We start from the raw sequence: 57,671 nt of genomic DNA on the forward strand, positions 1-57,671 counted from the left end.
AGCAGCTGTTCAAAACCTGATCAGACAAAAGTCTGTCCAACAGCTTTTGCAGCAGGAACTGGCTGACAACCTGCAGGAATATAATACATTGTTAAAAGGAAAGACAGTCAATGTTGGTATAATGCAGATATATAACAATTTTTTTACTTGGAAACGCAGCCAGATAGATCTCCAGATCACGGCTGTCCATCAGGCTGACAAGAAAAAACAAGACTGTTTCCGGGCTTTGCTAAGGCAGCAAAAACGCGTAAAGAGTCTGGAGCAGCTTCGTCAGAAACGATTTGATGAATATAAATATGAAATGCTTGCCGAAGAGCAAAAACAAATAGATGAAATAGGTCTGCAGGTTCATATGCGCAGGGCTTGAAGGGGGAAAGATTTTTATGCAGATAGACAATATCTCTGCAGTGGGGAGCAATGATAATTTATTATCAGACATGAATAAAGTACAGCAGCGGATAACGCAGATCGAAGACAGATTCAACATCAAACATTTTGCGCCGCAGAATGTCGTCGATTTTCAGCAGACACTTACCAAACAGTTGAAAAATGAAACTGATGGAAATGAAAATGCCGGTGTAAAAAAAAGCGGCAAGTCGGCAAACACAATAGATGCCGCAAGTACACAGGGAAGCCCGGCACCTCAGCAAATAGCTGATTTGATACGAAAATCAGCAGCCAAGTATGGTATAGATGCCAAATTATTGTCTGCGGTGGCTGAAGCCGAATCCAATTATCATCCCGATGCCGTTTCTTCTGCAGGCGCAGTCGGTGTCATGCAGCTTATGCCCGATACGGCAGCAGGGCTAGGCGTTACCGATCCTTATGATGCGCAGCAGAATATCGACGGCGGGGCGAAATATCTTAAGGAACTGCTCAATGATTTTGGCGGCAATGTCCGTGATGCCGTAGCTGCTTATAATGCCGGACCGCAGGCTGTAAAAGAATACAACGGCGTACCGCCATATAGTGAGACACAAAATTATGTCAACCATGTTTTAGATCTGTACCAATAAAAAATATCTTGCTAACTTACGAAATAGATTGCAATTATTTTTATTATAGTATATTATTTTTTCAGCAAGGCGGGTGAGTCGATGGCAGGGAATTCAGCAAACTTAACTGCCGGACGATTGGCAAAAGATGCAGCAGCAAAAGATGCTGTTCAGCAAGAAAATACACCGGAAAGTAAACCCCATAAGACTAAAAAGGCTTTGAAACGGTTTTTGATAGTACTTTTGATCGTTATAATATTATTGGGGGGATTCTTACTCGGTATATACCTGCGGGTTCTGAATACCGATAAACTGAATGACTCGCTGCATCTTTATGATTGGCCGATAATTGGCAAGAGTTTCGTAAAACCGACCGGTGAATCGTCCGGACAGACCGGCAAAAAGGAAAAAGTAGATGTTGCCGGCAATGATAATCCATCTGGTGCCGAACCGGCAAATGCTCAACTGCAGTCAGGACAGCAGTCAAAGCCGGTGGTCCTGACTAAAAAACAGCTGGAACAGCAAAAAAAAGCGCGTGAAGCGGCAATAAACAGTAAAATAGGTAAAGTAGCCCATATATATGAGCAGATGGATCCTGTAAAAGCTGCTAATATCCTTAATACTTTGAGCAGCAATGTAACAGCATCTGTTTTACAGAAAATGGATCCGGCTCGTTCGGCCAAGATACTGGAAAATATGGATTCCAATCAGGCAGCGCAGATAACCCAGGACATTTATAACGGCGTTGCCCCGCCGACCGGAACTCAAATTGACAGTGCAGTGAACGCCGCACAGCAGTAAACGATTTTCATTATCATTAATATATGATACAATTAATGCGAAAGGAGGTGATAATATGGTAACAACGACAGCAGACTTATTTGTTAAATCACCTGCCGTTTCTGAATCAGGCAGCAGTCAAAAAACTGCCGTGTCGACACAAGACAGTAATAAATCAACTGGATTCAGCAGTGTCTTGGATAGTTCTTCGGCTAAAGCGGATAATAATACTGCATCTGTTGGTAAAAATACAGTTCCGATTGTCAGTAAAGCCACATCGGGCGGCAGCAAAAAGACGGTTGTGTCTGCCAATACGACCGATAGCAGGAAAACTGCCGGTGACAAGGGGAAAGATGAAAGTACGACAACTACTGATAAGCAGGGAAAATTAAATATAGCAAATGTACTTGATATAAATGTCCTGGCGACGCTTCTGGCGCAGACCGAAACTAAAAATACTGCCGCGACAGGAAACCTCGATCAGCTGACTGCAGCGGTACTATGGAAAAAAACCAGCAACACAGCTGCAACAACTGCAGCTGTAATACCGGCTGAAACCGGGCAGACGGCAGCAGTGCCCAATAAGGGACAGATTACTGATTTTCCGACTAGTGTGCTGGAAAATAAACAAACTGTTGTATCGGCGGCAAATCAAGAGACTGTCATGCAGGCTCCTGTGACTAAACAGCAGCAGGCGGCAGCTGGCAATTCGCAGCAAAAAACCGGCAGCATTTTGACACTACAGGATTTAACAGCATTATTAAAAAGCATGCCTGAGGCTGATTCATCCAAAACAGCTGGACAGACAGCAACAGCGGCAACAGCAGCAAATGTTTTAACAAAAACTTCGACAGTCAATGCACTGCCCGTTGAGCAGGCAATGCAAAATCTGCCTGCGGCAGATAAAAATCAGGTAAATGGCAAGGATGAAAAGAACAGCACCCCGGTGACAATCAATGTTATTGATCTGACCAATAATCAGGCAGTAAGAACGGATGATTCTTCATTGGAAAACCATGCCAACCAGAACAGTCTGACACAGGGAAATTTGACAGGCAGTTCAGATGATAAAACCGGTAAAATGACGGATGCCACTACTAATACAGCTGCTTTGAATTTTGCCTTGCCGGTGAAGGACAATATAGCTGATACAGCAGCTGCACAGCCCAAGGCTGCCCAGCAAAATCAGCAGGCTTACGATATTGCCGGCCAGATAGTAAAAAATGCCCAGCTGATCAAGGCCAACGACAATTCACAGATGGTTATCAATCTGCAGCCGGAGCATCTGGGAGAATTATCCCTCAAAATCACCGTGCAGGCGGACGGTGTCGTTAACGCGTCTTTTCACAGTGATAATGCACAGGTACGCAATATCATCCAGGCCTCTGTGGTACAGCTGCGGCAGGATCTGCAGGAGCAGGGTATTAAAGTTGATAATATCAATGTCTACAGCGGTCTCAGTGACTTGATGTCAAACGGACAGAATGGTTCCGGCCAATTCGCCCAAAATAACAAAAAATCGGCTTACCGGATAAACCAGCTGACAGATGCTGCCGGTCAGATGGAAGACTTTGATACAATAACAAGTGTTATAGGACAGAATTCCTCACAGGAAAGTGAAGGAATCGATTATAAAATTTGAACAGGAGTGGATTAATATGGCGACAAGTGCTATTACACCGACAACGGCTTCATCGACAGGTACAACAGCAGCTAAGAGTACAGGAACCGACTCTAATACGCTGGCTAATGAAGATACTTTTATGCAGCTTTTAGTGGCTCAGATGAAAAATCAGGATCCGTTGAATCCTATGGATGGGACACAATATGTTTCACAGCTTTCACAGCTCACTTCGACCGAACAGATTTCCAAGATGGCAACGGCAATGAATACGATGTCTACCGTAGTTGACAACTTGAATACTTCGGTATTGGTAGGACAGCTAAGTTCGATGATGGGAAAAAATGTTACATGGGTCACCAATAAGACAATCACTGCTGCCGATGGTACTACATCCACCCAGAAAGTACAGCATTCCGGCGTGGTCCAGGGCGTTACAATAAGTGATGGAACACCTTCACTGGTTGTCAAAGAAGGCAGCGGAGTTACTACTGTAAGCGTCAGCGATCTGACACTCATTGGCAATACAGGCTTGGAAAATTCTTAAACAGCGCGGCGGGGAGGTAAATATATATGGCAAATCCACAAATATATTTGCAGCCATTTATGCCGGTAAACAATCAAAACAATGTATCAGTTCATGCTGCTAATAATAACAAAAAGTCTGTGCAAAGCTTTGCGGACGTATTAAAAGACACTACACAAGAGGTCAGTTTTTCCCAGCATGCACTCAAACGGATGAAAGAAAGAAATATAACATTGACTGACGCGGCAAGGGAAAAGCTAAATGATACGGTAAGCAAAATGGCACAAAAAGGGGCGCGGGAAGCGCTTATATACTTAAAAAATACAGCTTTTGTTGTAAGTGTGGCAAATAAAACTGTAATTACCGCCATGGATGGTGAAAATGCAAAGGATAACATATTTACTAATATTGATAGTGCAGCTATTTTATAAAACCGGACCTTCGGGAAGTTTTGGCTGTTGAATGACAGAGACAGCCTGCTGCACAACAGAAGGAGCTTGATTAATTATGATGAGATCTTTGTTTACGGCCGTTTCCGGTCTAAAGAACCACCAGACCAGAATGGACGTAATCGGCAATAATATTGCCAATGTAAATACCACCGGCTATAAATCAAGCCGGGTGACTTTCGCTGATACCCTTAGCCAGACCTTATCCGGGGCGTCTTCATCCAACGGCAATGTCGGCGGGGTAGATGCCAAACAGGTTGGTCTGGGAATGTCGGTATCGTCCATAGATACCAACTTCACACACGGCAGTGCCTCATCCACCGGCAACAATACGGATATGGCAATCGACACTGATAATGGGCTTTTTGTGGTAAAAGACGGTGACAACACTTACTACACCCGTAATGGTAACTTTACCCTCGACGATGACGGCAGCCTGGTAATGAACGGCAGCGGCCTTCACTTGCAGGGCTGGAACGCGACCGACGGCAGCGTGAATCCCAGCGGCGACACGCAGAACCTCAAGATCAACATGAATTCGACAATGCAGCCAAAGCCGACTTCAACGGTCGCTTCAAGCGGTAATTTATCGGCTGATGATAAATCAGAAACAATAAAAAATATAAAACTGACACTGGCGGATGGCACAACAGTATCAGTACCGTCCACTGACACCAGCACGGCATATCATATAGGCGACACTGTAGATAAGAATAAGGTGGTTTTAATAAATGCGACCTTGGCGGATGGTTCTACTGTTCCCTTGACATCAGGAGGTCCCTTTAAGGCAGGTGGTTATCCGCCTTCAAACCAATTTGGTAATGTTAGTGGAATTGATCTTACCTTTGCGGATGGCAGCACTGCTACTGGAGTATCTGGCTTCACTTATAAAACAGGATATTCACCTATTATAAATAAAATAACGTTAAAATTTTCGGATAATTCTACTGTCGACGAATCAAGTGGTAGTTATAAAGTGGGAGATACTGTTGGTGGAAAAACGATATTAAGTATGACTGCTACTGATGGTACAACAACGTTTACTATACCAAGTAGCAGTACATCAACTTATACAGTGGGCATCGCATATCCTAGTACTGTGTCAACTATGGCTGTCACGTATTACAATTCTGGTAATTCTGGGGCAACCACAAAGACGTCTGCATTGACAACATCACAGATAGATTCGTCTGGTTATACTATAGGTAATCCATATCAAAGCAAAATAACGGGAATAATTCCGACCACATTAGGCGGGACTACGGCGCCCACGGCTGATACGGATCCGGCTCATTTATATACTATCGATAGCAGTGATTATCCATATGGTACTCCGGATAATAGTACTATAAGCGGTATGACCTTGACTTTGTCTGATGGCACTAATAGCACAACAAGCTCAGGTGTATATGGCAGCAGCTATACCTTGGGCGGGAGCACTTACCCAAGCTATGCGACCACGGCAACAGTATATGACAGTCTGGGTGCCGCACATTCTGTTCCGGTTTCATTCCAGCGTACATCAGGCACCGGCGATACCTGGCTGGCCAGTGTGGCTCCGGGTACCTATGGCACTTTGACGATTCCTTCCGGGGTGACCCAGACGCTGACCTTTGACGGCAGTACAGGAAAGCTGACATCAGGCGGTTCAATGACTGTCGGCATGACTGTGCCATATCCTAACGGTGCTACACAGAACCAGCAGATATCAATCGATTTCAGCAATCTGACACAATACTCCGGTGAAAATAATGCCAGTGCCACCGGCGACGGCTATGCTGCCGGTTTTTACAAGGACATGTCGATAGGCCAGGACGGTGTCATAACGATAAGCTATACCAATGGACAAAAGCAGACTGGCGGACAGATCGCCATTGCCTCTTTCAATAATCCGGCAGGCTTGGAAAAAGAAGGCGGCAGCCTTTATTCACAGTCAAATAACTCCGGTACAGCCCGTGTAGGTACGTTTACGGCCCAGGGCGTGACAGTTACACCTGGGGCATTGGAAATGTCCAATGTCGATATTTCCAATGAGTTCAGTGATATGATCGTCACCCAGCGTGGCTTCCAGGCCAATTCCAAAATTATCACAGTATCCGATGAGATGCTTCAGACTCTTATCAATATGAAACAGTCTTGATTTTTATGAAGGGACAGGGGAGAACGATTCTCCCCTTGCCTTTTATTTTTCGATGTTTTAATATAATGCTTATACATCAATTATAATTGGAGAACGTTATGATAAAATTAACAAAATTTAATTCTGAGTCAAATAAAAAAGGAGAATTCGTTCTCAATGCGGAAATAATTGAAACTATAGAACAAACTCCTGATACGGTCATCACCTTGTTGAACGGCAAAAAAATAATTGTCGATGAAAAAATGGATGAAGTAGTACGGCGGGTAATGCTTTATCGCCGTGCGTTACATAAGTATTAATGGAAAATAATACAGTGTTTTTTACAAAATGATACTGTATAATATAAAAAGAACTGCATACAAGGAAGGTGTGGTAACATGGCGAAAGAGGAAGTCGTTAACGATAATAATGGTGAAGACAGCGGCCAGAAAAAAGGAAAACCGACGGTCATGATCATTGTGATAGTTTTGCTGGGATTGGTTCTGGCCGGCGGGATATCATATTTTGTGACGACTAAAGTAGTCAGCAGGACAAACGTTGCATCGCCAATTAAAAAGGAACCAGGGGTATTTGTAAAAGTCGGTGATCCGAAAGACGGCACTGTTATAGTTAATGTCGGCGGTGTTAAATCCGGCCGTTACTTGAAAATTGGCATTGTACTGGAGATGAATCCGGCTGATGAAGTTAATTTCAAGGATAAGAAGTTGACAGATAACGCTCAAGCTAAAGTGCTCGATGCAGTGATGGGAACATTGCGCGGTCAAAGCATGGATCAATTTGAAGCTGCCAATGAAGCTAAACTAAAGGATGCAATCAAGGAACAGGTCAATTCTGCCATAGGTGACGGCAGCGTCTATAATGTTTATATAACCAGCTTTGTCCTGCAGTAATTGCCCCAAATATGGCTTACAGCTAATGAGGATATCTTTTCTTATTTAGTTAATATCACAATAGCAAAGGAGGATGGCGATTGCCTGAAGAAGTCTTATCACAAGCTGAAATTGATAAATTATTGTCGGCTATTTCAACCGGAGTTGTTTCTGCCGATGAGGTAAAAGCTGAAAAACAGAAAAAAATAAAAGTATATGATTTCAAGCGGCCGGATAAATTTTCCAAGGATCAGATCAGGACATTGTTTATGCTGCATGAAAATTTTGCCCGCCTTTTAAATACATATCTATCCACTAATTTGCGTGTATTAGCTAATGTTGAAGTTGCCTCTGTCGACCAATTGACTTACGAAGAATTTATTCGTTCATTACCTAATCCCAGTGTCATAAGTATATTGTCCCTTTCTTCACTGAAGGGAAATATAATTTTTGAAATGGATACCAATATCGTATTTGCTATCATTGACCGTTTGTTTGGCGGTATGGGTGATGAGGGTAAAATGAAATCCAGGACATTGACCGATATAGAAGAAACTGTCATGCGGAAAATGATGGGCAAAATGATGGAAAATCTCCAGGAAGCCTGGTCCAATGTAGAAAATTTCAATGTAAATATTGAAAGCATGGAATCAAATCCGCAATTTACCCAAATTGTACCGTCCGGTGATATGGTGGTTATCATAACACTTCAGATCAAAATAGGTGATGTAGAGGGAATGATAAATATTTGTATCCCCTATATCGTGATTGAACCAATTATTCCGAAATTGACCACTACTTTCTGGGTCGCTTCGGCGTCGACGCGTCAGGAACATCCTGAGGAAGTTGATGCACTTAAGCGTAAGCTGCGCAGGGCTGTAGTGCCTGTCAGTGTCCAGCTGGGGAAGGTAAGTCTTACAGTAAATGAATTTTTAAACCTGGGTATGGGTGATATTTTACGATTGGATACTAAAATTGATGGTGAATTACTTTGTATAATCGGTGAAAAACCTAAGTTTTACTGTCGGCCTGGTGTTATGGGGAAAAATTCCGCAGTTCAAATTACAAAAATGATAGAACAAGAAGAGGAGGAGGAGAAAAAGGATGGCTGATGGTATGCTTTCACAAGAGGAAATAGATGCTTTAACTAAGGGCATCACTCCTGACGCTCCACAAACAAGTACTCCAAATACGACAAATACAGATACAGCGGTTGACGCTGCGAATAGCGAAACGACTCCAAATGCAGCAGCTCCCCTTACTGAAATTGAAAAAGACACGCTGGGGGAAATCGGCAACATTTCTATGGGAAGTGCAGCCACAACGTTATCATTGCTGCTGGGACATAAGGTGTCAATTACCACACCGAATGTTACCATGGATACGATGGCGGATATCAAGACACATTATCCTATACCGTATCTCATCGTGGGAGTCAGTTATACGACTGGCATTATCGGCAATAATATTTTAGCTATTCAGGCTCGTGATGCGGCAGTTATTGCTGATTTGATGATGGGTGGCAATGGTACAAATGTAAGTGATGAATTGGATGAAATACGTCAAAGCGCTGTGAGTGAAGCAATGAACCAGATGATGGGTTCTGTGTCTACGTCATTGTCACAGGTATTTGATAAAAAGATTGATATTTCACCTCCTAAAGTTCATATAGTCGACATGGCAACAGCCGATGAGGTAACAGATTTTTGGACGCAGACAGAACCCGTTATAAGGATTTCCTTTAAGATGGAAGTAGAGGGAATAATCGATAGTGAAATAATGCAGATACTGCCTGTTGATGTTTCCCGTGAATTGGTGAGGGGATTGACTGAATCAGCTAAAAAGAGCGCTGAGCAGTCAACACTTCCACAACCGGAGCCGGCAGTACAGCCGGAAAGTACTCCGGCACCGGCAGCTGCAGCCGTTTCCCCGTCGCCTTCAAGCACGCCGGCGCAGCAGACTGCACCAACTTATCAGGTACATACGCAGCCAGGTAATTCACAAAATATCGTATCTAATGTTCCGGTTCAACCGGCACAATTTACACCGCTCACTGTTGGTCCACCGGCAGCGGTAAATAATGCCAACATTGGTTTGCTTTTGAATGTGCCGTTGGATATTACTGTAGAACTTGGTTCAGCAAAAAAGAGCATTAAGGACATACTGGATTTATCGAGCGGTTCAATAATTGAGCTGGATAAGTTAGCCGGTGAACCTGTTGACGTATTGGTCAACGGTAAGTTATTGGCTAAGGGTGAAGTAGTTGTTATTGATGAAAATTTTGGTGTTCGTATAACTGATATAGCAAGTCCTTTGGAAGTAACCAGAAGTTTATAATATTAAAAATTTATATTTAATAACAATGAAGGAGAATACAAGATGGCAACAAAAGTTTTGATAGTTGATGATGCGGCGTTTATGCGCATGATGGTCAAGGATATTTTGTCAAAAAATGGTTATGAGATAGTGGGTGAAGCAGAAAATGGTGCCGTCGCTTTGACAAAATATCAGGAATTAAAACCTGATTTGGTGACAATGGACATTACTATGCCTGAGATGGATGGAATTACCGCAGTAAAGGAAATAAAAAAGAGTGATCCAAATGCCAAAATTATTATGTGCAGTGCTATGGGGCAGCAGGCAATGGTAATTGAAGCTATTCAGGCAGGGGCACGGGATTTTATTGTAAAACCGTTCCAACCTGAAAGGGTTTTGGAAGCTGTTCGCAAAACTATGGGCTGATGAATAAATACAAATGCATTGCATTTTCTGCGGCCATATCTTTTTTCTTTTTATTCGTCCCCATGGTTTCGATATTTGCCGCCGGTGATTCTTCATCAGGCGGCTATTTATCTCAATATCAAAATGTCGATCCGCATCCGACAAGTGCTTCATGGATATCTACATTTGCCTATTTATTGAGCCTGATCGTTATTTTTGCGTTTGTCATTGGATTGGCTTATTATGTATCGCATTACTTAGGCGGACATTTTGGTAAAAATCTTAAACAGAGCAGTAAGGGTGTATTATTGGCCCATTTTCCCTTGGGAGCTAATCGCGCTGTATGTGTTTTGGAGATAGCCGGCCATATTATGATCTTAGGTGTGACTGATCATAATATAACTCTTTTAAAAGAAATAACGGATATAAAGGAAATAGAAAAGTTGCATTTATCTGATTCTGTTGAGATGAATGAAAAAAACCCATTAGATATTTTTGATAGTCAGATCAGCTCACTGGATGGAATTTCCAAAAAAATAGCCGGCATATTCAAAAATAAATATCGTAAGTAGAGAAAGGTTATTATGAATTGAGAGGGTATCTTAAAACAGGCATATTATTATTGGGACTTGCAGCTATCCCAGCCTATACGGCAGCAGCCACACCACTGCCGTCGGCTAATATCAGTCTGGGTGTGGGTGCATCCAATAGTCCTCAGGACGTAGCGGTCACACTGCAGATAATGGCGGCGCTGACTATTTTATCAATAGCACCGGCAATTTTGATTATGACTACTGCATTTATTCGTATCGTTGTTGTATTATCTTTTTTACGCAATGCTCTTTCCATTCAAAATGCACCGCCCAGTCAGGTAATTATCGGGTTGTCGCTGTTTTTGACATTTTACATAATGGCTCCATATTGGGGACAGGCTAATCAAAATGGGCTGCAGCCTTATTTAAATGGGCAGATTTCACAAAATGAGGCTTTGGAAAATGTAGCGGCACCGATCCGGGAATTCATGTTTAAACAGACGCGTGAGGCAGATATAGCATTATTTGTAAATTTGTCGCAGGAAAAACGCCCTGATACACAAGATGATGTTTCAACCTTTACATTGATCCCGGCTTTTATTATCAGTGAGCTTAAAACAGCTTTTCAGATAGGATTTATGATTTACATACCGTTTATTGTAATTGATATGATAGTTGCCAGTACATTGATGTCCATGGGGATGATGATGCTGCCGCCGACAATGATTTCACTTCCATTTAAAGTGCTTTTGTTTGTCATGGTAGATGGCTGGCATTTGTTGGTAAATTCTTTAATTGTAAGTTTTAAATAGGTGATATTATGTCAGGAGATACAATAATTAATTTGAGTCAGAATGCCTTACTGATGGTTTTGGTGATTTCCGCTCCAATGCTTGGTTTGGGATTGATTGTCGGACTATTGGTAAGTATTTTCCAGGCTACTACGTCCATTCAGGAACAAACACTGGCTTTTATACCAAAAATAATCGCCGTATTTATTTCTATACTTATTTTTGGACCGTGGATGCTGACGATGATGGTAGATTATATGGCCCGTATTTTTATTAATTTACCGAATTATATTGGGTAAACGATCAATACTAGGAAAGGAAAAGCTGCATATACTCAGGCAGTAGTCCTGCTCTTGGATTTATTTGATTTATTGCAAAACAATATTGGGGTTTATTTATTGGTACTGACAAGAATAAGTGGTATTTTTTTGATTTCGCCCTTTTTTGGCAGTATGAACATACCGGTAAAAATAAGAGCGGGTACAGCTTTTTTTATAAGTCTGGTGGTTTTTCCAATAGTTGATTTGCAGCAGCTGCCGGCTGTTCCCGGTCAATTGGGACAATATGTCATGTTAGTGATCAGTGAGCTGCTGATTGGCTGGTTAATCGGCTTTGTCGGTTATGTTTTATTTTCGGCAATTAATGTCAGCGGGCAGTTGATTGATATGCAGATTGGCTTTGCTACAGTGAATTTAATGGATCCTACTTCGGGACAGCAAGTTCCGCTGATAGGAAGTTTTTTATATAATTTGTGTATTTTAATTTTCCTGGCGACCAATGGACATTACATTGTTCTTTCCGCGTTAACAGAAAGTTTTGCGGTAATTCCGCCGATGACAGCTCACTTTAGCGGTAATATTGCGATGTTTATTGTTGATATGGTCGGCAATGTATTCACTACCGGACTGAAGATAGCACTGCCGGTTTTATTTGCTATATTATTGACTAATGTCGGGCTGGGAGTCCTTGCCAGGACAATGCCGCAGATGAATATATTTGTTGTCGGCATTCCAGCGCAGATTGTTGTGGGTGTATTTGTTATCGGCATGATGCTGCCTTTTTATGCTGTATTTTTAGGTGTGATTTTTAATGAGCTTTACAGCAGTATCACGACAATGCTGCACATTATATATTGATGAAACTCGGTTACCTGATTTTGATCTGCAATTGTTTGCCGAGGAAAAAACTGAAGATCCGACAGCCAAACGCTTATCTGATGCCCATAAAAAAGGCCAGGTGGCAAAAAGCCAGGATTTGTCGGCGGCTATTGTAATATTGGTGGGTTTTTTTACGTTATGGAACTGTGGCGAATATATTTACAATTCTATTACACAGTTTATGGCACTGATCTTTACCAATCTGACACTTTCTCTGGACGCTGAAAGTGTAACGCATTTATTTCTTGAAACGATGATTATTCTGGGTAAGACGATTTTGCCGGTAATGGGGGCAATTTTATTAGCCGGACTGGCGCTTAATTATTATCAGGTCGGGTTCGTTTTCAGCATGGAGCCGCTATCTTTTGATCTTAATCGCTTGAACCCGGTAACCGGGTTGGGACGGATTTTTTCCAAGCGCGCAATTATGGAATTATTTAAGTCTATTGCCAAAATATTGGTTGTGGGATATTTTGTTTATTTATATATAGTTGATCAGGTTATCCAGATGCCAAAGCTTATTTTTATGGATCTGCGGATGGCATTGGTGACGATTACCGATATTATTTTCAAATTGGCTTTTGAAATATGCGCGGTGCTGCTAATAATCGGCTTAATAGATTTTATGTATCAAAAATGGCAGCATAAGCAGGAATTAAAAATGAGCAAGCAGGATATTAAGGATGAGTTTAAACAAAGTGAAGGGGATCCTCAGATAAAGGGGAAAATAAAACAAAAGCAAAAGCAAATATCCCTGCAGCGTATGATGCATGAAGTTCCCAAAGCCGATGTCATTATAACTAATCCTACACATTTTGCAATAGCCTTGAAATACGAAAAAGGCATGACTGCTCCGGTTATAATTGCTAAAGGACAGGATCTGGTTGCCCAAAGGATAAAGCAGATTGCTCGTGAGGCAAATGTCGTTATAGTAGAAAATAAACCATTGGCCCGAACGCTGTATCTTTCTGCCGAAATTGGTGATGTTGTTCCACCGGAATTGTACAAGGCTGTTGCTGAAGTATTGGCATATGTATATAGATTGAAAAAGAAAAAATTAGCATAATATTTTATTTTAAAGCATAGTGAGGGGTTATTGCATTATGGCTGCACCATCTACTACAGCAGGAAATTTTATTAATAAGTACAGTGATGTTGTTATCGCTCTAGCTATCGTGACGATAGTCATAATGATGATTATTCCGCTGCCGACGTTTCTTCTGGATTTGTTGTTATGCCTCAATATTACTTTGGCTTTAACCGTGGTAATGGTAACAATTTATAATGTTGAGCCGTTGGATTTTTCGGTTTTTCCGTCGTTATTGCTGGTTGCAACTTTATTTCGTTTGGCGTTGAATGTATCTTCAACCAGATTGATTTTGTTGAATGGTTACGCCGGAGAAGTAATAATGGCATTCGGTAATTTTGTTGTCGGCGGCAATCCGGTAGTAGGATTTATTGTCTTTGTAATTTTGATAATTATACAGTTTGTTGTAATTACTAAAGGGGCAGAACGTGTGGCGGAAGTTTCTGCTCGTTTTACTTTGGATGCTATGCCCGGTAAACAGATGGCTATTGATGCCGATTTGAATCAAGGTATAATAAATGACGCCGAAGCTAAGGCCAGACGTGAAAAAATACAGCATGAAGCTGATTTTTACGGAGCTATGGACGGGGCCAGCAAATTTGTCAAAGGCGATGCTATCGCTGCTATTATAATAATCATTATCAATATCTTTGGCGGATTTATAATTGGTATGGTTCAGCGTAATTTGACTATAGCTCAGTCATTGCAGCAATATACTTTGCTGACTGTCGGTGAAGGTCTGGTAAATCAGATACCGGCACTTTTGATATCAACGGCTACAGGTATCATCGTTACGCGGGCTGCTTCTAATTCCAATTTGGGACATGATCTGATAAGTCAATTATTTAGGAATCCACGGATATTTTTTATAGTTTCCGGTGTCCTGGTTTTCCTATCCTTGATACCGGGGCTGCCTACAATTCCATTTTTGGTGCTGGCGGCATTCGCTTTTATAATTGCTTATAATCTGCGCAGGTCAGAACGGACGTCTTTAGCCAATACTCAGGCTAAACAAAAAGAACAGAGCAAGGAAGCAATAAAAAAACCGGAGAATGTTATATCTTTATTACAGGTGGATCCAATGGAACTGGAAATAGGTTATAGTTTGATTCCATTGGTTGACACAGCACAAGGTGGAGATCTGCTGGAGCGTATTGTGATGATCAGACGGCAATGTGCCTTGGAATTAGGCTTGGTTGTCCCCACTATCAGGATACGTGATAATATTCAGATAAAACCTAACGCTTATATCATAAAATTAAGAGGTATTGAAATAGCCAAGGGAGAATTATTACTTGACCACTATTTAGCAATGAATTCCGGAACAGTGGTAGAAGAAATTGATGGCATAAAAACTACTGAACCAGCTTTTGGATTACCGGCTATATGGGTGACTGAAGCACAGCGTGAACAGGCAGAATTGAATGGATATACGGTGGTTGATGCCGTTTCTGTTTTAGCGACACATCTTACAGAGGTTATAAAGGCCCATGCTGATGAAATACTGAGTCGTCAGGAAACGCAGAATTTAATTGATAATATTAAGAAAACTAGTCCGTCGGTGGTTGAAGAAGTCGTACCTGATCTGCTCAGTGTTGGTGAGATACAAAAAGTCCTGGCTAATTTACTGCATGAGCGAGTATCTATTCGCGATATGGCTACGATTTTGGAAGTTTTGTCGGATTATGCGAAAATGACCAAGGATACTGATGTTTTAACAGAATATGTACGGCATGCCTTAGCAAGGCAGATAACTAGTCAGTATGTGCAAAACAATACCCTGCCATGTGTGTCACTTGATCCGGGACTGGAAAATAAAATTGCCGGTGCTGTGCAGCGGACGGAGCGGGGATCATATGTAAGTCTTGATCCTAATACGATGAAAAATCTTATAACGGCGATGAACAAGGTCCTGCAGGAACTCACGGATCTGGGTTATCAACCGATTGTGCTTACAGGGCCGGCTATCAGGATATATTTTAAAAAATTAATTGAAAGATCTATTGCTGGTGTAATTGTATTATCACAGGCTGAAATAGATTCAAATGTGGAAATTCAGATTCTTGGGGTGGTGAAAATATAATTGCAGATTAAAGTATTTAAGGAGCGTACTGCTAAGGCAGCTATGGATAGAGTCCGTGCGGAATTAGGTGCGGACGCGGTGATTTTGCATACTAAAAAATACACTACAGGGGGGATTTTTGGTTATGGTGGCAAAAAAATGGTTGAAGTAACGGCAGCTGTTGAGGACAAACCGCGCACAGCAATTTTACCGCCGGTTATAAATAGTAGCGCACCGGTTCCTGACAGCAGGCCGATATCAAAGCCGGTACGGCAGCAAGCTGTACCGGAGCAAATGAAACCGATTGTACCTAAGAAAGTATTGCAGAATTATAAAACTGTCAACTATAATGAGCCGGCAGCAGATACACCCGGAGAAGATACTGTATCGGCCGATTATGTACGACAGCCGAAAATTATAAAGGCGTCTGATAATATGCAGGATATGAATGCTGGAGAAAATGGACAGGAAGTAAAAATCCGGCAGCTGGAGACAGAACTTGCCCAAATGAAGCTCATGCTTAATGACGTACTAAAAGGACAAGGCAAAAGTGCGGAATCTGATATTGTATCATTACAAGAGGCATTGCAACAGCAGGAAGTTGATGATGCGATAATCGAGGAAATTGTTAATCAGTCGGCCGATAGTAATGCACTATTGGATAAAAACATGCCGGCAGCCCGAAAAATTTTACTGGATTACCTGGCTCAATATATAAAACCACCAACGGGAATAGAACTCACTGCCGGACGGCCTAAGATTGTCGCGTTAATTGGTACCACCGGTGTGGGAAAGACTACAACACTAGCTAAGATAGCTGCCCGTTTTGCTTTAGAACAGGGCGTGCGTGCAGCATTAATAACTGCTGACACATATCGGATATCGGCGGTTGACCAGTTAAAGACATACTCGGATATCATTGGACTGCCATTGGAAATTGTTTATTCACCATCTGAGTTAAAAGATACAATCGATAAACATAAAGATAAACAATTGATTTTAATTGACACCGCCGGCCGCAGCCAGCATAATGAATATCAGTTAATGGAATTGCATGATTTACTTGCTGCCGGCAACGGTATTGAAAAGCATCTTGTTCTAAGTGCTACCACTAAGCCGCGTGATGTAGTGGATATAATTAGAAAGTTTTCTTTATGTGCACCTGATCGGGTTATTTTTACCAAAACTGATGAAACATCCAGTATTGGCATGGTTCTCAATTTACTTAAGCAATATCCGATTACTTTATCATATTTTACCAATGGACAAAGTGTGCCTGATGACATTTTCCCGGCATTGGCAAAAAATTTAGCTGATCTTCTGTTGAGGTAGATATATTATGAAAGACCAAGCTGCCAAATTGCGACAACTAGTCGGGGGAAAAAATTTTGTTGGTGATTTGCAGGAGACAGGTTCTGTAAATGTTGATAAGAAAGATAATCTGCCGTATATCATTGCAATTACGAGTGGTAAGGGCGGTGTCGGCAAAACAAATTTTACCGTTAACCTGGCCATTGCTTTATCACGAATGGGCAAACGTGTTTTGATAATTGATGCGGATTTGGGATTGGCAAATGTTGAGGTGATTTTAGGCTGTTCATCAAGGTATACGATGATGGATTTGTTAAACAGTGATATTTCTTTGGCGCAGATCATATTGGAAGGTCCTGCCGGAATCAAATATATCTCGGGGGGATCTGGAATTGAACAAATGTCGGATCTTTCAGTTACCACCAGGGAACTGCTGATACAAAAGCTATACGCGTGTGAGACTGTTGCTGATATAATTTTAGTAGATACTGGTGCCGGCGTCGGTAGAAATGTGTTGGATTTTTTATTATCATCCGATGAGATTATTTTACTCACTACACCAGAACCAACGGCATTGACGGATGCATATGCCGTTATCAAAGCCTGCAGAGCGAAAACAGATTTTCTTAATATAAAATTCGTTATCAATAAGATATATGATGAGTCTGAGGGAATCGATGTCGGTATGAAACTGATCGAAACCACCAGAAGATTTTTACAAGTTAATGTAAGTTATCTGGGAATGATTTATGATGACCGCAATATGACAAATGCTATAAAAAAGCAGATTCCTCTGTTATTGTCTTATCCTGATACTATTGCGGCCAAATGCATAAATTCAATAGCAAAGGCAGTTTTGCAGGGAGACAGTATGCGAGTCAAACGGGGTTGGCGCGGTTTTTTGCAGCGTTTGATTTTTTCCCGTTAGTTTTACGGAGGAAACGACAATGAAGCATATTAATGTTTTTAAGACAAAAAAAATTTTAAGGATAGGGCAGCGTATAGAGATTACTAAGATAGGCAACAGTGATGAGGCCGTCGCTTATTCAAGCAGAGTTGAAGATATACAGGAAAATGAAGTTTTTTTGGCCTTGCCGGCAGATTCAAGGCGATGTCCGATAATTCCGGAAACAAATCAGCCTATTAGTGGTAAAATAATTGACAGCACCTGTATTTATATCTTTACCGGTCAGTATAGGCATTTGGCAAAAATCAATGTACCGGTATGGGTATTAAATATTAATGATACAGTCATAAAAGCACAAAACCGGGAATTTGTAAGAATACCGTTGCGGACGGCATTGCGAATTATAACATTTGATGAAAACGGCGGAATTAATGCACCGTTCAAAACTGAAAGTTTCGACATGAGCGGTAATGGCATATCTTTTTTCTACAATACCAAATTGCTGCCCAATAGTAAAATTATAATTGAGACTGAGCTTATTCCTTCCGTAGGCAGAATATATACTTTTGCCAGGATAAAACGTTCTATTTTAAAAGACAGTAATCAATATCTTGTCGGCGCTAAATTTATTGATTTATCGCGGCAGATTCAAAATAAATTGATAAAATATCTTTTTACTAAACAAAGGGAATTTATTAATAAAGGGATAATACAAAAGTAAGAAAGGAAAATAGCATTGATCCGTATTTTAATAGCAGATGATTCAATCTTCATGAGAAAAATATTGTCAGATATATTTGCTACACAAGCAGATTTTACAGTAGTAGGTGTGGCAGTGAATGGAAGGGATGCTATAGAAAAAGTTTTGGAGTTAAAACCTGATATTATGACCCTTGATGTCAATATGCCGATCATGAATGGCTTGCATGCCTTAAAAGTGATTATGCGGGAAGCTCCGCTGCCGGTCATAATGGTAAGCAGTCTTACTAAATCAGGTGCTGACGAAACAATAGCGGCATTGGAGGCAGGCGCGGTAGATTTTATTAATAAGGGTAATACTAATATAATTAATTCCAGAGATATAAGTGACAGCATAATAAATAAATGCCGGGCAGCAGTTAAAGTGAAGGGTAAGCTATCCGCATGGCATATAAATTCTAAAAGGGTGAGTCCGTTTTATTCCGTAACCGAAGGACGACCTGCATACAATAGCAGTGCAGCAGGTTGTACCAGATTGGTTGCTATTGGAACATCGACAGGGGGACCTAAGGCACTGCAGGATGTAATCACTAAGCTGCCGGCAGATCTGCCGTGCGGTGTGGTCGTTGTACAGCACATGCCGCCCGGTTTCACAAAGTCATTGGCAGACAGATTAAATCAATTGTCTGAGGTGACTGTTAAAGAGGCTGAAAATGGTGATCGTATTGAACCTGCGCATGTCTATATAGCACCGGGAAATTACCATATGGTGGTGCATAAGGATGCTGCCGGAGGTATAATATCACTTAATCAGGAGCCGCCGATCGGTAATCACCGCCCGTCAGTCAATGCATTGTTTAATTCCGCAGTCCCTTTCGGAAAGAGCCTTGTATCAGTTATTATGACTGGTATGGGAAATGACGGGGCAGCAGGCATGCTGCAGATAAAAAAGGCCGGCGGCTATGTAATTGCTGAGAGTGAGCTGACATCAGTAGTTTATGGAATGCCTAAGGCCGTTGTTGATTTGGGAATAGCTGATGAGGTTTTGCCTGTGGATGAAATAGCTAATGCAATAGTTAGTGCCATAAAAAGAAATCAATAATATTCTGGAGGAATGAAAAATGGATACTAGTCAATATATGGAGATGTTTCTGGAAGAATCAAAAGATCATTTGCAGTCACTTAATGAACGTCTCCTGGACCTTGAAAAAGATCCTGAGGATTCCGATGCGATAAATGAGATTTTCAGAAGCGCACATACATTGAAGGGAATGTCGGCTACAATGGGTTTTACAGCCATTGCCGAACTTACTCATGATATGGAAAACGTACTGGATTTGATTCGTAATGAAAAACTGCACGCTGATGAAGACATTGTGGATATATTATTTAAAAGTGTCGATGCCTTGCAGCAGATGGTCGATAATGTAGAAGCCGGTAATCCTGAAGATTCGGTTGATGTAAAAGGTTTGGTAGAAAAGTTGAATGCCATTGCTTCCGGTAATTCAACAGGTTCAATCGCTAAAAGCAGTACAGATAAATCATCAGCTGCGCCCGCGGATGCAGCTGATGATAAAAAAGCTGATATGAGCATAGAACTTACCGATATTGACAAAGATCTCATTAATAAGGCTAAAGAATCGGGCCTGCGGGCAATGCATGTGAGGATTATTTTAGCTGAAACATGTGTGCTGAAAGCGGTTCGTTCGTATATGGTAATGTCAGCACTGGATGAATTGGGTGACGTAATAAAATCTGTTCCACCGGCAGAGGATTTAGAACAAGAAAAGTTTGACTTATCATTTGATGTTATTTTACTGACAGGTGAAGAAGAACAGCGGGTAGAATCTACATTATTGGGTATTTCTGAAATAAAGCAAGTAATGATAGAAATAATTAAACTTGATGCACCGGCATTGGTACCGGCTGTCAAGAAAGCAGCTGTTCCGGCAGTTGCCAAACCGAGTGCTCCGGTCAAAAAGAAGCAGGCTATCCAGCATCATGACAACATGAAAGGTGGCCAATCTGTACGTGTTGGTATTGAAAAGCTTGATTCTTTGATGAATTTGGTCGGTGAATTAGTTATCAACAAGACACGGCTGGAACAAATTGGCAATACTCACCGTATTACTGAATTAGTGGAAACAGTTGAACAAATGGATCGGGTCACGAGTGACTTACAGTCAATTGTCATGAAGGTGCGGATGGTTCCGGTAGGGCAGGTATTTAACCGGTTTCCCCGTGTTGTACGGGATTTGGCAAAAGAATTGGGTAAGGAAGTCAATTTGACTATTGAAGGTGAAGAAACTGAGCTGGACAGAACTGTAATAGATGAAATTGGAGATCCGTTAGTCCATCTTATCCGCAATTCAATGGACCATGGCATAGAACATCCTGATGATCGTGAAGCAAAGGGTAAGCCGCGTGTCGGTAAGGTAGGCCTCATAGCCAGACATGAAGGTAATAATGTAATAATCATGGTCACTGATGACGGCGCTGGCATGGATGCTGCAGTCATTCGGGATAAAGCATTGGAAAAAGGTGTTATTACACAGGAAGATGCCGATAATATGACAGAGTCAGAGGCAGTGCGATTGATCTTTTTACCGGGTTTTTCCACTTCTGATGTAATTACTGATGTATCCGGACGTGGCGTAGGAATGGATGTTGTGCGAACTACGATCGAAGCATTAGGTGGAGTTATTGATGTTGAAACCAAACGTAATGCCGGCAGTATATTTAAAATAAAGCTGCCTTTGACATTGGCTATTATTCAGGCTTTACTGGTCAATGTACAAAAAGAAATTTACGCTATTCCATTGGCTTCTATTGATAGCACTATAAATATAACGCCAGATGATATAAAAACTATCCAAAACAGGGAAACTATCGTTATTCGTGGTGAAATAATACCAATAGTCCGTTTGAACCAAGCCCTTAATGTACCGCCTGCGGCTGATTTTGACAGTGATGAAATATACATAGTCGTCGTGCATATTGGTGATAAGAAATGCGGCATTATGGTTGACAGATTGATTGGTCAGCAGGAAATCGTAATAAAAACGCTGGGCAAATTGTTATCGGGTATCAAGGTTATTTCCGGTGCAACGGTTTTAGGTAATGGTCAGATTGCCCTGATTTTAGATGTTGCAATTTTAATGCAATAATTTGTAGGAGGAGTATATCATGGAACAGCAAGAAGCTGCATCAAGTGAAGTACAGATAGTCGCATTTAAGTTAAAGCGTGAAGAATACGGCATAAGTATCTTAAATGTTGAAGAAATAAAAAGACTTACTGACATAACCCGGGTACCTTTTACGCCAGAATATATCAAGGGTGTTATAAATCTGCGGGGCAGTGTACTGCCGGTTATTGACCTGAAAAAAAGAATCGGTCTGCCGGATGAAGAGTATAGTGAATCTACCAGAATAATTGTCATAAAATTAGAAGATATAACAGTTGGCATGATCGTGGATGCCGTCACCGAGGTTTTGACTGTTGATACTAACTGTATAACTAATTACAAGCAGATAATATCAACGGAAAATGATCTGCATGCAGAGTCCAATAAATTTATAAGCGGCATAGGCAATTTAAATGACCGACTCGTTATTTTATTAAATTTATATGAAATATTAGGATTAAATAACGAAAATAAATGAGGTGTGCATATGTCAGACAGTATGTTAAATTTATCAGCAATGCAGCTGGACGCAATAAAGGAAATAGGTAATGTAGGTGCCGGAAATTCAGCTACGGCACTTTCACAGCTTATAAATAAAAAAATAGATATGGATGTTCCAAGTGTATCTGTGGTACCATTGGCAGATGTTCCCAATCTTGTGGGTGGTCCGGATACAATGGTTGCTGGTATTTTCTTACGAGTGTATGGAAAAGCACCGGGCAGCGTACTATTCCTGATGCCTAAGGAAAGCGCCTTTTATTTAGTTGAGCATTTATTAGGAGAGCAAAAAAGCACAGAAGGAGAGCTGACTGAAATGGATCAGTCAGCTTTGATGGAAATAGGGAACATATTAGCCGGTTCATATTTGAATGCTTTATCTTACTATACAAAGTTGACATTGCTGCCTTCAATACCAGCTATGGCTGTGGATATGGCAGGAGCAATATTAAATGTTGTAATTGTTCAATTGGGACAGATGGGAGATCACGCACTCGTTATTGAAACACAATTCTTATCGGAAGATGATGGTATAAATGGACATTTCTTTTTAATACCCGACTCTGGCTCGCTCCAAATAATTTTAAATGCAGTAGGAGTGAAATAATATGGCTGAAGCATTAAAAGTCGGGATAGCCGATTATAAGGTCGGCAAGGCGCCAGATAAAATTATTAGCTATGGATTGGGTTCCTGCGTTGGTATTACTTTATATGATCCTGTTATAAAAATAGGCGGATTGGTTCATATTATGCTGCCCGACAGTACTCAGGCACGTGCTAATGAAAATCCGGCTAAATTTGCCGATACCGGTATACCGCTTTTACTTGATAAGGTTATTTCGATGGGTGCTGTTAAGACGAGATTGATAGCTAAACTGGCCGGCGGTTCACAAATGTTTCAATTTGCCGGTACATCTGATATAATGGCAATAGGTAAAAGGAATGCTGAATTAGCTAGGAAAACTTTGCAAAATTGTGCAATAAAAATTGCCGGCGAAGATTTAGGCGGAACATACGGACGTACGGTGGAAATTGATTTAGAAACAGGTTTATATAAAATAAGAACAATTAATAAGGGTGAAAAAACAATTTGATATTATTCCGGTCGACAGATAAAATATATATGAAAAATGATATTTGTCTGTTGTTTTGGTAATGCTGCAAATTTGTTTGAACATAAATTAAGGAGGCACAAAATTGCAGACAATTAAACCTCTTTCTGCCCCCGATATTATTGATTTATGGGAAACATATAAAAAAGATGATGATTTAGCCGCACGAAACAGTTTGATAGAAAATTATTTGCCGTTAGTGAATATTATTGTAAATAATATAGCGTGTAATTTACCGTCACATATTGAACGTGATGATTTGATAAGCAGCGGTTTTTTTGGACTTATGGATGCCATTTCACGGTTTGATATCAATCTGGGGGTAAAGTTTGAGACTTATGCTAAAAATCGCATACGCGGGTCAATATTGGATTATTTGAGGTCAAGGGACTGGCTATCAGTTTCTTTGCGGAAAAAAATCAAAAAATATGAAACTGTGTATATTGGTCTGGAAGAGGATCTGCACCGCACTCCGACCAAACAGGAATTGGCCCAGGCAATGACGATGAAATTGGAAGATTTATATACTTTAGAAGCTAATATAAATACGACTTCATTGACATCACTGGAAGAATATATAAATGCGGAATACATGGTCAGTGACAGCAATGATGTGGAAAAAAAAATCAACAGAGATTTCATTAAGCAAAAGCTGGCAGAAGCTATAGACCGGCTGCCGGAAAAAGAAAAGTTGATAATTTCATTGTATTATTCGGAGGAACTGACTTTGAAGGAAATCGGCATGACACTTAATCTATCGGAAGCACGTATAAGTCAGTTGCACAAAAGGGCAGTTCTCAGACTAAGGGGTTATTTATCGCGTTCCAAATCTGATATTTTTAATTAAAAATATATAAAATAAGCGGCGTGGGAGATGAGTGGTGATTTATTTCGGAAAATTACAGCTATAATAAAAATAGATGTAATTTAAGGGCAGTTATTATAAAAATATGTTTTAGCAACATTGTATCTTGAAAACAGTTTTCGAGGGGAAAGCTGTTAATTGTAAAAAATTTCAAGTGTTCTAATCTCAGGAGGATTTACTATGCCGGATGTTGCTGTTGGCAGTGAAAAAGAAGGATACTTATTAGAGATTTTAGGAGAAGAAGTTTTTTTAACCGTGTATCAACCGGCTGAAGGAATAGCTTCATTCAAAGACCTTACGCTATTATGCGCAATTTTAAAAAAGCATGAAATAAAGGATTATAAGCTGACAGATATAGTAAAAATCGTTAATGAACATGATGGGCAGCGCAAGCAGATAGCAGGAGGAGCAGAGCAGACTGTGGCACGGGAAGTTCCTGTGCCGTTGGTAGAGATAAGTAAGGATAAGATGCAGGCTGTGATCAGCTTTAACGGAGAAGATAAGGAGTTTAATTATGATAAGAATTATATTATGCAGCTGCTCTCAGACAAGAAAATAAGTTATGGTATAAATGAGTCAAATATCGACGAATTTATAAAAACACCTTTTCAAACACAAATAATCGCTGAAGGGAAGGCACCAATTAATGGTGATAATGCTTATATAAAAAGACATATCGATTTTTCTAAGAAGGGGGCACCGGCAACAAAGGAAAACGGTAGGGTGAATTATAAGGACCTTAATTTGTATTTTGTCGTGACAAAGGGAACGGTCCTTGCTGAAAGAATTCCTCAAACCAAGGGGGAATCGGGCATGAATGTCTTGGGACAGGAAATAGCCTGCCGGGCGGGTAAACCAATACCGCTGATAAAAGGGAAAAATACTGAAATTGTAGATGATAATACACTAGTGGCTGCTATTGACGGGCAGGCCATTGAAGAAAATAACCGTATTTCTGTTGATCCCAAACTGGACATAAATGGTGATGTTGATTTATCAACCGGCAATATCAATTTCAATGGCAGTGTGTTTATTAAAGGTAGTGTTCAGGATGGTTTTACGGTCAAAGCCGAGGGAGATGTCAATATTGGCGGTGTTGTCGGCGGCGGGACGGTGATAGCACGTAATGTTTATATAGATGGTGGCGTGCTGGGCATGCGGCACGGTAAAATAACTGCCCGGGAAGATGTTCACACTACTTTTGCTGAAAACGCCTATATAACAGCAGAACGTGATATTTATGTGGTTGATGTGGCGATGCATTCGAAATTAAATGCCGGAAGAAGAATTATTGTAAAGGGGCGCCGTGGGCAAATAGTCGGCGGTCATGCAATTGCGGGTATTTTGATTGATGCGGGTGTACTGGGAAATATTGCTAATGTATCGACAAAAATTGAGGTGGGAATAAATCCTATAATCAATGAACGGTATACAAGTCTGCTCAAAGAATACGAGACTGACAAAAAACAATTGCGCAATATAACTAATGCATTAAATTCATTTAAGAATAAAACTAATTTATCGTTGCTTCAAAAAGAAAAATTAGGTCAACTAAAGCGTGTAAGATTTCCTTTGGCAGGAAAAATTGAAAGGAACAAGACCATAATAGAAAAATTGGCTGAAGCACTTAAAAATATGTCCAATGCTAAAATAAGGGTGGATGATGCTGTACATCCGGGTGTAAAGGTGACGATATCACCGTTCCTTTATACTATGCAGACAGATGCGCAGCATTGTTCATTTGTTGCTGATAAGGAACATGAATGTGTAAAGTTGAGTCCTTATTGATAATGGAGGGATAAAGATGTCTGTAAATCCTATTGGTAATCTGCAGGCAATGCTGCCAAACAGTTCCGAGGTTGGTAATATTCAAAATAAAATGAACCAACAGGTAAATGCCGCGCAAGACTTTGGCAATACTAAACTGCAGCAGGAATCAGAAGATAAACAATTTCAGGTTTATGCCAAGGATGCCGTTGAGGGGGAAAAAATTCGCAGCGATGATGAACGCAATAAGCAAAATGGCAATGGCTATTCGCGTCCTAATCATAAACATAAAGCTGCAGCACCGCCACAAGAGGATGAGGATAATTTATCTGATGCCATCCGTGGTCATAATATTGATATAAAATTATGAATGGATTGCGGAGGGCAAAATGATCACAGAAGTTTTGGGTATAATAATAATTTTAGGCGTTTTGGTAATATTACTGCTGAAGCGCAATATGAGTTCCGGTATAAAGCGTGACGATACCTATGCAAGTGTCGAAAATATCGGAATGTCGGCTGATAATTTAAAAAAAGAGATAATAAATGCCGGAGATAATGTTTTACAACAGATGGACGGACGTATAAACCAACTGGAAACCTTGATTAAGACGGCTGATATGCGGGTCGAAGAGTTAAAAAAATATAGTGCTTTATTGGCAGAGAATGAAAACAGCCGTATTTTTTCACAGACGACAACTACGAGACCATCAACGAATTTTAATACAGCTTTGAAGTCAGCTGATGTTAAGCTCAGGCATATTGATGTTTTATCAGCAGAAGAGTCGATTGCTGAGCAACAGCAAAGAATAAAGTCTGATACTTATGAGGCATTGCCGGCGGCAACAAAAGTCGTTTTTTCATTATTGGATCAAGGAATGACATCTTCTGAAATTTGCCGCAGGTTATCAATGAGCGGCGCTGCAGTTGCCATGATTGTTCAAATGTACGAAAAACTTCATAGTAAATAAAATAAATAGGCTGGCGCTGCGGCATCAGTCTATTTATTTTGCGGACTTACGAAGATGGCTTGTCAAACTGTTGAAGAATCAGGTAAAATAATATATCATTACAAGTTGGAGGTTAATTTTGGAACGGTTGCAAAAATATATTGCTGACTGCGGCATAGCATCGCGGCGAACGGCAGAAAAGTTTATTAGTGATGGGCGTGTAAGTGTCAATGATAAAATAGTAACTACTTTGGGTACAAGGGTAAATCCTTTGGTTGATAATGTTAAATTTGACGGGAACGTAATTAAACAAATTGAAGAAAAAATATATATAATGTTGTATAAGCCTAAAGGTTATATTTCCACGGCGAAGGATGACAGAGGCAGAAAAACAGTATTGGATCTGCTTCCCGAAATACAGCAGCGTATATTTCCGGTTGGACGATTGGATAATAATACAGAAGGTTTATTATTACTGACTAATGATGGAACACTGACACAAAAGTTATTACATCCTAAATTTAAAATAGAAAAGACGTATCTCGTTTCTATAAAGGGCAGACTCGGCAGTGATGAATTGGGGTCACTGCGGCATGGAATAAGTTTGTCGGATGGTAAAACAGCTCCGGCCAAAGCAGCCATTATCAACTATAATCGGGAAACTGACTGCAGCAAAATAGAAATGACGATACACGAAGGGCGTAATCGTCAGATAAGGCGAATGTTCGAAGCTGTGCAGCACGATGTTGTTAGTTTGAAACGAGTACAGTTTGCCGGAGTGACTTTAAAAGGGCTGAGGAAGGGTGAATATCGTTCTTTGACAAACGATGAATTGTTACAACTCAATTATATAATCAATGGAGAATAATAAATATGAAAAAGATAGTGGTCATCGGTGCCGGCGCAGCCGGTATACTGGCTGCATTACAGGCGGCAAAAAAAGATGACAATAAAGTTATCCTGATGGAACGTAATGATCGGATAGGTAGAAAATTAATGATAACGGGTAAGGGGCGTTGCAACATTACTAATGTTGCCGATCTGCCGACGTTTATAAAAAACATTCCGGGAAATGGTAAATTTTTATATAGTGCTTTCAGGAATTTTTTTAATGATGATGTTATTTCTTTTTTTGAAAAAATTGGGGTGGCTACTAAAGTTGAACGCGGCGGCCGGGTTTTTCCGCAAAGTGATAGGGCTGTAGAAGTAGTAGATACGTTGTGTAAATGTTTATATGATGCTAAAGTAGAATTACAGTTGAATACTAAGGCAATGAAAATCATTACAGCCGATCATAAGGTAACTGGTGTTAAAACAGCAGTCGGACAGATTACTTCTGCTGACGTTGTAATATTGGCTGCAGGGGGAGCTAGTTATCCGGCTACTGGTTCGGATGGGAACGGAGTGTATCTGGCATCGGTTCTGGGGCATACTATAGAAGAACTACATCCGGCTTTAGTACCATTGGAAACAGATCTTGACTGGGTGAAGAATTTGCAGGGATTGTCATTACGAAATGTGCGTGTGAGTGTTTTTACTGAAGGTAAGAAAAGTGCTGAAATGTTTGGTGAAATGATGTTCACGCATTTTGGCGTTACAGGACCGATAATATTATCTTTAAGCCGTGCTATCGCAATATCTTTGTCTAAGCGGCAAAAAGTTTTTTTGACAATAAATTTAAAACCAGCATTGACACCAGAGCAGCTTGATGCCCGACTTCAGCGCGATTTTAAAAAGTATGCCCATAAGCAAATGAAAAATGCAATGATTGATCTTTTGCCACATCGTTTAATACCGATTATTTTGGATCTGGCATATATCAGCGGTGAAAAACCTGCCGACCAATTGACTAAAAAAGAGCGGTACAAACTTGTTGCCACATTAAGAAATTTATCTGTTGATATTACAAAATCCCGTCCTTTAGCTGAAGCTATTGTTACCTGCGGCGGTGTAAATGTTAAGGAAATAGATCCAAAGACAATGCAGTCTAAGCTTATCGACGGGTTATATTTTGCCGGTGAAGTGGTGGATGTTGATGGTTATACCGGCGGATTTAATCTGCAGGCTGCTTTTTCTATGGGATACACTGCCGGTAAAAATGCCGCTGATTGTTAATTGGTTGCGATGGGGAGGAAATCTGAGCGAAATCGCGAATTACTATTTATATAATATGAATTGCCAGCTAATACAAAAGTTTGAAAGGTATGGGATGCATGACAAGTAAAATAATTGAGGCGGCGGTTGATGGACTGCATGGTGTGATTACTATTCCTGGTGATAAATCAGTATCACATCGCAGTGTTATGTTTGCCGGGCTTAGTGATACTCCGGTCCGCATAGTTAATTTCCTGCGCGCACAGGATTGCCTAAGTACGGTGAACTGTATGCGGGCTTTAGGTGTCAATATTGCAGATGATGGAGAAGAGCTGACAATATGCGGTAAGGGTTTATATGGTTTAAACGAACCGGAAAATATAATTGATGCCGGTAATTCAGGGACTACACTGCGACTGATGCTCGGTATACTGTCCGGTCAAAAATTTTTGACTACATTTACTGGTGACGCATCACTGTCCAAAAGACCGATGCAGCGGGTCATTACCCCTTTAACTCGAATGGGAGCATCAATCGTTGGCAGAAAAATAAACACTTTGCTGCCAATTACAGTAATTCCTGCCAAACAAAGATTGACCGGTATTACTTATGAAATGCCGATGGCCAGTGCGCAAGTAAAATCGGCTGTTTTATTGGCCGGATTATACGCGCAGGGAGTTACCACAGTAATCGAAAAATATCCGTCACGCGATCATACAGAAAGAATGCTCAAGGCTTTTGGTGTTGATATAACGACTCAGAATGGCGCAATAAGCATTCGTCCGGCAGACAGGCTGCATGCCCCTGCTGAAATAATTGTACCTGGCGATATCAGTTCTGCTGCGTATTGGCTGGTTGCAGCAACAGTAATTCCCAACAGTGACATAATAATAAAAAATGTTGGTATAAATAAGACACGTACAGGTATATTGGATGTTCTTAATAATATGGGAACAAACATTGAACTTTGCGGATGTCGGACGGATGGCGGTGAACCAGTGGCTGATCTGCATGTTCGCTCGGCCAGGCTGCATGGCATAGATATAGCTGCTGATATTATTCCCCGCCTGGTCGATGAAATTCCAATTATAACGGTAGCAGCGATACTTGCTGACGGCCGTACCACTATAAATGGAGCACAGGAACTGCGTGTAAAGGAAAGTGACCGTATCAAGGCAATCTGCCGCGAATTCGGCAAGCTGACTAATGCTGTGACAGAAAAAGAAGATGGCCTCATTATAGAGGGAAATTCAGCTTTTAAATATGCCCAATGCGATTCACACGATGATCATCGTATTGCCATGGCACTCGCAGTTGCGGGTGCGTCAGGAAAAGGTGTAGAAATCAGCGGTGCAGACTGTGTAAATATATCATATCCGCAGTTTTATACTACACTGGAACATTTAAAATAAGCTTATAAGGTGAATGATAATCAGATGAATAACAGCAAAGTAATAGCTATTGACGGACCGGCTGGTGCAGGGAAAAGTACCGTTGCCCAATTGGTGGCCGCCAGACTCGGCTATACATATATAGATACGGGAGCCATGTATCGTGCGGTGGCGTGGAAAGTGCTTCAAGCTGATGATTTTGATTTTAAGGATGAATTTATTATACAAACAGCACAACATATGAATTTGATTTTACAATATATAGATGGCAGCACACGGGTGTTGGCCGACGGAGAAGATATCTCTGATAAACTGCGCGCGCCGGCGGTGAATAAGATAGTTTCGCAGGTCGCCAAACTGGGACCGGTACGGGAAAAAATGGTGGCTTTGCAGCGGGCAATGGCGCAAAATGGTGCTGTAGTAATGGATGGACGGGATATTGCCAGTAATGTCCTTCCTAATGCCGATATAAAGATATATCTGACAGCTTCAGTAGAAGAGCGGGCTCGGCGCCGCTTTATTGAAATGAAACAAAAAGGATATAATATTGATTTGGAACAGCTGAAATCAGAAATTGCCGCCAGAGATAAGGCCGACAGTGAACGTGCTATATCGCCGCTGATAAAGACTCCGGATGCATTTTTATTGGACAGTACGTCTATGACGATCGAAGCTGTGGTTGATAAAATATTGTCATTGATTTCATGATTTGGAGTGAGTGATTCTTGGAATTAGGCTATAATTTTTTACATTGTTTTTTTTATTTATTCTATAGGTCGTTATTTGCTGCGAAGGCTGTCAACAAGGAAAACGTACCTAATAAAGGCGGCGTAATAATAGCAGCCAATCACTTAAGTAATTGGGACCCGATGCTGATAAGCTGTTTTATTAAGAGACCTATTGGCTACATGGCTAAACAGGAATTATTTGATGTTCCTTTGTTAGGCAGTGCTCTGCGTACTTTTCATTCATTTCCGGTGCGGCGCGGCACTGTAGATCGTACTGCCATAAGAACAGCTATTAATAAATTAGTTTCTGGCGAATGTATGGGAGTATTTCCGGAAGGTCATCGCAGTAAAACCGGTGAGCTCCAACAGGCCGCTACAGGTGTGGCATTGATTGCAGCCAAAGCAGCAGTGCCGGTTATCCCCACAGCAGTGATCAACACAAATAAAATTTTTGGATCAGGCAGCTTTTTTCCAAAGGTTTGCGTAGCATACGGGAAGCCAATTTATTATACCAGTGCTTCCACGAATCGGGCTGAATTACAAAAATTTACCGATATGATTATGCATGAGATACAGAATTTGATAAATTCTTGCAAGACATGAGAAAATATTTATGTTATACTAAGAAAGATATTAAGTATAAATGGTGAATAAATGGAAATAGAATTGGCAGATCACATGGGATTTTGCTATGGTGTCAAACGGGCAATAAACTTAGCCCGGCATCAGGCAGGGAAAGACAGCCGGGTCGTGACGCTGGGACCTATCATTCATAATCCTCAGATGGTACAACAACTGGCTGACGAAGGTATTTTGTCAATAGATGATCTTGATGAAATTGACAGCGGTACTGTTATTATCCGTTCTCATGGCGTGGGGCCGGCAGTTTATAAAAAAGCTGCAGCCAAGGGGTTAAATGTTATTGATGCTACCTGTCCGCATGTGAAAAAGGCACAAATGGCAGCAAAATCTCTTGTTGATGAAGGTTATGAGGTTGTAATCATCGGCGAAAAGACACATCCGGAAGTAAAAAGTATCTTTGAATGGGCCGGTGAAAATGCTGTTATAATCGAAGATGAAGTTCAGGCTCGGCAGTTTCATTTTGTAAAAAAATTGGGAATTGTTGCCCAGACTACTTTTTCAGGTAATAAATTTAAGCAATTAGTGAATATCTTTATTGATAAATCTAATGATATAAAAGTATTGCGCACTATTTGCACAGCTACGGAACAAAGACAAAGTGCCGCAGAAAAGTTAGCTGCTAACGTTGATATGATGATTGTTATTGGCGGTAAAAATAGTGCTAATACTACGCGTCTGGCTGATTTGTGCTCAAAAAAATGTATAACGCATCATATAGAGACAGCAGATGAGCTGGATGTTGAATGGTTTCATAATATAGCAAAAATTGGTGTGACGGCAGGGGCTTCAACACCTGACTGGCTCATCAGGGAGGTATATATAAAGTGCAAGAACAAGATATGAAAAGCCTGCTGGAGGAAGAATCTATCAGGGACTTTGCTGAGAATGAAATAATAAAGGGAACGGTCATAATGGTTGATCGTGATGCTGCTTATGTAGATGTCGGTTATAAACAGGAAATACCGATTCCTAATAGGGAACTGGCTTATCCTACGCCGGAAACTGCTTCAGATGTGGTGAATGTCGGCGATGTCATTAACGTGTATGTTGTATATATGGGCGGTGAAAATGGTATGGTTTTATCAAAACGCCGTGCTGATGAAATGGCGGCATGGAACGATGCCCAACAGATTTTTGACGAAAAGAAAACTGTTACGATAAGAGTGACAAAGCTCATAAAGGGTGGGTTACTGGTGTCTTATGCCGGATTAAGAGGCTTTTTACCGGCTTCGCAAATTGAGCTTCATTTTATCAAGGATTTGGCCAGCTATGTTAAACAGGAAATGCCGGCGCGCATAATTGAAATAGACAGTAAGAAACAGCGTTTGATTTTTTCACATCGTGTTTTATTGGAAGAAGAACGTGATAAGAAACAAGCCGAACTGATGGCTTCCTTAAAAGAAGGTGAAATTTGCAAGGGTAAAGTTAAACGTGTGGTTGATTATGGTGCTTTTGTTGATTTAGGCGGCATGGATGGATTGGTACATATTTCTGATTTGTCATGGAATCATATAAAACATCCTTCTGATATTGTCACTGCCGGTGATGAAGTTGAGGTACTGATTAAAAATTTTGATCCGAAAACCAAACGCATTTCTTTAAGCATAAAAGATACTGTCCCTGATCCATGGTTTGCAAAAATCGAAAAATATTCAGTCGGTAATTATATTGTAGGCAAAATTGTAAAACTTGCTGATTTTGGTGCATTTATACAATTGGAAGAAGGACTTGACGGGTTGATTCGTATGCGCGAACTGTCAGAAAAGCATATTACTAAGGCTGATGAAGTAGTAAAAATAGGCGATGAAGTAAAAGCAAAAATTATTCATATTGATAAGGATAACAAAAAAATTGCTCTCAGCATTACGAGAGTCAAACAGGATGCTGATAAGGCTGAATTTGAACAATATCAGGAAAATCACGCTGAAGAAGATAAACCAGCAACTGTTGCTGATGCGGTAGAAGAAAAGAAATAATTTCGTTAAATTTACATTTAGCATTAAAAATACTCAGCTGTCATATAAAAAGGAGTAATGCCGTTGACATTACTCCTTTTTATATGATATTTTTGATATACGAATAATATTAAAGGAGTCAGCTAATGTCTCATAGTGGTAAAATAATAAAAGTAAATAAGGGTGGTTTAGCTGAAGAATTAGGACTGCTGGCCGGTGATTTGGTAATAGCAGTCAATGGGCGTAAACTTTCTGATATAATCGATTTGAGTTTTGCCTTTGCTGATGAAAGTATAGAACTCCTGATTGAGCATATTGACGGACAGCAAGAAACAATTGCGTTTGATAAAGACTATGATGAAGAATTAGGTGTTGAATTTGAATCGGCTGTATTCAATGGTATCCGTAATTGCGGCAATAAATGTTGTTTTTGTTTTGTTGATCAAATAGCTCCCGACATGCGCAGCAGTCTTTCAATTAAAGATGATGACTATCGGATGTCATTTTTGTATGGCAACTTTATTTCGATGACCAATATGGGACCACGGGATTTTGAACGTATTCATAAGCTTCATTTGTCACCGTTGTATTTGTCTATCCACACTACTAATCCACAATTGCGTGTTAAAATGATGCACAGCAAACGTGCTGCGCAGATTATGCAGCAGCTTGACATTTTGGATTCCATGGATATAAAGTATCATACACAGGTTGTTTTGTGCCCTGGTATCAATGATGGAGAGGAGCTGCATAAGACAGTCAGGGATATCGGTGAGCGGATTCCTCATGCTTTGAGTATTGCCGTTGTTCCTGTCGGTCTGACAAAATATCGCGAAGGATGCTATCCGCTTACAATGTTTGATCGGGAAAAAGCATTGGCAGTAATAAAATCAGTTGAAAACTGGCAGGATGAATTCAGGAAGAGGACAAATACTTCTTTTATTTATCTTAGTGATGAATTTTATCTGATGGCTGATTATCCATTCCCTGACAGTAAATATTATGATGGATTTCCTCAGCTTGATAATGGTATCGGTTTAAGTCGCAATTTTATTGATGAATGGAATATGCAATTGAAAAGTAATATGGAGCGGTCCTTTTCATATGATAGGGACTTATACTTGACTATTGTATGTGGTCAGTCTGCCGGGAAAGTTTTTGCCCCCTTGCTGGAAAGACTGCATATAAAAGGACTGCATATTAATCTTTTACCAGTGCAAAACGATTTTTTTGGACATGATATCACAGTGACCGGGCTTTTGACAGGACAGGATATATTAAAGGCATTACAACAGCAGGCTGGTACCTGTGATGGTGTCATATTACCTGCATCAGCACTGAGAACGGGTGAAGATGTATTTCTTGATGATTATTCCCTCCAGCAGATAAAAGATAGATACAATAAAGATATAAAAATGGCGACGGGTGCGGTCGTACTTTATCAGCTGCTCACTGATTGGTATGCTGTAAAAGATATACGTGAAAAAAATATTTATACATGGCAGAGTAATGCCGCATATATTAAATAAGGCAGGTGCATAATTTGAATAAACCAATAGTTGCTATAGTAGGGCGTCCGAACGTAGGAAAATCTACTCTGTTTAATCAAATCGGCAAAAGGCGTGTTTCAATAGTTGATGATTTTCCTGGTGTGACTCGTGACAGGATATATATGGATGCCGAATGGCTTAATAAACAATTTACTTTAATCGATACCGGTGGTATTGAACTTGAGGGACAGGATACTTTGTTATCCTCTATGCGGATTCAGGCAAAATTAGCTATTGAAGAAGCCGATGTCATAATCTTTTTGACAGATGGTCGGGCAGGAATTGTCAATGCTGATGAAGATATTGCCGATATATTGCGCAACACCAGAAAACCGGTTATAGTAGCTGTAAATAAAATTGATACACCTAAACAGGAAATGGACGTATATGAGTTTTATAATCTGGGGTTGGGCGAACCAACGCCGATAGGTGCATCAAATGCGCTCAATCTGGGTGATTTATTGGACCGGGTCACAGAGTCATTCGCTGATATAACCGATACTGCGGCTGAAGATCCTGATGAAATTCATATTGCGGTCATTGGCAGACCCAATGTGGGCAAATCATCATTAGTCAATGCTATGCTCGGACAAGACCGCGTAATTGTCAGCGATATACCGGGAACAACACGTGATGCCATTGATACTCATTTCAGTAAGGATGGCATAAAGTACACCCTTATTGATACGGCTGGTATGCGTCGTAAGGCCAGGATAGACGAACCAATCGAAAGATACAGTGTTATCCGTTCACTACGCGCAGTTGATCGCAGTGATGTAGTTCTTATGCTGATAAGTGGGCCGGATGGCGTAACCGAACAGGATAAAAAAATAGCCGGGTATGCCCATGAATCTGGTAAAGGCTGTATTTTGGTGGTTAATAAGTGGGATCTTGTTGAAAAAAATTCTAAGACACCATTGCATTTTACCGAAGATCTGCGTGATGAATTGGGTTTTTTACAGTATGCACCGGTAATTTACGTATCGGCTCTTACTAAGCAAAGGGTACATCGCATACCGGAACTTATAAAGTATGTGGCGGAGCAACAGCATATGCGCATACAGACAAGTGTTTTAAACCAGCTTATAATGGATGCTTTATCAGTTAATCCACCACCGGCTCATAAAGGTAAGCAATTGAAAATTTATTTCATGACTCAGGCAGACGTAAAACCACCTAAATTTATAATTTTTGTTAATGATCCTGAACTTATGCACTTTTCTTATTTGCGATTTATTGAAAATAAACTCAGAGAAAGTTTTGGCTTTGAGGGTACACCATTGAAATTAATTGTGAAGGGGAGAAAGGAAGATGATGAATGAATTATGTCATTATCATATTAGTCGGTTATCTTATTGGTTCAATACCTAGTGGATTATTAATCGGCAGGGCGATGTTTAATACTGATTTACGTCAATATGGCAGTCATAATATCGGCGCGACAAATGCCTGGCGTATATTGGGAAGAAAAGCCGGATTAATTGTTTTTGTTCTTGATTTTTTAAAAGGGGCTGTAAGCGTTTTATTTGCTATGTTTATTGGTTCCGGAGCTGGATTGCCGGCAACACCGCTTGTTTTGATTTTAGGTGGAATAATGGCTATTGTCGGACATTCCTGCTCAATATTTCTTTCATTTAAAGGGGGTAAGGGAGTAGCTACAGGATTAGGTGTAATAACTATGCTGATGCCTCAGGCTGCTGTGTGTGCGTTTATTTTGTGGCTTATTATTGTACTTATCACCCACTATGTATCACTAGCTTCTATGATAGCTGCTGTATCAGTTCCGCTGCAGGCCTATTATTGGGATAAATCATGGGAATATGTAATTTTTGGTATATTGGCAGCGGCTTTTGTTGTATATAGACATAAAGCCAATATTTTTCGTTTAATGAATGGCAGTGAATCCAAAATACATTTCTAATTATGTTTACGTGGCAGATTGTATAAAATAAAAAACCAGAAAACAGTATTATCGCTGTTCTCTGGTTTTTTATTTTATATAGGTTCTTATTGCGAAATTTCTTCTGAAACCTTTTTTTCCGGTACATAATTCATAGTCAATGTTTTGAAAGGGATAATTGTGGAAATTGCATGCTTATACACTAACTGCTGTTTACCATTGGTATCTAAAATAACCGTAAAATTATCAAATCCGGTCACATTGCCGCGCAGCTGGAACCCATTGACTAAATAAATAGTAACACTTATATTTTCTTTGCGTGCCTGGTTCAAAAAAGCGTCCTGCAGATTAATTGCCTTCACTGAATTTTCCTCCCAAATTTCAACTACAATTATGTTAATTATAATTGAATTTTTATCTATAGTCAAATTTTTCTTGTACTAGAGCATAAGTTTTTCCCAATAATTCGTCTAAGGATAGATTATCGATTTCGAGCCAGTTTATATAAGGCATTTTGCGGTACCAGGTAAGCTGTCGTTTGGCAAAATGTCTTGTAGCAGTTTTTATTTGTTCCACAGCAGTTTCCAAGGTGATTTTATTTTGCAGATATTCAGTCAGCTGACGGTAGCCAATGGCCTGCATAGACTGTGCCTGAGGACTGACACCGTCTCGGAGCAGTTTTTTTGTTTCAGTCAGCCATCCTTCCGTCATCATTATGTCAACACGTTTATTTATTCGTTTATATAAATCAGCTCTATGGCGATTTAAACCAATTACTAAAGCATTATAAAACAAGTCATCATTGCCTGTGGTAAATTTTTGCCGGGAAATAGTTTCTTTGTTATATTTGTAGACTTCTAAGGCACGTATTATTCGACGAAAATTATTTATATGCAGGCGGGCAGCTGTTTGAGGAGCTGCGTCACGCAGTAGGGAAAACACATATAACCGCCCGCGCTTTAGTGCTAAATTTTCAAGATAAGCACGGTATTGAGGGTCCTCCGGTGCGGCATTAAACTGGTAACCTTCAATCAATGATTTTATATAAAGACCTGTACCACCGGCAATTATTGGTAATTTATTGACATTGTTCAATCGTTTTATCAAAGCAGCTGATTTATCGCAAAACATTGTGACATTGAATACATCACCGGGATCGAGTATATTTATTAAGTGATGCGGTACCGCAGCTAATTCAGCCGCGGTAGGTTTAGCTGTTCCAATATTAAGCCCGCGATAAACCAGCATGGAATCACCGGAAATTATTTCCGTGTTTAATTTTTGTGCCAGTTTTAAACTTAATGCTGTTTTTCCGACGGCTGTCGGACCTAATATAATAATGACTGGTGCTTTACCGGCAGTTACCATTTAGTAAGTTCCAATGATTTTCCCGGTTCTACTATATGGACATCAACAGCAATCAGACTTTCGGCAATTTGTTTGAAAAGTTTGGGATCCTGTCGAATAGCCGGCCATGTGTTATAATGAACAGGAATGACATTATGCGCTTTTAACAATTGTACAGATCGGGCTGCATCTTCCTTGCCCATTGTAAAATTATCACCGATTGGTAAAATAGCATAATCAATTTTTTCTTTGGCACCGATAATCTGCATATCAGAAAATAGTGCCGTATCACCGGAATAGTAAACAGTCGGACCTTTTTTGAAATTTATGACAAAACCGCAGGCTATACCGCCGGCTGTACCACAACTGTGAATGGCAAGTGTCATACGCACCATACCAAAGGGGAAAGAATGTGAACCGCCGATATTCATACCATAGGTATTTGCAGTCTTACCACATAGCTTCAATACTTCAGGTATGGCAATTATTGTTGCACCGGTTCTTGCTGCAATTGCCGGTGCGTCGCCCAAGTGATCAAAATGAGCGTGACTGACTAGTATATATTGACAATCTATATCTTCCGGCTTAACTTTGGTCAAAGGATTATCAGTGAAAAAGGGATCCACTAAAATTATGTTATTTTCTGTGGTCAAAGAAAAACAGGAATGTCCATAAAAATTAAATTTTACCATCAAAAAACCTCCATTCGGGCTTTAAAAAAAATTTCTTATCATTAGCATTACGCATAAAATGATAAAATCCTGCTAAATTTTATATTAAGTTTATTTTAAGATGAGGTGATATAATGATATATAAATTATCATTGCCGGAAATATTAGTTTCATATGAGACGAGTTCAGCAACAACCAATAAATTATTGCTGATAAGCGGTGGACGGGCGCCTGAATCAGCGTGGCTCCAAAGTGTGTCCAGACAGCGAATCATTTATTGCGCAGATCATGGTATCGATATCTGTCGGCATTCCGGGGTGATGCCTGACTATATACTTGGTGATGGAGACAGCGCAGCTGTAGATAATTGGCAGTGGGCAAAAAAAAGTAACATTCCCTTGGCTGAGTATCCGGTTGACAAAAATCTTACTGACACACAGCTGGCTCTGCAGGTGATTGCAGAAAAATATCATCAAAATGATATAGTCATCACCGGTGCATGGGGCGGCAGGTTTGATCATTTATACAGCAGTATATTTTCCTCAGCATCATTGGCTGCGCAAAACAATATTATCTGTGCTGCCGATGAAAAAGAAACCCTGTTATACTTACAAAATGGTACTTTACAAGTTAAATGCCACAGCATGCCGATAAGTATATCACTTTTACCATTAAGCACCGTATGCGAGGCAGTAGACATCAATGGCGTAAAATGGCCGCTGCATAAAGTCGTTCTGCAGCAATACTGGCCATATGCTATCAGTAATGTTTTGCAGAAAGATTCGGTTCTTGAAGTAACAGTGGGCAAGGGATTACTTGGAATATATTTTTGCTGGAGCGTATAACAGATAAATTCCATTAAATCACGTTTTATTTAGTATTGCCAAATAATTTACAAATAAAATACCCGCTTGTCGGCGAGTATTTTATTGCGGTAGAGGATTATATCAGGCTTCTGCTAAAAATGCACTGTAACCTTTCTTGGTTTCATAAACATCAATTTTACTGGTCACTTCCCATGGAGCATGCATATTAAGTACTGCTACACCGCTGTCAATGACCTGCATGCCATACAAGGCCATGATATAAGCGATAGTACCGCCACCGCCTAAATCAACACGACCCAGCTCAGAAAATTGAATATTTACTTTATGTTTATCCATCATGGCACGGATTTCACCCAAATATTCAGCATTGGCATCATTGGAGCCGGATTTACCGCGGGCTCCGGTGAATTTATTAAAGGCCATCCCTTTTCCCAAATAGGCAATATTTTTTTTGTCATAGGCAGATGCATACAGAGCATCATATGCAGATGTGACATCAGAGGAAAGCATCTTGGAATTTGCCAGGCAGCGTCGCATATTAAGCTCAGTGTATGTACCCAATAAATTCATGACTTCTGCTAAAGTGTTTTCAAAAAATTTTGATTGCATGCCGGTGGCGCCGACACTGCCGATTTCTTCTTTATCAACTAAAAGACAGCATGCTGTCTTTTTGACATTTTTGGTTTCTAATATTGCTGCCAATGACGTATAAGCACAAACACGGTCGTCCTGTCCGTAAGAGATTATCATGCTGCGGTCTATTCCCAGCTCTCTGGCAGCCCCAGCTGGAACAACTTCCAACTCTGCTGACAGAAAATCATTTTCTTCAGTGCCATAGGTTTTTTTCAATATATTGAGTACATTGGCTTTTACTGCGTCTTTTTCTTCATCCTTCAGCGGCAGAGAACCTACTAAAACATCAAGCGATTCACCGGTGATTACTTCAGCAGCTTTTTTTGTCATTTGTTCCTGAGCAAGATGAATAAGAAGGTCTGTTACGCAAAAGACAGGGTCATCTGCTTTTTCACCAATGACAACATTCACAACAGTGCCGTCTTTTTTGACAATTACACCGTGTATTGCCAAAGGCATTGTCACCCATTGGTATTTTTTAATACCGCCATAATAATGTGTATCGAGATAAGAAAGACCGCCATCTTCATAAAGCGGATTTTGCTTTAAGTCAAGACGGGGACTGTCAATATGTGCTCCTAAAATCGTCATGCCATTTTCTAATGGATCACTGCCTATATTAAACATTACTACCGATTTTTTCATGCAGACTGCATACACTTTATCACCTGCATGAAGTGAACCGTCAGCTGCGATTATTGACCGCAGATCCCTATAACCTTTTTCTTCAGCCTGCTTGATTATTTCCTGTACACATTCTCGTTCGGTTTTACCAACAGTGAGAAATTTACGGTAATTGTCACAAAGTAGTTGAAGATTTTCCTTTTCTTTTTTGTTATATTTTTCCCATATGGATTTTTTATTATCTTTTTTATTTTCTTCTTTTGCCATATTTGTTTATCCTTTCAGTTTTATTATAGTTTCATTATACTATTCATTAATTTATCTGGCAATCATAAATCTTACTATTTAAGTAAGCAATCATACAAACAGCACTTTTATAAATCATTTAATTTGTTTACTAAAAGGATAAGTGTCTGTTACATTAATGAAAGACGGCTAATTATTCATATAGTTATAAAATAAAAATGATTATGATTATATGCGTCAGCCACTTATCATAGCATCGTCATGATAATTTTCAGAATTGTTTCTTTTATACACTTTTTAACTTATGAAAATATAAATAGTCTAATAATATTTTATATCTATAAGTTCTGATTGTTATTAATAAATGAAATCCTTAAATAATAAATGACTATAAATATTTATTATTATTTTTACTATTATAAATACGAATATAGATATTATTGAATAATTAATATCAAATAATATCTATATGTTGTTATTTAGTCTAATGTCAGACGTATAACGATTATCCATTTGACTAAATACATGAGCATATTTGCTAGTTATATTTATATCACTATGGCGCAGAACCTGTTTCACTATCTGTAAATCCTTGGTCGTGCTGTACAATAGGGTACCACAGGTATGGCGCAGCATATGGCAGCTAATACCGGCTTTTTTAAATCCGGCAATTTCCAGCCATTTATCGATGCTGCGGCGAATACTGCGCCGATTCATCCGGCCCCCTTTATTTCTATTGCCAAGGGCAGTAAACACTGGCTCACCATATGGATCTTTTTTTTGTTTATCGGCATAACGTAGTTTTATATATTGCTTTAAATATGTCATAACATCATGGCGCGGATAAATAAAGTCATTGTGTCCCTTGCCATGTATATAAATAGTTTTTACCTGCCAGTCAACATCAGCTACCGACATGCGGTATACTTCAACTGTGCGCAATCCTTCCAGTGCCATAAGCATGATCATTGCTTTGTCACGAATGTTTTCAACGTTTTTTCCGTCATCAGTAATCACATTAAGTAAATGTTCCAGCTGCGCTGCCTGCAAAAATTTTAGAGGTGAAATGTCATTGGGTTCATAGGCCTTTACACCGATGCCATCAGTAGGATTTTCTGCCAGAAGTTTCAGTTTCACAGCCACATTGTAAAATTGTCTGACAGCATTGAGCTTGCTCTTAATACTTCCCTTTTTCATTTTTAACTGGACCAGCATATCCCGGTAATAAGTGAACTCATATTCGGTTATTTTGAGCGGGTGGCGCTTGTTATAGCGACACCATTGCAGATAGTTATCAATAGCTGAATAATAGTTGCGCAAAGTATCCGGAGAAGGTTCACCATGAGATAGATAACGTTCTAAAAGTTTTTTGTAATTTAAGATAAAAGTGTTATCATTTATTTCATATTCCGGAATGAAATCAGGAATAGTCATGAATTTGTTAGAATCGGTAGATATTTTTGCTAAGTTTTTCATTGTAAATCCCTTTTTCTTAATGGATTTTTCCACTTCCTAAGTCCTATTTTTTATGAAGTAGGACTTAGAAGATTAACTTAATTATATCATATATAATTAAGCGTAGTAAAATATTTTTTAAAATAGACTGCATATAATTCTAATTTGTTTAGAATTATATGCAGGGATAGGATTATATTAAAATTAAAAATTTCAGTAAAAAAACTACCTCTAAAAATCGATTTTAAGCAATTTAAAATCGATCGGTAATATCAATACATTAATAAATAATTAAAACAGTTGCTGCTTAAATACAGGCCTAATAGTGATGATTACTAATATTTTTATAATAAAAAGTTAATATTATTTAGTAGTGATTATGATATGATTAGAACTATTTGATGATATTATATTTTTAACAAAATATTGTCCAATAAATATTAAGTATTAAACATCTGCAAAGTTCATTAATATTTAATATTTGATGATGTTACGTATCAAATATTTTGAAAAAATTATTTTTATATTGTAATTTTATGGTTTCAATTATTGCAGCAATATTATTTTGTGTATGACACCATTGTTCAGCTTCATTACGCGCATTTAACAGAATGTCTGTATCGTTTAAAACATCGGCAATTTTTAAATCAGGCAAACCATGCTGCATTGTACCAAAGAATTGTCCGGGACCTCTGAGTTGTAAATCTGCTTCAGCAAGTTTAAAACCATCGTTGACTTTTTCCATCAAAGTCAATCTTTGCTTTGATTTGTCACTTTTGTTGTCAGATAAAAGTATACAGTAAGAATTATAAGGACCTCGGCCAATTCTTCCTCTTAATTGGTGAAGTTGAGCCAGGCCAAAACGGTCAGCTCCTTCTATCACCATTATAGATGCATTAGGTACGTTTACTCCAACTTCGATTACGGTGGTTGAAACTAAAAGCTTTATTTTATTGGTAAAAAAATCATTCATTATTTGTTCTTTGTTTTTCGTATTTAATTTACCGTGTAATAAGGCACAAGAAGTATTTTTAAAAACAGTATGAGTAAGTTCCTCATAAACTGCTTCTGCCGAGACGGCAACAACATTTTCTGAAGTTTCAATTAAAGGACAAACAACATAAGCTTGTCTCCCTGCATTTATTTGCTGGTAGACAAATTTGTATATTTTATCTCGAGCGGACTTTGTCCGTAAAAAAGTCCTTATTGGCTTTCTGCCCGGTGGCAGATGCTTTATTGAAGATATATCAAGATCGCCATATACAGTAAGTGTCATTGTTCGTGGTATAGGTGTGGCTGTCATAACCAGTACATCGGGGGTATATGAAGCTTTGGTTTCTAAACGGGCTCTTTGTTCGATACCAAATCTATGCTGTTCATCAGTCACGACAAATCCCAGTTTTGCAAAAATAACTTTGTCTTGGATTAAAGCATGTGTACCGATGATTATCTGCCATTCTCCGGTGGCTATTTTTCCCAATGCATCTTCATGTTCCTTGGATGAAAGACTGCCGGTCAGTAATCCGACTTTTATATCCAATTTTGTTAAAGTCCGGCAAAAATTTACAAAATGTTGTTTTGCTAATATTTCGGTCGGTGCCATAAGAGCTCCTTGATAACCATTTTCAATTGTTTTAACCAAGGCAAGTAATGCAATGACAGTCTTACCCGAACCTACATCACCTTGCAGGAGCCGCTGCATTGGAATAGGGGATTCCATGTCATGACAGATTTCCCGCCAGACATTCTGCTGATCAATAGTAAGCTTAAAGGGCAGCTGCTGATATAATTTGTTTGTAAGATTACTGTTTGCCAGATAACGTATGCCGCGTCGATTTTGGCTATTGATTTTGCGGCGATAAATCAGGCCGCATTGCATGATAAAAAGTTCCTCAAAAATCAGCATACGGCGAGCAGCTGTTATTTCATCTTTATTTTGTGGCTGATGAATATATCGCAGTGCAGTTTTTTTATCTACCAATTTATACCTAGTCCTTATTGAGAGAGGCAGCGCACAAGGAACTTTTTGCAGATCAGTTAATACTGTGCTGATGATCTGTCGGAAAAATTTTGGCTTTATGGTTTCCGGCAGGGTATATAAGGGCAAAAATTTACATTCTACTTCATTATTTTCTAATACTGAATATGAAGCTACCTGATTGATTGTCATATGGCCATAACCACCATAAGCATAGTCAGCCTTACCTCTGATAAATATATTACTGCCGATTTTTAAGGTTTTTTTAATAAATGGTTGATTAAACCAGATGATTTGAATAGTTGCGCTGTCATCTGCCAATAGAGCAGTTGTAATTTTCATGCCGCGACGTGATACCTTTTCCTGAATGTTCAGCATCCGTCCCGTTATATTTACTAAAGTGCCGGCATTGACCATGCTGATTGGTGTTAATTCGCTTTGATCACTGTAGCGTTTAGGGTAGTATGTTAAAAGGTCATAGATATTTTCAATGCCAATTTTTTTTAAAGCTTTAGATTTTTGTGGTCCAATACCTTTTAAATATTGGATATTTTGTTTAAGGTCCATTATCATCACCCTGGCTGTTTGATAAATTAGCTTATTACTGGTTTTATGTCGAGCACCGGAGTGCCATCCAGCATATCAATACCGGTAAAATATATAGTGTTATTTTCTATTTTTGTTATTTTTACTTCAGATATTCCGATATGATTAGGCCGATGTGGTGAACGAATAGAAAAAACACCAGTGATTTTATCACTCTGGCAGGGTTTTTGCAGAAGAGGAGCTTCAGTTGATTGATGAAAGTAAAATATAATCAATATTTTACTTCCGCAGGTAAGACCTTGCAGTCCATCTTTATAGTCATCCAATAATTTCAGACGTGCTTGTTTTTCCGGTGCATAGATACTTTGGCGTGGTATTTCTGCGGTATTTTTAAATTCAGATTCGATAAGGCCGATGGGTCTGACAGTAATTTCCATAATAGATTTTCCTTTCGTCTTGTCTGGGGTGCTGTTATTTAAAAATGTCCATTATTACAATGATTAATAGGAAAATTGAAATAAGTACCGTAAAATTCATACGGTACTTATCAATATTAATCTTCTTTATGTTTTTTGCCAGCAATAGTGGTTTTTATTGAAAGCTCACGCAGCTGTTTGTTATCGACATCAGAAGGTGCCTGGGTCATAAGGCAGGAGGCGCTTTGTGTTTTTGGAAAAGCGATGACGTCACGGATCGAATCACATTTTGCCATGAGCATGACAAGACGATCCAGACCAAATGCCAATCCTCCGTGCGGTGGAGTGCCATATTGGAAAGCATCCAGCATGAAACCGAATTTACTGCGAGCTTGTTCAGGTGTGAGTCCGATGGCTTCAAATACTTTTTCTTGTAAGTCACTATTATAGATACGCAGACTACCGCCGCCGATTTCGGTACCGTTCAGGACCATATCATATGCTTTAGCTTTTACTCTGCCGGGATCCGTTAAGAGATACTGAACATCTTCATCACAAGGAGCAGTAAACGGATGGTGCATTGCCTTCCAGCGATTTTCATTTTCATCGTATTCAAACATTGGAAAGTCAATTACCCATAGGAAAGATAACTTATCGGGGTCAATAAGATTTCTGCGACGAGCCATTTCTAGCCGCAAAGCTCCAAGAGCCTGAGCGACGATCAGCGGTTTATCGGCAACAACCAGCAATAAGTCACCAGTTTTAGCTCCGACAGCCGATTTTATTTTGGCAAAAATTTCTTCTGAATAGAATTTTTTAAATGGTGATTTTATTTCTGTTTCAGTATATTGAATCCAGGCTAATCCTTTAGCACCATAAGTTTTAACATATTCAACCAAACCGTCCAATTCACGACGTGGTATATTAGCATATCCTGCTACATTGATGACTTTAACCTGTCCGCCGTTTTGCAGAACGGATTCAAATACCTTGAACTGGGAACCGCGCACATACTCGGAAATATCCATGAGTTCCATACCAAAACGCATATCTGGTTTGTCTGAACCAAATCTATCCATAGCATCCTGCCATGTCATGCGTAAAAATGGACCGGGAACCTTAGCACCAATGGCTTTATCGAAAAGTTCAACGATCATGTTTTCCATTGTGTTTAGAATATATTCCTGATCGACAAAGGACATTTCCACATCAAGCTGAGTAAATTCTGGCTGACGGTCAGCACGCAAATCTTCATCACGAAAACAGCGGACAATCTGAAAATATTTTTCATAACCGGCCAGCATCAGTATTTGTTTAAAAATCTGTGGTGATTGGGGCAGAGCATAAAATTTACCCGGATTTAAACGACTCGGTACTAAAAAGTCACGGGCACCTTCCGGTGTGCTTTTTGTAAGCATCGGAGTTTCGATTTCCAAAAAATCGTTCCTGTCAAAATAATCGCGCATTATTTTGGTAACGCGATGACGCAGAATGATATTTTTTTGCATTTCCGGACGACGTAAATCGAGATAACGGTATTTTAAACGCAGTGTTTCATCAGTATCAATGTTGTCCTGAATGTAAAAGGGCGGTGTTTTAGAAATATTCAGTATCCTGAGCTCTTCGCAGTATATTTCAACTTCACCAGTCTGCATATGAGGGTTGATGGTATCTGTGGAACGCAGCGAAACCTTGCCACGGACAGCTATGACGTATTCTGAACGCAGTGATTCTGCTTTTGGAAAAGTATCCTTGCCCATCTTATCTTCAGCGTAGACTGTTTGTACAAGTCCGGAGCGATCACGCAGATCAACAAATATTAATCCACCATGGTCACGGCGCCGAGAAACCCAGCCGCATACGACTACTTCCTTTCCTACGTCAGCCTTGCTGATTTTTCCGCAATGATGTGTGCGGGGCATTCCTTCTAATGTTTCCATTATTATTTATTCACCTCAAAAATTAACTTATCTATTAATGTATCAAATGGAATTTCCATTTGTTCACTATCTTTCATATTGCGTACGGATGCGATATTTTTGGATAATTCATCATCACCGATGATAACAGTGTACTTGGCTCCGCTTTTATTGGCCTGTTTCATTTGAGACTTCATGCTGCGGCCAGCATAATCCATCGATGCTGCTATATTGCTGTCACGTAATTGATGGAGTAATTTGAAGGCTGGCTGCGTAGCATTTTCACCCATTGCCACGATAAATACATCACAAGTATTTTTTTGGGCCGGCAAAAGATGCTGCGTTTCCAGTGCCAGCAGAATGCGTTCTAATCCGGTTGCAAATCCAACAGCAGGTGTTGGAGCACCGCCGCATTCTTCAATGAGTCCATCATAGCGGCCTCCGCCTAAAACAGCACTTTGAGCTCCCAGAGGTGTATATTTGAATTCAAAAGCAGTCTTGGTATAATAGTCAAGGCCGCGTACTAAACGTGGATCTAAAGCGTATTCTACACCAATTGCTGTAAGATGGCGCTGCAGCTGTGCAAAGTGTTCGGAACATTCATCACACAGACTACCGGTTATTGCCGGAGCTCCTATTGACAATTCCCTGCAGTGTGGATTTTTGCAATCAAGTATTCGCAGGGGATTGCGATTAAAGCGTGATTGGCAGTCTTCACATAATTCATCAAATTTATCTTTGAAAAAAGCCTGTAATTTCTTTCGATATACAGGCCGGCACTTAGGGCAACCTACCGAGTTTATCTTTAGCTTGATATCGTTTAAACCAATTTGATTTAAGAGGCTGGCACCAAGCTTTATCACTTCAGCATCAATTAATGGATTTTGTTCTCCGATAGCTTCGACGCCAAACTGATGAAATTCACGGTAGCGGCCGGCCTGTGGTTTATCATAGCGAAACATTGAACCAATATAAAATAACTTGGTAATATTACCATCGGCATATAATTTGTTCTGCAGGTAAGCCCGAACGGCTGAAGCAGTATTTTCCGGGCGTAATGTAATGCTGCGTCCGCTTCTATCAGAAAATGTGTACATTTCTTTTTCAACAACATCAGTAGTTTCACCTATGCCGCGCAGAAATAATTCTGTATGTTCAAACATAGGCGTGCGTATTTCTTCAAAACCGAATACAGTACATAAGCGGCGTATTTTTTCTTCCAGATAACGCCACTCGTGAACAGTACCCGGTAAAATATCCTTTGTACCGCGTGGAATAGTTGTCAGCATTAATATCTCTCCTTATTTTCCGTAAACTTCCTCCATCAAAGAGACACGCCGCATAATATAATCATCAACACTTTTCAAATAAGCAGCTAAATTTTTCGGGTTAAATAAAGTCTTTAAATATGTTCCCGCCGGAGCTACTATTTTTGTTGACGCATTGCCGCCTATTCCTAAAATAGTCTGGTGTTCACTCATTATTTGTATATTATATATACTTGCCGCATCTTTTTTGCAGTAACCTGTGTTTTCCAGTTGACCACTCATGTATCCCTGACGATAAAGATAATATGGCTGATAATCACTGCGACGCAGAGCATTTTCCACTATATGGGCCATCTTCTGGACGACAGCATCATTTGGCAGAGTAATGTCGGATTTATTTAGTTTCAGTGCCGATCCTTTTTTTATTGCCAGGGCATGTACTGTTATATCGTCCGGTGCTAATCCGATAACTTTTTTTATAGTATCGGATGTATCTGCATCTGATTCTCCCGGCAGACCTAATATCAAATCCATATTTATTTTTGCAGAACTCATCCGGCGGATAACATGATAGACATCTATGATATCTTGTGGAGTGTGTTTGCGTCCGATAAAATTTAAAGTTCGTTCTTGCATTGTTTGTGGATTTACACTGATTCTGTTGACGCAATACTTATTCATTAGCAGAATTTTTTCCTGGGTAATTGAGTCGGGGCGTCCTGCCTCCACAGTGAATTCAACAGTATCAACAGTCTTTAAAGATGCCGCATATTTCAGCAATGCTGCAAAATATTTTTCCGGCAGACTGGTGGGAGTACCCCCACCGATATATATCGTCTGCACTTTTAACTTATAACGGATGATCAATGACTGCAATGAAATTACTTCTTTATGCAGGGCAGCCATGAATGAATTCAAAACAGTTTCATCCGGCAGCAAGTTAGAAGGAAATGAACAATACAAACAGCGTGATAAGCAAAATGGTATACCAATATAGATACTGATTGTACTGGCATCGGACGAAGCAATTGTCGGCAGCTGACGATAGGCAATATCAGTAAGCAAAGCTGCCTTAACCGGTGAGACGGCATAATCGTCAATGAAACGTCTTATTATTGTCTCACGCGGCATACCAGAGGCAATATAGCGATGAACAATTTTAGCGGGTCGCACACCATGTAGTATTCCCCATGGTGCAGTTACCTTGCCAAATTTTGTTTTCAGCAGATGATAAAGATTCCATTTTATAAGGCGATTGACAGCGGCTTTAGAATTTTCATCACTGTTTGCAGCAGTTTCTTGCTGCAAACTCTCCGTTCGATCGTCTGTTGTTAAATAGATTCGTGTGTTTACTTTTAGTTCGCCAGCATTAGTGACAGTATTTTTTATTTCCATGACAGAATAATCACAATGCCGGACAGCTGTTTTAGGAATATACAACCTGAATAAAAGTAATATTTCTCTGATTATCTTATTGATAATTTCTTTATCATTATCAATTATAAGTTTGCCGATGGTTATAGTTTTTTCTGACATTCGCTGCAGTACCCATAAAACGTAACCTGATGGTCAGTTATTTTAAAATTGCTTTTTTTCATTATATCAGCTTCCAGGTCGTCCAATAAATCATCAGCAAATTCATTTACTTTACCGCATTTTACGCAAATTAAATGATGATGCTGGTGAGCATTGGGACTGGCCGTATTAAGCTCATAGCGACGGCAGCCATCACCAAAGTCATTTTTTTGCAAGATATTAATATCTGCTAAAAGTTCCAGGCTGCGGTAAACAGTTGCCAAGCCAATATCATAATCTTTATCTCGCAGAATGTAATGAACGTCTTCAGCACTCAGGTGTTTGCCAGGATTATCGATAAATACCTGTAAGACGACCTTTCGCTGCGGTGTAATTTTATGATGAGGTCCTTGTAATTTTTTTGTTAAATCATCAATGGTAATTTTTTTGCCCACAATTGTAAGCCCCTTTCTCAGAGTAATTTACCATGAATATTACTATCAACTAATTATTTTACCAAAAAATAGTATATATTACAAAGTATTTTTAAGAATAACCATAAATGCTTTTATTATAGTAAAAGCATAATCTAAAATATGTTATTAGTTTTTATCAACATTCAGTTTACGGTTAAACAACGGCCAGATGTCAGAAGTTTCAAATCCCTTGCGCCAGCTGGCAATACCAGGCAGGTTATACAAGCTGACTAAATTAAGTTTTTGGCTCAATGAAGCGGAATCTTCCTGCCAGACACGATAACGGAAATTTTTATCTTGATATTCGAAATAATACTGTTTTTTATCATCGAGCCAGTGTGGCGATAAATTATATTTGTCGATCAAAGAATGGGCTGATTCCATGCTTAAGGTCTGAGCTGTTACCTTGCCCTCACCTTCCCGCCAAAGGCGCATATATAAGGGGACTCCCAGCACAAGTTTATCGTTGGGGACTCCTTGGGCAAGTGTGGCTTCCAACCCCTTTTTTACCCAATCATATGAGGCAACTGAACCACTGTCCGATGACAGACGGCTGTGTTCATCATAGGCCATAAGGATAAGATAATCAAGTGGCTCAGCTAATTCTTTGCGGTCATAGCATTTAGACCATACCGGATTATCGGAAGGAATGGTTATATCCATGGATAAGGTCAAATTTTCACGATGCAGTACAATAGCAGACTGTCTGATGAAAGAAGTCAAAGCATTACGGTCCTGTTCGTAAATATTTTCAAAATCAAAATTATAACCGTCAAAATGATTCTTTTCAGCATAAAATACCAGCTGTCTTATTATATATTCACGTGCTGCCGGATCATTTAAAAAAGCATGCGTCAAATCCTTATCAAAGTCATTTGTAATTAATGGCCAAATCTTATAACCGTTTTCATGGATCCTTTTCACATAGTTTTCACTTATTGTTGTTTTAATAAAACCATTTGGTTTGACGATAGTAAGCCATGATGGTGAGATGACGTTTACACCGTCAATTTTAGGCTGACGTGATAAATCATTTGCGGTGTCAAACGTCGGCTGCCAGATAATATTTAATTTTTCTTTGGCAGAATCCTGCGATTCATTGCCAATACCAGCATCAACAGTAGAAAAGAGCATCATGCTGCAAAGTAAAAATGCTATAAATATTTTTATTGAATACATATTCACTCCATTAAAATGGTATAATTAAACAATAAATTATTATTTTACGTGAGGCTAATGCTATGAATACAACACTGACTTTGAGGTGCGGACACAATATTACTGTCAATTTGCCTGATGATACAAAAGCTCAGGCTGTTTTAATAAAAAAATATCAATCACAGGATTGTCCAATTTGCCGCCGTAAAAAACAAACAATTGCAGCCGCAGAAAAAGCAGGCCGAATGCAGCTGATAATGAGTGCCTGTAAACCATTACTGGGAGAGGTTTCTGCTGTTGAACAGGCTGAACGGATACGTGAAGGTAAACTGCGTATGCTTGATGCATTATTTGATAAGACGGTTTTGGCTTATGAATTTAGCAGTGACAAAGAAAAACAAACATTTGAACACTATAGGTGTCGAACTATCCGGCGTTTTTGCGACAAGCAGAATGCTGCATGGTGGCTCGAACGGCGCAATATGCCGGTGGAAAGTATCATAGAGACCCTAAAGGAAAAAAGTTTTTTAATTGACGGACGACTGTTTCAGGAAAAAAAATAATTTATCGTTTGCGGCGCCATTTCTTAAAACCGCGTTCCCATTTGCGTAAAGCTATAAAAAGTATAAACAGGCGGCTTGTTTTTAAGATAAATTCCCATTTTGACTGATGTGACGGAATAGGGATACGTGGTAAGGCATACAAATCAATATGGAATAAATTGACACCTTCAAATATGGCAAAAGCAGCTTTGTAGCCAGTTTTTTTTGCTGCAGCGGCAACAGATTCATTAAAATTTCCATACGGATAACATAAAAAATCACCGTTAGCAGATAAAGCATTGGACAATAACTGCCTACTGTCGTGTAATTCATCAATGATTTTGGATTCAGTGCAGTTTGTTAAAAAAGGATGCGTCATTGTATGTGAAGCAATTAGCTGACCATGCTGCTGCCAGTCCAGCAATTGTTCCTTGGTCATTGTAATTGTTTTTTCTTTACCAAAATTTTCCCAATTATTTTTTTTGCCTATCCAGTTGCCAATGGGAAACACAACAGCAGTCATCTTATATTTTACCAATAATGGTAAAGCAGCTGTATAATTATCAGCGTAACCATCATCAAAGGTGAGCAAAATTGATTTAGACGGTAATTTTTTTCTTATGGCATAAAAATCATACAGCATATTTAAGGTTATAGTATGATAATTTTTTTTATGCAGATAATTCAGCTGCCAGGCGAACTTTTTTACAGACAAACTATTCCTGTCGTTTTTAACATCTGCGATGCGGTGATACATCAACACTGGTATATAATGGGCTGAACGGGCAATAAAACAAATGACTGTCAAAATTATAAACAACAGTATTAAAAAAAATATCATAATGAAACTCCAATTATTAAATAATAACAATAGCGGCAGGTTACTGCCGCTATTTATAATCATGTAAGCAAAAATGATAAGGTAAATGACATTTTTATCGTTTAATGCAAAATTTTAAAGATAACCCATACTATAAAAATTGACAATAAAGCTATTGATAAAAATGGTAAGGCTACAAATATCATAAAAGCCATTGCTGCTAAAATGATTAATCCGATAGTAAATCGTGACATCCAACTGTTTTTAGAAGATATATTCCAAATGTGATACTGTCGATAATGTGGTCTGGCATGGCTGTGCTGGCGGTTATTTTCCTCTTCTATGGTCACACCGGAATAATTATCTTTTTCGCGTTCAGTCATCACAGAAACACCATTGTCAAAACCACAGTAAGGGCATGTAGACGCATCACCAATTTCTCTTTTGCAATTAGAACAAATCATATTTTTCTCCTTGCTGTTAAGAATAAACAGCAGATATATTATCTGCTATAAATAATATATTATTTTATAGCTTATACTTGCAGTTTCTTATATTCTATCACATAATAGGTATTTTTATGAAGACATATGATACTTTTTAGCAAATATCTTTATTGTACTTTTCCATTTCATTAAGAATGACAATAAAATCGTTTCGTGTCTGTGCTAAATTGAATTGCCGGCGCAGTTCAGCTCCGCCGGGTAAACCACGCGTATACCATGTGGCATGCTTACGCATTTCACGCGGTCCTATATAACTGCCTTTTTTAGCCAAAAGCATGTCAAGATGTTCGAGTATAACCATTTTTCTTTCTTGAATGGTAGGGTCAGGCGGCTGGTGACCGGTTCGTAAAAATTCACTGAATTTATGAAAAATCCATGGATTTCCCTGCGCTGCGCGGCCAATCATGACTGCATCGCAATGAGTCTGAGCAAAAATAGTCATCAAATCATGGCATGTTCGTATATCACCATTGCCAATGACCGGAATTTTAACTATTCGTTTTACTGCGGAAATAATTGGCCAGTCAGCATTACCACTGTAAAATTGTTCGCGTGTTCTACCGTGTATGGCTATTGCATCCATTCCGGCCATTTCAGCCAATTTTGCCATGTCCAGTATATTTATATGTTCATCATCCCAGCCCTTGCGCATTTTTACTGTCACAGGCAGACTGACAGCTTTTTTCACAGCCGTCATTATAGCAAAAGCTCGTTGTGGATCCAGCATTAAGGCAGCGCCTTCATGATTTTTTACTATTTTAGGAGCAGGACATCCCATATTAATGTCAATTATATCGGCACAGCCGCACGCTTCTACGTATTTAGCAGCTTCCGCCATGCTTTCCGGGGTTTCACCAAATAATTGTAAAGTCAAGGGATGTTCGCGTTTGTCAGTCTCAAGCATTGACAATGTATGCTGATTCTTGAAATGGATTCCCTTATCGCTGACCATTTCTGAATAAACCAGACCGCAGCCCATACGGTGGGCTAAAATACGGTAGGCAGTATCAGTTACACCTGCCATTGGTGCTAAAAAAACAGGCGTATCAATTTGTAAATTACCAATAAACATGTCTTGTTTGTTATGTATGCTCCTTAATATAATAATCTATTTATTTCTTTCATATAGTACACGCAGTCCGGTCAATGTAAGAAAATGATCTGTCTTGTCTATCGTTTTGGATTCACGTGCAATCATATTGGCAAGTCCGCCGGTTGCCACCACTTTCATTTCTGTATTTAATTCTTTTTTCATACGGCAGACAATACCATCAATCTGTCCAACGGCACCAAATATGATACCGGCTTGTATACCTGTTATTGTGTTATGGCAGATGACAGCCTTGGGGGTAACCAGTTCAATACGTGGCAGTTTAGCAGCGCGTTGGAATAAAGCTTCACTTGAAATGCCGATCCCGGGGGCAATAGCCCCGCCCAGAAAATCCCCGTTTTTACTGACTACATCAAAAGTCGTGGCTGTTCCGATATCAATAACGATCAAAGGTCCGCCGTATTGCTCAAAGGCACCAAGCACATTAACGATACGGTCCGCGCCGATATCACGGGGATTCTCATATTTTAACTTTATGCCGGTTTTGATACCGGGTCCCACTAAAAGCGGTCTTATGCCAAAGTAACGCTGGCACATTTTTATTATAGGCACAACCAGAGGCGGAACCACTGATGAAATGACAATTGCGGTGATGTCAGACATCGAGATACCCTGAAAACGAAATAATTCATTAATCAGCATCCCGTATTCGTCACCTGTTTTTTGACGGTCAGTCGAAATGCGCCAATGATGCATCAATCTTTTTCCATCATACGTACCTAAAACTATATTGCTATTACCAATGTCGAATACCAACAACATTTTCAGTTATACTCTCCTAATTGTTTATTTTGCTGAACGTATGGAAACATCTCCAGCCAATACCCGTACTACTTTTTTACCTGTATCAATTAGCAAAGCCCCATAATCATCGATGTCAATGGCTTTACCGTAAAAAGTTTCATTCACGCTAATGACCTTCACATTATTGCCTAAGGTTACTGAGTATTTTTTCCATTCAGCAAGAATTGTCGAAAATCCATATTGTTTAATATCATAATAGGCTCTTTCCAATTCCAACAGTATCTGCGCCAGCAACGATGCCCGTGATACTTTGACACCGGTAATCTGCAGCAGTGATGTGGCAATTTGGCCAATATCAGCCGGCATGTCCTGTTCGCTGATATTAACATTAACACCCATACCGATAATGACATAGTTTATCCTGTCCATTTCAGCATTCATTTCGGTTAATATACCTACTAATTTTTTGCCATTATACAAAATATCATTTGGCCATTTTATCCCGACTGCTACACCGGTAATGGCTGATATTGCCTTAGTGATTGCCACTGCAGCCATAAGGGTGCATTTTGGTGCCTCCTGTGGTAGAAATTGCGGACGCAGGATAATTGAAAACCAAATTCCCTTTTGTGAAGGAGAGAACCAGCCTCTGCCAATTCTTCCTCTGCCGCTGCCTTGCGCTTCACTTACGATGACGGTGCCTTCAGCTGCATCTTCTAAGGCAGCTTTTTTTGCGGCATTATTTGTGGAATCAACAGTTTTATAATATTTTATTTCATTGCCCAAAAATTTTGTTTGTAAAACAGCTTTTATTTCACCGGGGGTAAGTAAGTCCGGAGCGCTGATAATACGGTATCCGCTGCGTGATTTACTATCAATATTGTATCCTTCTTTTCGTAAAATACAGATATGTTTCCAAATGGCAGTGCGTGAAACAGAAAGTTTCTCTGCCAGATAGGCTCCCGACACATATTCACCGTTAGCTTTATGTAAAATAGTTAAAATTTCCGAACGCATTTAAACATAACCTTCTTTTGATATATAATAATACACTCGTAATCTCAAAATTAATTTTTGATTTGCCTGCGGCACAAATATCTGATGCATAGTTTAAATGTGCAATATAGCAACATACACTTCACTGTACCTGGACAGTTTCTTATTTTTCTTGCAGACAGATAAATTCCGGTAAGCATTGTCTTTATAAAAACATTACACATAGTTCGTCCCAAATATATTATTAATCATACCCTATGAGTTTTATTTTCGCAAGAAAAATAAACTGGCAAAATTATTTTAGGATTGTTATAATGAATTTATCAGTTAAACTTTGAGAGGAGTAATTAATAAAATACATGCGCTATTCATTGATCAAAAAAATTGTTCTCATTATTTTTTTATGTTTTATTCCTGTGATATTGACCAGTCCGCATGTTGTTTCGCAGAACAGCACGGCATTGGAAAATACCGGACAGGACGGTATTATCGTTTTAAATTATCATAAAATAGACGATGTCAATATATCTCTTTCTGTAAGGCCGGCGGATTTTGATAAACAGATGGCTTATTTAAAAAACAATGATT

The 57,671-nt window shown here is 39.5% G+C and carries 60 protein-coding genes (2 of these 60 only partly in view); 43 read left to right on the top strand and 17 right to left on the bottom strand.

Annotation, left to right across the window (positions count from 1 at the left end; translation table 11 throughout):
- The 40 genes from I6751_RS04290 to plsY form a co-directional block, all read left to right on the top strand.
- A protein-coding gene (locus tag I6751_RS04290) for a flagellar export protein FliJ (RefSeq protein ID WP_196591826.1) crosses the window boundary here: on the top strand, positions 1–367 show its 3' portion. The gene continues 80 nt to the left of window position 1, outside the view; only the last 367 of its 447 coding nucleotides appear in the window; the start codon falls outside the window, past its left edge; the stop codon is at positions 365–367.
- Between the two features lie 16 nt (positions 368–383).
- The gene (locus I6751_RS04295; protein WP_196591827.1) at positions 384–1,016 is read left to right on the top strand and encodes a lytic transglycosylase domain-containing protein; all 633 of its coding nucleotides are present in this window, start codon (positions 384–386) and stop codon (positions 1,014–1,016) included.
- Positions 1,017–1,097: 81 nt separating this feature from the next.
- Positions 1,098–1,796, top strand: coding sequence for a MotE family protein (locus I6751_RS04300; RefSeq protein ID WP_196591828.1), 699 nt, complete (start codon positions 1,098–1,100; stop codon positions 1,794–1,796).
- Positions 1,797–1,851: 55 nt separating this feature from the next.
- On the top strand, positions 1,852–3,417 hold the full coding sequence (locus tag I6751_RS04305; RefSeq protein WP_196591829.1) for a flagellar hook-length control protein FliK: 1,566 nt from the start codon (positions 1,852–1,854) through the stop codon (positions 3,415–3,417).
- 16 nt (positions 3,418–3,433) lie between these two features.
- On the top strand, positions 3,434–3,943 hold the full coding sequence (locus tag I6751_RS04310; RefSeq protein WP_196591830.1) for a flagellar hook assembly protein FlgD: 510 nt from the start codon (positions 3,434–3,436) through the stop codon (positions 3,941–3,943).
- Between the two features lie 26 nt (positions 3,944–3,969).
- Positions 3,970–4,353 (top strand): TIGR02530 family flagellar biosynthesis protein, encoded by a 384-nt coding sequence (locus I6751_RS04315; RefSeq protein WP_196591831.1) that lies wholly within the window; start codon positions 3,970–3,972, stop codon positions 4,351–4,353.
- 76 nt (positions 4,354–4,429) lie between these two features.
- Positions 4,430–6,511 (top strand): flagellar hook-basal body complex protein, encoded by a 2,082-nt coding sequence (locus I6751_RS04320; RefSeq protein WP_196591832.1) that lies wholly within the window; start codon positions 4,430–4,432, stop codon positions 6,509–6,511.
- A gap of 98 nt (positions 6,512–6,609) precedes the next feature.
- Complete coding sequence (locus I6751_RS04325) at positions 6,610–6,810, top strand: flagellar FlbD family protein (RefSeq protein ID WP_182188468.1); 201 nt, start codon at positions 6,610–6,612, stop codon at positions 6,808–6,810.
- A 78-nt stretch (positions 6,811–6,888) separates the two neighbouring features.
- Positions 6,889–7,401, top strand: a complete 513-nt coding sequence (locus tag I6751_RS04330; RefSeq protein WP_196591833.1) for a flagellar basal body-associated FliL family protein — start codon at positions 6,889–6,891, stop codon at positions 7,399–7,401.
- Between the two features lie 80 nt (positions 7,402–7,481).
- The gene (fliM, locus tag I6751_RS04335) at positions 7,482–8,492 is read left to right on the top strand and encodes a flagellar motor switch protein FliM (RefSeq protein ID WP_196591834.1); all 1,011 of its coding nucleotides are present in this window, start codon (positions 7,482–7,484) and stop codon (positions 8,490–8,492) included.
- Positions 8,485–9,717: a flagellar motor switch phosphatase FliY gene (fliY, locus tag I6751_RS04340; protein WP_196591835.1), complete on the top strand. Its 1,233-nt coding sequence runs from the start codon at positions 8,485–8,487 to the stop codon at positions 9,715–9,717. Before fliM ends, fliY begins: the two co-directional genes overlap by 8 nt.
- Before the next feature lie 42 nt (positions 9,718–9,759).
- On the top strand, positions 9,760–10,122 hold the full coding sequence (locus I6751_RS04345) for a response regulator (protein ID WP_182188472.1): 363 nt from the start codon (positions 9,760–9,762) through the stop codon (positions 10,120–10,122).
- Complete coding sequence (locus I6751_RS04350; protein ID WP_231037957.1) at positions 10,122–10,673, top strand: FliO/MopB family protein; 552 nt, start codon at positions 10,122–10,124, stop codon at positions 10,671–10,673. The genes I6751_RS04345 and I6751_RS04350 overlap by 1 nt, the downstream gene beginning before the upstream one ends.
- A gap of 17 nt (positions 10,674–10,690) precedes the next feature.
- Positions 10,691–11,446, top strand: coding sequence for a flagellar type III secretion system pore protein FliP (gene fliP, locus I6751_RS04355; protein WP_414153185.1), 756 nt, complete (start codon positions 10,691–10,693; stop codon positions 11,444–11,446).
- 8 nt (positions 11,447–11,454) lie between these two features.
- Positions 11,455–11,724, top strand: a complete 270-nt coding sequence (fliQ, locus tag I6751_RS04360; protein WP_182188474.1) for a flagellar biosynthesis protein FliQ — start codon at positions 11,455–11,457, stop codon at positions 11,722–11,724.
- Positions 11,725–11,778: 54 nt separating this feature from the next.
- Positions 11,779–12,561: a flagellar biosynthetic protein FliR gene (gene fliR, locus I6751_RS04365; protein ID WP_196591836.1), complete on the top strand. Its 783-nt coding sequence runs from the start codon at positions 11,779–11,781 to the stop codon at positions 12,559–12,561.
- Positions 12,515–13,648: a flagellar biosynthesis protein FlhB gene (flhB, locus tag I6751_RS04370; RefSeq protein WP_196591837.1), complete on the top strand. Its 1,134-nt coding sequence runs from the start codon at positions 12,515–12,517 to the stop codon at positions 13,646–13,648. The genes fliR and flhB overlap by 47 nt, the downstream gene beginning before the upstream one ends.
- Positions 13,649–13,685: 37 nt before the next feature.
- Positions 13,686–15,752, top strand: a complete 2,067-nt coding sequence (flhA, locus tag I6751_RS04375; protein WP_196591838.1) for a flagellar biosynthesis protein FlhA — start codon at positions 13,686–13,688, stop codon at positions 15,750–15,752.
- Positions 15,753–17,063, top strand: a complete 1,311-nt coding sequence (flhF, locus tag I6751_RS04380) for a flagellar biosynthesis protein FlhF (protein ID WP_196591839.1) — start codon at positions 15,753–15,755, stop codon at positions 17,061–17,063.
- Between the two features lie 7 nt (positions 17,064–17,070).
- Entirely contained in the window at positions 17,071–17,970 is a 900-nt protein-coding gene (locus I6751_RS04385; RefSeq protein WP_196591840.1) for a MinD/ParA family protein, read from the top strand.
- Positions 17,971–17,989: 19 nt separating this feature from the next.
- On the top strand, positions 17,990–18,670 hold the full coding sequence (locus I6751_RS04390; protein WP_196591841.1) for a flagellar brake protein: 681 nt from the start codon (positions 17,990–17,992) through the stop codon (positions 18,668–18,670).
- A gap of 15 nt (positions 18,671–18,685) precedes the next feature.
- Positions 18,686–19,750, top strand: coding sequence for a protein-glutamate methylesterase/protein-glutamine glutaminase (locus tag I6751_RS04395; RefSeq protein ID WP_196591842.1), 1,065 nt, complete (start codon positions 18,686–18,688; stop codon positions 19,748–19,750).
- Positions 19,751–19,769: 19 nt separating this feature from the next.
- Positions 19,770–21,815 (top strand): chemotaxis protein CheA, encoded by a 2,046-nt coding sequence (locus I6751_RS04400; RefSeq protein WP_196591843.1) that lies wholly within the window; start codon positions 19,770–19,772, stop codon positions 21,813–21,815.
- Positions 21,816–21,834: 19 nt separating this feature from the next.
- Entirely contained in the window at positions 21,835–22,311 is a 477-nt protein-coding gene (locus I6751_RS04405; protein WP_182188483.1) for a chemotaxis protein CheW, read from the top strand.
- Between the two features lie 9 nt (positions 22,312–22,320).
- Complete coding sequence (locus I6751_RS04410) at positions 22,321–22,938, top strand: chemotaxis protein CheC (RefSeq protein ID WP_182188484.1); 618 nt, start codon at positions 22,321–22,323, stop codon at positions 22,936–22,938.
- Position 22,939: 1 nt separating this feature from the next.
- Positions 22,940–23,425, top strand: coding sequence for a chemotaxis protein CheD (locus I6751_RS04415; protein ID WP_182188485.1), 486 nt, complete (start codon positions 22,940–22,942; stop codon positions 23,423–23,425).
- 103 nt (positions 23,426–23,528) lie between these two features.
- Positions 23,529–24,290, top strand: a complete 762-nt coding sequence (locus tag I6751_RS04420) for a FliA/WhiG family RNA polymerase sigma factor (protein WP_196591844.1) — start codon at positions 23,529–23,531, stop codon at positions 24,288–24,290.
- Positions 24,291–24,488: 198 nt separating this feature from the next.
- Positions 24,489–26,096: a DUF342 domain-containing protein gene (locus tag I6751_RS04425; RefSeq protein WP_196591845.1), complete on the top strand. Its 1,608-nt coding sequence runs from the start codon at positions 24,489–24,491 to the stop codon at positions 26,094–26,096.
- 16 nt (positions 26,097–26,112) lie between these two features.
- Complete coding sequence (locus I6751_RS04430; protein ID WP_182188488.1) at positions 26,113–26,445, top strand: hypothetical protein; 333 nt, start codon at positions 26,113–26,115, stop codon at positions 26,443–26,445.
- Between the two features lie 19 nt (positions 26,446–26,464).
- Positions 26,465–27,046, top strand: coding sequence for a hypothetical protein (locus tag I6751_RS04435; RefSeq protein ID WP_196591846.1), 582 nt, complete (start codon positions 26,465–26,467; stop codon positions 27,044–27,046).
- A 115-nt stretch (positions 27,047–27,161) separates the two neighbouring features.
- Positions 27,162–27,893, top strand: a complete 732-nt coding sequence (locus I6751_RS04440) for a pseudouridine synthase (RefSeq protein ID WP_330998152.1) — start codon at positions 27,162–27,164, stop codon at positions 27,891–27,893.
- Between the two features lie 5 nt (positions 27,894–27,898).
- Complete coding sequence (locus tag I6751_RS04445) at positions 27,899–29,140, top strand: BaiN/RdsA family NAD(P)/FAD-dependent oxidoreductase (protein WP_196591848.1); 1,242 nt, start codon at positions 27,899–27,901, stop codon at positions 29,138–29,140.
- A 98-nt stretch (positions 29,141–29,238) separates the two neighbouring features.
- Positions 29,239–30,531: a 3-phosphoshikimate 1-carboxyvinyltransferase gene (aroA, locus tag I6751_RS04450; protein ID WP_414153186.1), complete on the top strand. Its 1,293-nt coding sequence runs from the start codon at positions 29,239–29,241 to the stop codon at positions 30,529–30,531.
- A gap of 24 nt (positions 30,532–30,555) precedes the next feature.
- A complete protein-coding gene (gene cmk, locus I6751_RS04455) occupies positions 30,556–31,218 on the top strand; it encodes a (d)CMP kinase (protein ID WP_196591849.1) in 663 nt (220 codons plus the stop codon).
- A gap of 17 nt (positions 31,219–31,235) precedes the next feature.
- Positions 31,236–31,841: a lysophospholipid acyltransferase family protein gene (locus tag I6751_RS04460; protein WP_196591850.1), complete on the top strand. Its 606-nt coding sequence runs from the start codon at positions 31,236–31,238 to the stop codon at positions 31,839–31,841.
- Between the two features lie 51 nt (positions 31,842–31,892).
- Complete coding sequence (gene ispH / locus I6751_RS04465; protein ID WP_196591851.1) at positions 31,893–32,723, top strand: 4-hydroxy-3-methylbut-2-enyl diphosphate reductase; 831 nt, start codon at positions 31,893–31,895, stop codon at positions 32,721–32,723.
- Positions 32,720–33,856 (top strand): 30S ribosomal protein S1, encoded by a 1,137-nt coding sequence (rpsA, locus tag I6751_RS04470; protein WP_196591907.1) that lies wholly within the window; start codon positions 32,720–32,722, stop codon positions 33,854–33,856. Before ispH ends, rpsA begins: the two co-directional genes overlap by 4 nt.
- A gap of 125 nt (positions 33,857–33,981) precedes the next feature.
- Positions 33,982–35,364 (top strand): DUF512 domain-containing protein, encoded by a 1,383-nt coding sequence (locus I6751_RS04475; protein ID WP_196591852.1) that lies wholly within the window; start codon positions 33,982–33,984, stop codon positions 35,362–35,364.
- Between the two features lie 14 nt (positions 35,365–35,378).
- On the top strand, positions 35,379–36,707 hold the full coding sequence (gene der, locus I6751_RS04480; protein WP_182188497.1) for a ribosome biogenesis GTPase Der: 1,329 nt from the start codon (positions 35,379–35,381) through the stop codon (positions 36,705–36,707).
- A complete protein-coding gene (gene plsY / locus I6751_RS04485) occupies positions 36,704–37,306 on the top strand; it encodes a glycerol-3-phosphate 1-O-acyltransferase PlsY (protein ID WP_196591853.1) in 603 nt (200 codons plus the stop codon). Before der ends, plsY begins: the two co-directional genes overlap by 4 nt.
- A gap of 86 nt (positions 37,307–37,392) precedes the next feature.
- On the opposite strand, the gene hfq is transcribed toward plsY, so the two are convergent.
- The 3 genes from hfq to I6751_RS04500 are packed head-to-tail and all read right to left on the bottom strand — an operon-like array spanning position 37,393 to position 39,324.
- Entirely contained in the window at positions 37,393–37,647 is a 255-nt protein-coding gene (gene hfq / locus I6751_RS04490) for an RNA chaperone Hfq (protein WP_229711492.1), read from the bottom strand.
- A gap of 52 nt (positions 37,648–37,699) precedes the next feature.
- Positions 37,700–38,653 carry a tRNA (adenosine(37)-N6)-dimethylallyltransferase MiaA gene (miaA, locus tag I6751_RS04495; RefSeq protein ID WP_196591854.1) on the bottom strand — a complete coding sequence of 318 codons (954 nt, stop codon included), beginning with the start codon at positions 38,651–38,653 and terminating at the stop codon, positions 37,700–37,702.
- Entirely contained in the window at positions 38,647–39,324 is a 678-nt protein-coding gene (locus I6751_RS04500) for a metal-dependent hydrolase (protein WP_182188500.1), read from the bottom strand. Before I6751_RS04500 ends, miaA begins: the two co-directional genes overlap by 7 nt.
- A 113-nt stretch (positions 39,325–39,437) precedes the next feature.
- Between I6751_RS04500 and I6751_RS04505 the strand changes: the two genes are divergently transcribed.
- Positions 39,438–40,148: a thiamine diphosphokinase gene (locus I6751_RS04505; RefSeq protein ID WP_196591855.1), complete on the top strand. Its 711-nt coding sequence runs from the start codon at positions 39,438–39,440 to the stop codon at positions 40,146–40,148.
- Between the two features lie 102 nt (positions 40,149–40,250).
- On the opposite strand, the gene I6751_RS04510 is transcribed toward I6751_RS04505, so the two are convergent.
- The 9 genes from I6751_RS04510 to I6751_RS04550 all read right to left on the bottom strand — a co-directional run bounded on the left by I6751_RS04510 (position 40,251) and on the right by I6751_RS04550 (position 52,385).
- A complete protein-coding gene (locus I6751_RS04510) occupies positions 40,251–41,654 on the bottom strand; it encodes an aminopeptidase (RefSeq protein ID WP_196591856.1) in 1,404 nt (467 codons plus the stop codon).
- A gap of 444 nt (positions 41,655–42,098) precedes the next feature.
- A complete protein-coding gene (locus I6751_RS04515; RefSeq protein WP_196591857.1) occupies positions 42,099–43,109 on the bottom strand; it encodes a tyrosine-type recombinase/integrase in 1,011 nt (336 codons plus the stop codon).
- A 469-nt stretch (positions 43,110–43,578) separates the two neighbouring features.
- Positions 43,579–45,642: an ATP-dependent DNA helicase RecG gene (gene recG / locus I6751_RS04520; RefSeq protein WP_330998633.1), complete on the bottom strand. Its 2,064-nt coding sequence runs from the start codon at positions 45,640–45,642 to the stop codon at positions 43,579–43,581.
- A gap of 17 nt (positions 45,643–45,659) precedes the next feature.
- Positions 45,660–46,049, bottom strand: coding sequence for a tRNA (N6-threonylcarbamoyladenosine(37)-N6)-methyltransferase TrmO (gene tsaA / locus I6751_RS04525; protein ID WP_196591858.1), 390 nt, complete (start codon positions 46,047–46,049; stop codon positions 45,660–45,662).
- Between the two features lie 116 nt (positions 46,050–46,165).
- Positions 46,166–47,968: an aspartate--tRNA ligase gene (aspS, locus tag I6751_RS04530; protein WP_196591859.1), complete on the bottom strand. Its 1,803-nt coding sequence runs from the start codon at positions 47,966–47,968 to the stop codon at positions 46,166–46,168.
- 2 nt (positions 47,969–47,970) lie between these two features.
- Entirely contained in the window at positions 47,971–49,236 is a 1,266-nt protein-coding gene (hisS, locus tag I6751_RS04535) for a histidine--tRNA ligase (protein ID WP_196591860.1), read from the bottom strand.
- Between the two features lie 12 nt (positions 49,237–49,248).
- Positions 49,249–50,751: a coproporphyrinogen dehydrogenase HemZ gene (hemZ, locus tag I6751_RS04540; RefSeq protein ID WP_196591861.1), complete on the bottom strand. Its 1,503-nt coding sequence runs from the start codon at positions 50,749–50,751 to the stop codon at positions 49,249–49,251.
- On the bottom strand, positions 50,733–51,185 hold the full coding sequence (locus I6751_RS04545; protein ID WP_182188508.1) for a Fur family transcriptional regulator: 453 nt from the start codon (positions 51,183–51,185) through the stop codon (positions 50,733–50,735). The genes hemZ and I6751_RS04545 overlap by 19 nt, the downstream gene beginning before the upstream one ends.
- Positions 51,186–51,332: 147 nt before the next feature.
- Positions 51,333–52,385: a glycosyl hydrolase family 18 protein gene (locus I6751_RS04550; protein ID WP_196591862.1), complete on the bottom strand. Its 1,053-nt coding sequence runs from the start codon at positions 52,383–52,385 to the stop codon at positions 51,333–51,335.
- 62 nt (positions 52,386–52,447) lie between these two features.
- Here I6751_RS04550 and I6751_RS04555 point away from each other — a divergent pair, with 62 nt between their 5' ends.
- A complete protein-coding gene (locus I6751_RS04555; protein WP_196591863.1) occupies positions 52,448–52,927 on the top strand; it encodes a hypothetical protein in 480 nt (159 codons plus the stop codon).
- 1 nt (position 52,928) lies between these two features.
- Here I6751_RS04555 and I6751_RS04560 read toward each other — a convergent pair whose 3' ends face one another.
- The 5 genes from I6751_RS04560 to I6751_RS04580 all read right to left on the bottom strand — a co-directional run bounded on the left by I6751_RS04560 (position 52,929) and on the right by I6751_RS04580 (position 57,104).
- Entirely contained in the window at positions 52,929–53,747 is an 819-nt protein-coding gene (locus tag I6751_RS04560; RefSeq protein WP_231037959.1) for a polysaccharide deacetylase family protein, read from the bottom strand.
- A gap of 101 nt (positions 53,748–53,848) precedes the next feature.
- Positions 53,849–54,190, bottom strand: coding sequence for a hypothetical protein (locus tag I6751_RS04565; protein ID WP_196591864.1), 342 nt, complete (start codon positions 54,188–54,190; stop codon positions 53,849–53,851).
- A 136-nt stretch (positions 54,191–54,326) separates the two neighbouring features.
- Complete coding sequence (dusB, locus tag I6751_RS04570) at positions 54,327–55,304, bottom strand: tRNA dihydrouridine synthase DusB (RefSeq protein ID WP_196591865.1); 978 nt, start codon at positions 55,302–55,304, stop codon at positions 54,327–54,329.
- 36 nt (positions 55,305–55,340) lie between these two features.
- On the bottom strand, positions 55,341–56,105 hold the full coding sequence (locus I6751_RS04575; RefSeq protein WP_196591866.1) for a type III pantothenate kinase: 765 nt from the start codon (positions 56,103–56,105) through the stop codon (positions 55,341–55,343).
- 24 nt (positions 56,106–56,129) lie between these two features.
- Positions 56,130–57,104 carry a biotin--[acetyl-CoA-carboxylase] ligase gene (locus I6751_RS04580; protein WP_196591867.1) on the bottom strand — a complete coding sequence of 325 codons (975 nt, stop codon included), beginning with the start codon at positions 57,102–57,104 and terminating at the stop codon, positions 56,130–56,132.
- Positions 57,105–57,442: 338 nt separating this feature from the next.
- Between I6751_RS04580 and I6751_RS04585 the strand changes: the two genes are divergently transcribed.
- Positions 57,443–57,671, top strand: partial view of a polysaccharide deacetylase family protein gene (locus I6751_RS04585; RefSeq protein ID WP_196591868.1) — the start only. The gene runs 584 nt beyond the window's last position; 229 of the gene's 813 nt are visible here — the first part of the coding sequence; the start codon lies at positions 57,443–57,445; its stop codon lies beyond the right edge, outside the window.

The organism is Pectinatus frisingensis (genome assembly GCF_015732285.1).
Classification (GTDB): Bacteria; Bacillota; Negativicutes; order Selenomonadales; family Selenomonadaceae; genus Pectinatus; species Pectinatus frisingensis.

Excerpts from the sequence above, each read along its gene's own strand:
- I6751_RS04295 (WP_196591827.1), top strand. The coding sequence starts at position 384 with ATGCAGATAGACAATATCTCTGCAGTGGGGAGCAATGATAATTTATTA.
- I6751_RS04300 (WP_196591828.1), top strand. The coding sequence starts at position 1,098 with ATGGCAGGGAATTCAGCAAACTTAACTGCCGGACGATTGGCAAAAGAT.
- I6751_RS04305 (WP_196591829.1), top strand. The coding sequence starts at position 1,852 with ATGGTAACAACGACAGCAGACTTATTTGTTAAATCACCTGCCGTTTCT.
- I6751_RS04310 (WP_196591830.1), top strand. The coding sequence starts at position 3,434 with ATGGCGACAAGTGCTATTACACCGACAACGGCTTCATCGACAGGTACA.
- I6751_RS04315 (WP_196591831.1), top strand. The coding sequence starts at position 3,970 with ATGGCAAATCCACAAATATATTTGCAGCCATTTATGCCGGTAAACAAT.
- I6751_RS04320 (WP_196591832.1), top strand. The coding sequence starts at position 4,430 with ATGATGAGATCTTTGTTTACGGCCGTTTCCGGTCTAAAGAACCACCAG.
- I6751_RS04325 (WP_182188468.1), top strand. The coding sequence starts at position 6,610 with ATGATAAAATTAACAAAATTTAATTCTGAGTCAAATAAAAAAGGAGAA.
- I6751_RS04330 (WP_196591833.1), top strand. The coding sequence starts at position 6,889 with ATGGCGAAAGAGGAAGTCGTTAACGATAATAATGGTGAAGACAGCGGC.
- fliY (WP_196591835.1), top strand. The coding sequence starts at position 8,485 with ATGGCTGATGGTATGCTTTCACAAGAGGAAATAGATGCTTTAACTAAG.
- I6751_RS04345 (WP_182188472.1), top strand. The coding sequence starts at position 9,760 with ATGGCAACAAAAGTTTTGATAGTTGATGATGCGGCGTTTATGCGCATG.
- I6751_RS04350 (WP_231037957.1), top strand. The coding sequence starts at position 10,122 with ATGAATAAATACAAATGCATTGCATTTTCTGCGGCCATATCTTTTTTC.
- fliQ (WP_182188474.1), top strand. The coding sequence starts at position 11,455 with ATGTCAGGAGATACAATAATTAATTTGAGTCAGAATGCCTTACTGATG.
- flhB (WP_196591837.1), top strand. The coding sequence starts at position 12,515 with ATGAGCTTTACAGCAGTATCACGACAATGCTGCACATTATATATTGAT.
- flhA (WP_196591838.1), top strand. The coding sequence starts at position 13,686 with ATGGCTGCACCATCTACTACAGCAGGAAATTTTATTAATAAGTACAGT.
- I6751_RS04385 (WP_196591840.1), top strand. The coding sequence starts at position 17,071 with ATGAAAGACCAAGCTGCCAAATTGCGACAACTAGTCGGGGGAAAAAAT.
- I6751_RS04390 (WP_196591841.1), top strand. The coding sequence starts at position 17,990 with ATGAAGCATATTAATGTTTTTAAGACAAAAAAAATTTTAAGGATAGGG.
- I6751_RS04400 (WP_196591843.1), top strand. The coding sequence starts at position 19,770 with ATGGATACTAGTCAATATATGGAGATGTTTCTGGAAGAATCAAAAGAT.
- I6751_RS04405 (WP_182188483.1), top strand. The coding sequence starts at position 21,835 with ATGGAACAGCAAGAAGCTGCATCAAGTGAAGTACAGATAGTCGCATTT.
- I6751_RS04410 (WP_182188484.1), top strand. The coding sequence starts at position 22,321 with ATGTCAGACAGTATGTTAAATTTATCAGCAATGCAGCTGGACGCAATA.
- I6751_RS04415 (WP_182188485.1), top strand. The coding sequence starts at position 22,940 with ATGGCTGAAGCATTAAAAGTCGGGATAGCCGATTATAAGGTCGGCAAG.
- I6751_RS04425 (WP_196591845.1), top strand. The coding sequence starts at position 24,489 with ATGCCGGATGTTGCTGTTGGCAGTGAAAAAGAAGGATACTTATTAGAG.
- I6751_RS04430 (WP_182188488.1), top strand. The coding sequence starts at position 26,113 with ATGTCTGTAAATCCTATTGGTAATCTGCAGGCAATGCTGCCAAACAGT.
- I6751_RS04435 (WP_196591846.1), top strand. The coding sequence starts at position 26,465 with ATGATCACAGAAGTTTTGGGTATAATAATAATTTTAGGCGTTTTGGTA.
- I6751_RS04445 (WP_196591848.1), top strand. The coding sequence starts at position 27,899 with ATGAAAAAGATAGTGGTCATCGGTGCCGGCGCAGCCGGTATACTGGCT.
- aroA (WP_414153186.1), top strand. The coding sequence starts at position 29,239 with ATGACAAGTAAAATAATTGAGGCGGCGGTTGATGGACTGCATGGTGTG.
- cmk (WP_196591849.1), top strand. The coding sequence starts at position 30,556 with ATGAATAACAGCAAAGTAATAGCTATTGACGGACCGGCTGGTGCAGGG.
- ispH (WP_196591851.1), top strand. The coding sequence starts at position 31,893 with ATGGAAATAGAATTGGCAGATCACATGGGATTTTGCTATGGTGTCAAA.
- rpsA (WP_196591907.1), top strand. The coding sequence starts at position 32,720 with ATGAAAAGCCTGCTGGAGGAAGAATCTATCAGGGACTTTGCTGAGAAT.
- I6751_RS04475 (WP_196591852.1), top strand. The coding sequence starts at position 33,982 with ATGTCTCATAGTGGTAAAATAATAAAAGTAAATAAGGGTGGTTTAGCT.
- plsY (WP_196591853.1), top strand. The coding sequence starts at position 36,704 with ATGAATTATGTCATTATCATATTAGTCGGTTATCTTATTGGTTCAATA.
- miaA (WP_196591854.1), bottom strand. The coding sequence starts at position 38,653 with ATGGTAACTGCCGGTAAAGCACCAGTCATTATTATATTAGGTCCGACA.
- I6751_RS04500 (WP_182188500.1), bottom strand. The coding sequence starts at position 39,324 with ATGGTAAAATTTAATTTTTATGGACATTCCTGTTTTTCTTTGACCACA.
- I6751_RS04505 (WP_196591855.1), top strand. The coding sequence starts at position 39,438 with ATGATATATAAATTATCATTGCCGGAAATATTAGTTTCATATGAGACG.
- I6751_RS04510 (WP_196591856.1), bottom strand. The coding sequence starts at position 41,654 with ATGGCAAAAGAAGAAAATAAAAAAGATAATAAAAAATCCATATGGGAA.
- I6751_RS04515 (WP_196591857.1), bottom strand. The coding sequence starts at position 43,109 with ATGAAAAACTTAGCAAAAATATCTACCGATTCTAACAAATTCATGACT.
- tsaA (WP_196591858.1), bottom strand. The coding sequence starts at position 46,049 with ATGGAAATTACTGTCAGACCCATCGGCCTTATCGAATCTGAATTTAAA.
- aspS (WP_196591859.1), bottom strand. The coding sequence starts at position 47,968 with ATGGAAACATTAGAAGGAATGCCCCGCACACATCATTGCGGAAAAATC.
- hisS (WP_196591860.1), bottom strand. The coding sequence starts at position 49,236 with ATGCTGACAACTATTCCACGCGGTACAAAGGATATTTTACCGGGTACT.
- hemZ (WP_196591861.1), bottom strand. The coding sequence starts at position 50,751 with ATGTCAGAAAAAACTATAACCATCGGCAAACTTATAATTGATAATGAT.
- I6751_RS04550 (WP_196591862.1), bottom strand. The coding sequence starts at position 52,385 with ATGTATTCAATAAAAATATTTATAGCATTTTTACTTTGCAGCATGATG.
- I6751_RS04555 (WP_196591863.1), top strand. The coding sequence starts at position 52,448 with ATGAATACAACACTGACTTTGAGGTGCGGACACAATATTACTGTCAAT.
- I6751_RS04560 (WP_231037959.1), bottom strand. The coding sequence starts at position 53,747 with ATGATATTTTTTTTAATACTGTTGTTTATAATTTTGACAGTCATTTGT.
- I6751_RS04565 (WP_196591864.1), bottom strand. The coding sequence starts at position 54,190 with ATGATTTGTTCTAATTGCAAAAGAGAAATTGGTGATGCGTCTACATGC.
- dusB (WP_196591865.1), bottom strand. The coding sequence starts at position 55,304 with ATGTTTATTGGTAATTTACAAATTGATACGCCTGTTTTTTTAGCACCA.
- I6751_RS04575 (WP_196591866.1), bottom strand. The coding sequence starts at position 56,105 with ATGTTGTTGGTATTCGACATTGGTAATAGCAATATAGTTTTAGGTACG.
- I6751_RS04580 (WP_196591867.1), bottom strand. The coding sequence starts at position 57,104 with ATGCGTTCGGAAATTTTAACTATTTTACATAAAGCTAACGGTGAATAT.